The sequence below is a fragment of the Microbacterium yannicii PS01 genome (assembly GCF_000304335.1).
GTDB classification, from domain to species: domain Bacteria; phylum Actinomycetota; class Actinomycetes; order Actinomycetales; family Microbacteriaceae; genus Microbacterium; species Microbacterium yannicii_A.
The window spans coordinates 1-57320 of the sequence record NZ_CAJF01000024.1; the positions used below are offsets into that span (position 1 = coordinate 1).

The 57320-nt window shown below is 71.3% G+C and carries 56 protein-coding genes and 1 riboswitch (1 of these 57 running past the window's edge); of the genes, 36 read left to right on the forward strand and 20 right to left on the reverse strand.

What is annotated here, in order from left to right; translation table 11 throughout:
• The 10 genes from WYM_RS13455 to WYM_RS13500 all read left to right on the forward strand — a co-directional run.
• On the forward strand, positions 1-2666 hold a 2666-nt coding region (locus tag WYM_RS13455), incomplete at its 5' end, for an ABC transporter permease (RefSeq protein WP_051008133.1).
• A 199-nt stretch (positions 2667-2865) separates the two neighbouring features.
• Entirely contained in the window at positions 2866-3777 is a 912-nt protein-coding gene (locus WYM_RS20250; protein WP_019181370.1) for an ATP-binding cassette domain-containing protein, read from the forward strand.
• The gene (locus WYM_RS20255; protein ID WP_019181371.1) at positions 3774-4598 is read left to right on the forward strand and encodes an ABC transporter ATP-binding protein; all 825 of its coding nucleotides are present in this window, start codon (positions 3774-3776) and stop codon (positions 4596-4598) included. Before WYM_RS20250 ends, WYM_RS20255 begins: the two co-directional genes overlap by 4 nt.
• Before the next feature lie 92 nt (positions 4599-4690).
• Positions 4691-6424, forward strand: a complete 1734-nt coding sequence (locus WYM_RS13470) for an FAD-dependent oxidoreductase (protein ID WP_019181372.1) — start codon at positions 4691-4693, stop codon at positions 6422-6424.
• A 103-nt stretch (positions 6425-6527) separates the two neighbouring features.
• On the forward strand, positions 6528-6923 hold the full coding sequence (locus tag WYM_RS13475) for a hypothetical protein (RefSeq protein WP_026059814.1): 396 nt from the start codon (positions 6528-6530) through the stop codon (positions 6921-6923).
• Between the two features lie 2 nt (positions 6924-6925).
• Positions 6926-7330 carry a phage holin family protein gene (locus tag WYM_RS13480; RefSeq protein ID WP_019181374.1) on the forward strand — a complete coding sequence of 135 codons (405 nt, stop codon included), beginning with the start codon at positions 6926-6928 and terminating at the stop codon, positions 7328-7330.
• On the forward strand, positions 7317-7616 hold the full coding sequence (locus WYM_RS13485; RefSeq protein ID WP_019181375.1) for a hypothetical protein: 300 nt from the start codon (positions 7317-7319) through the stop codon (positions 7614-7616). The genes WYM_RS13480 and WYM_RS13485 overlap by 14 nt, the downstream gene beginning before the upstream one ends.
• Before the next feature lie 192 nt (positions 7617-7808).
• Positions 7809-8651: a uroporphyrinogen-III synthase gene (locus WYM_RS13490; RefSeq protein ID WP_019181376.1), complete on the forward strand. Its 843-nt coding sequence runs from the start codon at positions 7809-7811 to the stop codon at positions 8649-8651.
• A gap of 7 nt (positions 8652-8658) precedes the next feature.
• On the forward strand, positions 8659-9702 hold the full coding sequence (gene cofD / locus WYM_RS13495; RefSeq protein WP_019181377.1) for a 2-phospho-L-lactate transferase: 1044 nt from the start codon (positions 8659-8661) through the stop codon (positions 9700-9702).
• Positions 9695-10438 carry a sulfite exporter TauE/SafE family protein gene (locus WYM_RS13500; RefSeq protein WP_019181378.1) on the forward strand — a complete coding sequence of 248 codons (744 nt, stop codon included), beginning with the start codon at positions 9695-9697 and terminating at the stop codon, positions 10436-10438. Before cofD ends, WYM_RS13500 begins: the two co-directional genes overlap by 8 nt.
• 3 nt (positions 10439-10441) lie before the next feature.
• Here the strand turns inward: WYM_RS13500 and WYM_RS13505 are convergent, their stop codons facing one another.
• The 7 genes from WYM_RS13505 to WYM_RS22495 form a co-directional block, all read right to left on the reverse strand.
• Complete coding sequence (locus WYM_RS13505; protein WP_019181379.1) at positions 10442-10873, reverse strand: cupin domain-containing protein; 432 nt, start codon at positions 10871-10873, stop codon at positions 10442-10444.
• A gap of 27 nt (positions 10874-10900) precedes the next feature.
• On the reverse strand, positions 10901-11503 hold the full coding sequence (gene cofC / locus WYM_RS13510; RefSeq protein ID WP_237739420.1) for a 2-phospho-L-lactate guanylyltransferase: 603 nt from the start codon (positions 11501-11503) through the stop codon (positions 10901-10903).
• 215 nt (positions 11504-11718) lie between these two features.
• The gene (gene fgd / locus WYM_RS13515) at positions 11719-12732 is read right to left on the reverse strand and encodes a glucose-6-phosphate dehydrogenase (coenzyme-F420) (RefSeq protein WP_019181381.1); all 1014 of its coding nucleotides are present in this window, start codon (positions 12730-12732) and stop codon (positions 11719-11721) included.
• Entirely contained in the window at positions 12729-14264 is a 1536-nt protein-coding gene (locus WYM_RS13520) for a flavin-containing monooxygenase (protein WP_019181382.1), read from the reverse strand. Before WYM_RS13520 ends, fgd begins: the two co-directional genes overlap by 4 nt.
• Positions 14261-16939, reverse strand: coding sequence for a 7,8-didemethyl-8-hydroxy-5-deazariboflavin synthase CofG (gene cofG / locus WYM_RS13525; RefSeq protein WP_237739421.1), 2679 nt, complete (start codon positions 16937-16939; stop codon positions 14261-14263). Before cofG ends, WYM_RS13520 begins: the two co-directional genes overlap by 4 nt.
• Positions 16848-18395 carry an ABC transporter permease gene (locus WYM_RS22255; RefSeq protein ID WP_237739422.1) on the reverse strand — a complete coding sequence of 516 codons (1548 nt, stop codon included), beginning with the start codon at positions 18393-18395 and terminating at the stop codon, positions 16848-16850. Before WYM_RS22255 ends, cofG begins: the two co-directional genes overlap by 92 nt.
• Entirely contained in the window at positions 18392-20134 is a 1743-nt protein-coding gene (locus tag WYM_RS22495; RefSeq protein WP_019181384.1) for an ATP-binding cassette domain-containing protein, read from the reverse strand. The genes WYM_RS22255 and WYM_RS22495 overlap by 4 nt, the downstream gene beginning before the upstream one ends.
• A 145-nt stretch (positions 20135-20279) precedes the next feature.
• Between WYM_RS22495 and WYM_RS13545 the strand changes: the two genes are divergently transcribed.
• The 4 genes from WYM_RS13545 to WYM_RS13560 all read left to right on the forward strand — a co-directional run bounded on the left by WYM_RS13545 (position 20280) and on the right by WYM_RS13560 (position 23759).
• A complete protein-coding gene (locus tag WYM_RS13545) occupies positions 20280-21356 on the forward strand; it encodes an enoyl-CoA hydratase/isomerase family protein (RefSeq protein WP_019181385.1) in 1077 nt (358 codons plus the stop codon).
• Between the two features lie 12 nt (positions 21357-21368).
• A complete protein-coding gene (locus WYM_RS13550) occupies positions 21369-22214 on the forward strand; it encodes an LssY C-terminal domain-containing protein (protein WP_019181386.1) in 846 nt (281 codons plus the stop codon).
• Entirely contained in the window at positions 22211-22759 is a 549-nt protein-coding gene (locus WYM_RS13555) for a hypothetical protein (protein WP_019181387.1), read from the forward strand. Before WYM_RS13550 ends, WYM_RS13555 begins: the two co-directional genes overlap by 4 nt.
• 76 nt (positions 22760-22835) lie before the next feature.
• Positions 22836-23759: a J domain-containing protein gene (locus tag WYM_RS13560; protein WP_019181388.1), complete on the forward strand. Its 924-nt coding sequence runs from the start codon at positions 22836-22838 to the stop codon at positions 23757-23759.
• Between the two features lie 52 nt (positions 23760-23811).
• On the opposite strand, the gene WYM_RS13565 is transcribed toward WYM_RS13560, so the two are convergent.
• Entirely contained in the window at positions 23812-25455 is a 1644-nt protein-coding gene (locus WYM_RS13565; protein ID WP_019181389.1) for a D-alanyl-D-alanine carboxypeptidase, read from the reverse strand.
• Between the two features lie 38 nt (positions 25456-25493).
• Positions 25494-25605, forward strand: a riboswitch (TPP riboswitch).
• Between WYM_RS13565 and WYM_RS13570 the strand changes: the two genes are divergently transcribed.
• The 3 genes from WYM_RS13570 (at position 25596) to WYM_RS13580 (ending at position 28688) form a co-directional block, all read left to right on the forward strand.
• Positions 25596-26255 carry an ECF transporter S component gene (locus WYM_RS13570; protein WP_019181390.1) on the forward strand — a complete coding sequence of 220 codons (660 nt, stop codon included), beginning with the start codon at positions 25596-25598 and terminating at the stop codon, positions 26253-26255. Its footprint overlaps the riboswitch before it by 10 nt.
• A 1-nt stretch (position 26256) precedes the next feature.
• Positions 26257-27819, forward strand: a complete 1563-nt coding sequence (locus WYM_RS20270) for an ABC transporter ATP-binding protein (RefSeq protein ID WP_202802641.1) — start codon at positions 26257-26259, stop codon at positions 27817-27819.
• Positions 27816-28688 (forward strand): energy-coupling factor transporter transmembrane component T family protein, encoded by an 873-nt coding sequence (locus WYM_RS13580; RefSeq protein ID WP_237739423.1) that lies wholly within the window; start codon positions 27816-27818, stop codon positions 28686-28688. The genes WYM_RS20270 and WYM_RS13580 overlap by 4 nt, the downstream gene beginning before the upstream one ends.
• A 14-nt stretch (positions 28689-28702) precedes the next feature.
• On the opposite strand, the gene WYM_RS13585 is transcribed toward WYM_RS13580, so the two are convergent.
• Both WYM_RS13585 and WYM_RS21555 read right to left on the reverse strand, forming a co-directional pair.
• Positions 28703-29209, reverse strand: a complete 507-nt coding sequence (locus tag WYM_RS13585) for an SRPBCC family protein (RefSeq protein WP_019181393.1) — start codon at positions 29207-29209, stop codon at positions 28703-28705.
• Complete coding sequence (locus tag WYM_RS21555) at positions 29206-29376, reverse strand: hypothetical protein (protein ID WP_423793911.1); 171 nt, start codon at positions 29374-29376, stop codon at positions 29206-29208. The genes WYM_RS13585 and WYM_RS21555 overlap by 4 nt, the downstream gene beginning before the upstream one ends.
• A gap of 255 nt (positions 29377-29631) precedes the next feature.
• On the opposite strand from WYM_RS21555, the gene WYM_RS13595 reads away from it, so the two are divergent.
• The 4 genes from WYM_RS13595 (at position 29632) to WYM_RS13610 (ending at position 32737) form a co-directional block, all read left to right on the forward strand.
• Positions 29632-30396 carry an SDR family NAD(P)-dependent oxidoreductase gene (locus WYM_RS13595; protein WP_019181395.1) on the forward strand — a complete coding sequence of 255 codons (765 nt, stop codon included), beginning with the start codon at positions 29632-29634 and terminating at the stop codon, positions 30394-30396.
• Between the two features lie 76 nt (positions 30397-30472).
• On the forward strand, positions 30473-31297 hold the full coding sequence (locus WYM_RS13600; protein WP_051008134.1) for an enoyl-CoA hydratase/isomerase family protein: 825 nt from the start codon (positions 30473-30475) through the stop codon (positions 31295-31297).
• 106 nt (positions 31298-31403) lie between these two features.
• A complete protein-coding gene (locus WYM_RS13605) occupies positions 31404-32258 on the forward strand; it encodes an SDR family oxidoreductase (RefSeq protein WP_019181397.1) in 855 nt (284 codons plus the stop codon).
• Positions 32259-32296: 38 nt separating this feature from the next.
• Entirely contained in the window at positions 32297-32737 is a 441-nt protein-coding gene (locus WYM_RS13610; protein ID WP_019181398.1) for a VOC family protein, read from the forward strand.
• A gap of 1 nt (position 32738) precedes the next feature.
• Here the strand turns inward: WYM_RS13610 and WYM_RS13615 are convergent, their stop codons facing one another.
• Genes WYM_RS13615 through WYM_RS13625 form a run of 3 tightly spaced genes read right to left on the reverse strand, consistent with a single transcriptional unit; the run spans position 32739 to position 34771 of the window.
• Positions 32739-33614 carry a Cof-type HAD-IIB family hydrolase gene (locus WYM_RS13615; protein WP_019181399.1) on the reverse strand — a complete coding sequence of 292 codons (876 nt, stop codon included), beginning with the start codon at positions 33612-33614 and terminating at the stop codon, positions 32739-32741.
• 1 nt (position 33615) lies between these two features.
• Positions 33616-34254, reverse strand: coding sequence for a LysE family translocator (locus WYM_RS13620; RefSeq protein ID WP_019181400.1), 639 nt, complete (start codon positions 34252-34254; stop codon positions 33616-33618).
• A gap of 43 nt (positions 34255-34297) precedes the next feature.
• On the reverse strand, positions 34298-34771 hold the full coding sequence (locus tag WYM_RS13625; RefSeq protein ID WP_019181401.1) for a GNAT family N-acetyltransferase: 474 nt from the start codon (positions 34769-34771) through the stop codon (positions 34298-34300).
• 96 nt (positions 34772-34867) lie between these two features.
• Here WYM_RS13625 and rlmN point away from each other — a divergent pair, with 96 nt between their 5' ends.
• The 8 genes from rlmN to WYM_RS13660 all read left to right on the forward strand — a co-directional run bounded on the left by rlmN (position 34868) and on the right by WYM_RS13660 (position 43775).
• Complete coding sequence (rlmN, locus tag WYM_RS13630; protein ID WP_019181402.1) at positions 34868-36136, forward strand: 23S rRNA (adenine(2503)-C(2))-methyltransferase RlmN; 1269 nt, start codon at positions 34868-34870, stop codon at positions 36134-36136.
• A gap of 102 nt (positions 36137-36238) precedes the next feature.
• Positions 36239-37114: a DUF4407 domain-containing protein gene (locus tag WYM_RS22400; protein ID WP_019181403.1), complete on the forward strand. Its 876-nt coding sequence runs from the start codon at positions 36239-36241 to the stop codon at positions 37112-37114.
• A complete protein-coding gene (locus WYM_RS22405; RefSeq protein ID WP_019181404.1) occupies positions 37111-37716 on the forward strand; it encodes a DUF4407 domain-containing protein in 606 nt (201 codons plus the stop codon). Before WYM_RS22400 ends, WYM_RS22405 begins: the two co-directional genes overlap by 4 nt.
• A gap of 199 nt (positions 37717-37915) precedes the next feature.
• Positions 37916-39649 (forward strand): ABC transporter ATP-binding protein, encoded by a 1734-nt coding sequence (locus WYM_RS13640; RefSeq protein ID WP_019181405.1) that lies wholly within the window; start codon positions 37916-37918, stop codon positions 39647-39649.
• Positions 39646-41742 carry an ABC transporter ATP-binding protein gene (locus WYM_RS13645; protein ID WP_019181406.1) on the forward strand — a complete coding sequence of 699 codons (2097 nt, stop codon included), beginning with the start codon at positions 39646-39648 and terminating at the stop codon, positions 41740-41742. The genes WYM_RS13640 and WYM_RS13645 overlap by 4 nt, the downstream gene beginning before the upstream one ends.
• 71 nt (positions 41743-41813) lie before the next feature.
• Positions 41814-42827, forward strand: coding sequence for an aldo/keto reductase family protein (locus WYM_RS13650; RefSeq protein WP_019181407.1), 1014 nt, complete (start codon positions 41814-41816; stop codon positions 42825-42827).
• Between the two features lie 5 nt (positions 42828-42832).
• On the forward strand, positions 42833-43309 hold the full coding sequence (locus WYM_RS13655; protein WP_019181408.1) for an NUDIX domain-containing protein: 477 nt from the start codon (positions 42833-42835) through the stop codon (positions 43307-43309).
• A 103-nt stretch (positions 43310-43412) separates the two neighbouring features.
• Positions 43413-43775 carry a VOC family protein gene (locus WYM_RS13660; RefSeq protein ID WP_019181409.1) on the forward strand — a complete coding sequence of 121 codons (363 nt, stop codon included), beginning with the start codon at positions 43413-43415 and terminating at the stop codon, positions 43773-43775.
• Between the two features lie 78 nt (positions 43776-43853).
• On the opposite strand, the gene WYM_RS13665 is transcribed toward WYM_RS13660, so the two are convergent.
• The 4 genes from WYM_RS13665 to WYM_RS13680 are packed head-to-tail and all read right to left on the reverse strand — an operon-like array spanning position 43854 to position 47501.
• Positions 43854-44384 (reverse strand): ribonuclease H family protein, encoded by a 531-nt coding sequence (locus tag WYM_RS13665; protein WP_019181410.1) that lies wholly within the window; start codon positions 44382-44384, stop codon positions 43854-43856.
• A 9-nt stretch (positions 44385-44393) separates the two neighbouring features.
• Positions 44394-44867, reverse strand: coding sequence for a GbsR/MarR family transcriptional regulator (locus WYM_RS13670; RefSeq protein WP_019181411.1), 474 nt, complete (start codon positions 44865-44867; stop codon positions 44394-44396).
• 19 nt (positions 44868-44886) lie between these two features.
• The gene (locus WYM_RS13675; RefSeq protein ID WP_019181412.1) at positions 44887-46506 is read right to left on the reverse strand and encodes a hypothetical protein; all 1620 of its coding nucleotides are present in this window, start codon (positions 46504-46506) and stop codon (positions 44887-44889) included.
• Positions 46503-47501 (reverse strand): ABC transporter ATP-binding protein, encoded by a 999-nt coding sequence (locus WYM_RS13680; protein WP_019181413.1) that lies wholly within the window; start codon positions 47499-47501, stop codon positions 46503-46505. Before WYM_RS13680 ends, WYM_RS13675 begins: the two co-directional genes overlap by 4 nt.
• A gap of 151 nt (positions 47502-47652) precedes the next feature.
• On the opposite strand from WYM_RS13680, the gene WYM_RS13685 reads away from it, so the two are divergent.
• Genes WYM_RS13685 through WYM_RS13710 form a run of 6 tightly spaced genes read left to right on the forward strand, consistent with a single transcriptional unit; the run spans position 47653 to position 53709 of the window.
• Complete coding sequence (locus WYM_RS13685; protein WP_019181414.1) at positions 47653-48402, forward strand: GntR family transcriptional regulator; 750 nt, start codon at positions 47653-47655, stop codon at positions 48400-48402.
• Complete coding sequence (locus tag WYM_RS13690; RefSeq protein ID WP_019181415.1) at positions 48399-49925, forward strand: MmgE/PrpD family protein; 1527 nt, start codon at positions 48399-48401, stop codon at positions 49923-49925. The genes WYM_RS13685 and WYM_RS13690 overlap by 4 nt, the downstream gene beginning before the upstream one ends.
• On the forward strand, positions 49925-50827 hold the full coding sequence (gene prpB / locus WYM_RS13695) for a methylisocitrate lyase (RefSeq protein ID WP_019181416.1): 903 nt from the start codon (positions 49925-49927) through the stop codon (positions 50825-50827). Before WYM_RS13690 ends, prpB begins: the two co-directional genes overlap by 1 nt.
• Before the next feature lies 1 nt (position 50828).
• A complete protein-coding gene (locus WYM_RS13700; protein WP_019181417.1) occupies positions 50829-52016 on the forward strand; it encodes a bifunctional 2-methylcitrate synthase/citrate synthase in 1188 nt (395 codons plus the stop codon).
• 19 nt (positions 52017-52035) lie between these two features.
• Positions 52036-52491: a hotdog fold thioesterase gene (locus WYM_RS13705; protein WP_019181418.1), complete on the forward strand. Its 456-nt coding sequence runs from the start codon at positions 52036-52038 to the stop codon at positions 52489-52491.
• Positions 52492-52527: 36 nt separating this feature from the next.
• A complete protein-coding gene (locus WYM_RS13710; protein ID WP_019181419.1) occupies positions 52528-53709 on the forward strand; it encodes a thiolase family protein in 1182 nt (393 codons plus the stop codon).
• A gap of 24 nt (positions 53710-53733) precedes the next feature.
• Here WYM_RS13710 and WYM_RS13715 read toward each other — a convergent pair whose 3' ends face one another.
• The gene (locus WYM_RS13715) at positions 53734-54102 is read right to left on the reverse strand and encodes a bleomycin resistance protein (protein WP_019181420.1); all 369 of its coding nucleotides are present in this window, start codon (positions 54100-54102) and stop codon (positions 53734-53736) included.
• A gap of 62 nt (positions 54103-54164) precedes the next feature.
• Positions 54165-54344 (reverse strand): hypothetical protein, encoded by a 180-nt coding sequence (locus tag WYM_RS13720; RefSeq protein WP_019181421.1) that lies wholly within the window; start codon positions 54342-54344, stop codon positions 54165-54167.
• Between the two features lie 174 nt (positions 54345-54518).
• On the opposite strand from WYM_RS13720, the gene WYM_RS13725 reads away from it, so the two are divergent.
• Positions 54519-54857, forward strand: coding sequence for a YciI family protein (locus WYM_RS13725; RefSeq protein ID WP_019181422.1), 339 nt, complete (start codon positions 54519-54521; stop codon positions 54855-54857).
• Positions 54858-54915: 58 nt separating this feature from the next.
• Here WYM_RS13725 and WYM_RS22265 read toward each other — a convergent pair whose 3' ends face one another.
• A protein-coding gene (locus WYM_RS22265; protein WP_019181423.1) for a choice-of-anchor I family protein crosses the window boundary here: on the reverse strand, positions 54916-57320 show its 3' portion. Its footprint extends 1003 nt past the window's final position; only the last 2405 of its 3408 coding nucleotides appear in the window; its start codon lies beyond the right edge, outside the window — the gene reads right to left on this strand; the stop codon is at positions 54916-54918.

Consider the following 57320-nt stretch of genomic DNA (forward strand, 5'->3'; position numbering starts at 1 on the left):
CGCGAGCGGGAGGCGGGGTGCTCGTCGCGGCGCTCGTGCTGGTGCTGTCGGTTCTCGCGACCGCGGCGCCCCTCGCGCTGAGCGTGCTCGCCGACGCGGCCCTGCGGGACCGGCTCGACGGTCTCTCGGCCGTCGAGCGCGATGTCGTCTCCACGTCCGTCGGACTTCCGCAGCTCGGTGATCTCGGCTCGCCGCTGAGCACCGAGGACGTGTGGGGAGGTTTCCTCGAGGCGCTCGAGGGCATCCGAGAATCGGCCGATGCGCCGCTGCCCGACATCCTGGACGAGTCGTACGCCATCAGCCGCACGGCTGCGAGCGACCTCCTCGAGGCGCGACAGACCCGCGAGCTGAGCGTGGCGTTCGCGCCGCGCTTCGACGACCAGATCACGATCGTCGAGGGGCGGCTGCCCGAGCCCGCCCCGGGCACAGACGACTGGTCGAGTGTCGAACGCTCGACGTCGACTATCGAGATCGTGCTCTCTTCGGCGAGCGCCGCCGACATGGAGTGGAAGGTCGGCGAGGTCCGCTCGCTGCAGGTCTACTCGAACGTCGTGCAGTTCGACCTCGTGGGCACCTTCGAAGCCCGAGACCCGTCTGCCGACTACTGGGAGCACGTCGTCTCGGTGCTCGAGCCGAGCGTCTTCGATGACGGCAACCGTCCCCGTGTCGTGACCGCGACCGGATTCGCGCACCCCGCATCCCTCCCGTACGGGTACTTCTTCTCGACCGCGCAGACGACGCAGACGTGGTACCCCGTCGACACCGGCCGGATCCAGGCCGACACGGCTGCGCAGACGGCGGCGGCGCTGAACAACCTCACTGCCGTCTCGCACACCGTCGCGTCGGCGACCGGCGCCTTCACGGGCATCCTGGGTGTGAAGTTCGAGGCCGAGATCACCGGCGAGATCGAGCTCGCTCTCGCACAGGAGGCGTCCACCGCCGGCGTCATCGCCATGCTGATCGCGGGGCCGGTGGGGGTCGCCGCGGCCGTGCTGGTGCTCGGGTGCCGACTGATCCTCGAGAGCCGCCGGCCCAGCCTGCGCCTGCTGTCGGCGCGCGGGACGTCGATCGCGCAGCTGCGCAGCCTGCTCGCGATCGAGGGGATCTTCGTCGGGGCGCTGCCCGCGCTCCTCGGCGCTGTGCTGGCCATCGTGGGCGGTGCGCTGCTCGTCGGGGCGGTGCCGACTGCGGCCGGCCTGATCCCCGCGGTGCTGCTCGCTCTCGCGCCGCTGTCGATCCTCGCCGTGCTGGCGCCCTCGGCGGCGGAACGTCAGGTGCGCGCCGACCTGGGACCGCGCGGCTCGCGGCTGCGTCTCATCGCGGAAGGTGCCGTGGCCGTGGTCGCCGTCCTCGCTCTCGCGCTGCTGTTCGTGCGCGGCTACAGCGCGGGCGTCGATCCGCTGCTCGCGGCGACGCCGCTCCTTCTCGCGCTCGTCGCCTGCCTGCTCACGCTGCGGCTGTACCCGATCCCGCTCGGGGCCGTATTCGCTCGCGCTCGCGCGTCGGCCGGGCTCGACTCGTTCCTCGGCTCGGCGCGGGCGCTTCGAGAGCCGAGCATCGGGCTCACGCCGGTGCTCGCCCTCGTGGTGGGCGTCTCGGTGGCCGTGTCCTCCGGCATCCTGCTGTCGGCTCTGCAGACCGGCGTCACCGACGCGTCACGTGCGCAGGTCGGATCGGATGTGCGCGTCACGGGTGCGAGCTTCACGCGCGAGCAGCTCGATCGCGTGGCGGAGATCGACGGCGTGGCCGCGGTGGCCGGCGTCTCGGGCGCCGAGCCCGAGACGCTCGATGTCAACGGGGCCAAGCGCGGAACCTCGGTGTTCGTGGTGGATGCCGCCGATCTGCGCGCCGCGCAGGGCGACGGGCCGGGGATGCTGCCGCCCGGCGTCTCGCTCGCACCCGCCGACGGTCCGATGCCGATCGTCGTCTCGGGCGCCGCCGCCGACCTCATCGACGGCTCGGATGACCTGCGCCTGGGCGGCGTCGACGCCGACGTGGTCGGAGTCACCCGCGGGCCGGCGCCCGTGGGTGCCCGCGAGAACTGGATCGCCCTGGACTCCAGCTACGCCGAAGAGGTGCTCGGCCGCGATCCCGCCGACCGCACGCTGCTCGTCCGGCTCGACGACCGCGGGTCGCTCGACGCGGTGGAATCCGAGCTGCAGGCCGTTCTCGGCACCGACGTGCGCGTCGACACCGCCGCCGAGATCGCGGCCTCGATCCAGGCCGGGCCGGCCGTGCAGGGCGTTCGCGTCGCGCTGCTGGCCGCCACCGCCGTGGCTGCGCTGCTCAGCGCGCTCGCGATCGTGATGACCCTGACCCTCGCGGCCGGCCCGCGGGCGCGGGTGCTCGCGCTGCTGCGCACGCTCGGCGCCCCCCGGCGCTCGGCCACCTCGCTCGCGCTGTGGGAGATCGGTCCGCCCGCGGTCGCCGCCGTGATCGCCGGAACGGTCTTCGGCGCTCTCGTGCCGCTCGTCGTGCTCACCGCCGTCGACCTTCGACCCTTCACGGGATCGTCCGTCGCCCCGGCGTATCAGATCGACGGCGGCGTGCTGGCCCTCACTCTCGGCGGCTTCGTCGCGCTCGCCGTCCTGCTCACCGCGATCGCCCTGCTGGTGTCGCGCCGGATCCGTGCCGCGGGCGCCCTGCGCACCGTGGAGGAAGGATAGGACCATGGCCGTGCTTCGACAGGCTCACCAACCTGCGGGGGCTCACCAACCGGCGGGGGCTCACCAACCGGCGGGGGCTCACCAACCGGTGAGGGCTCACCAACCTGCGGGGGCTCAGCAACCCGCGGGGGCTTATCAACCCGCGGGAGCCCAGCGCCGCGCGGGAGCGCCGGACGCCGACATCCTGTGCGTGGATCTCGTGCGCATCTTCAAGGTCGTCTCGGCGGGAGGGCAGGGCGTCGAGGTGCAGGCGCTGCAGGGGCTCAACCTGCGCGTGGAGCCGGGCGAGCTCGTCGCGGTCGTCGGTGCCTCGGGATCGGGCAAGTCGACTCTCCTCTCGATCCTGTCGAGCCTCGACCAGCCGACGGCGGGTGTCGCCTGGGTCGCCGGGCACGACCTGCTCACCATGAAGGAGAAGGAGCGCGTCGAGTTCCGACGCCGCAGCGTGGGGTTCGTATGGCAGCAGACCTCTCGCAACCTCCTGCCGTACTTCTCGGCGAGCGAGAACGTGGCCGCCGCACTCGCCATCACCGGCGAAGCCAGAGGCGCCTCGGCCCGCCGCGCGCGAGTGGCCGAGCTGCTCGACCTGCTCGAGGTGTCGCACTGCGCCGAGCGGCGGCCCGCCGAGATGTCGGGCGGCGAGCAGCAGCGCGTCGCCATCGCTGTGGGCATCGCGAACAGCCCCCGCGTGCTGCTCGCCGACGAGCCGACCGGTGAGCTCGACGACACCACGAGTGCGCACGTGCTCGAGGCGATGCGCGCGGTGAACCGCGAGCTGGGAGTGACCACGCTGATCGTGACGCACGATCCCGCGGTTTCGGAGCACGTTGCGCGGACCGTTCAGATCCGCGACGGCCGGACCTCCACCGAAGTGCTGCGCTCCACCCGCCTCGACGAGCACGGCGCCGAGCATCATGTCGCCGAAGAGTACGCGGTGCTCGACCGGGTCGGCCGGCTCCAGCTTCCGGACGACTTCGTGGCGGCGCTCGACCTGCGCGACCGCGTGCGGCTCGCCCTCGAGCCCGACCACGTCGGCGTCTGGCCGGGGCAGCAGGCGCAGTCCCCGGCATCCGACACCCCCGTCGTCCCGCCCACCGAGGAGCCGTCATGACCATCGCGCTGCGCGGCGAGAAGCTGACCCGCACCTTCGCATCGCCCGCAGGCGACGTGCACGCGTGCATCGACATCGACATCGACGTCGCTCCCGGCGAGCTCGTCGTGGTGCGGGGTGCCTCCGGCGCGGGCAAGACGACGCTGCTGAACCTCCTCGGCGGTCTCGATCGGCCGACGTCGGGACGCGTGTGGATCGGCGACGTCGACACCTCCCCACTCGACGAGGAGGCGCTCGCCGCTCTTCGGCGGGAGCGCCTGGGCTTCGTCTTCCAGTCGTTCGGCCTGATCCCCATCCTCTCGGCGGCCGAGAACGTCGAACTGCCGCTGCGGATCGCCAAGACACCGCCCGCCGAGAGAGACGCCCGCGTCGCCGAGGCGCTGCGGCTCGTGGGGCTGGCCGATCACGCCGCTCAGCGACCGGGCGAGTTGTCGGGAGGCCAGCAGCAGCGCGTGGGCATCGCCCGCGCGATCGCCGCACGCCCCCACGTGCTCATCGCGGATGAGCCGACCGGACAGCTCGACTCCCGCACCGCGGCGACCGTGATGGACCTCATCAGCGAGCTCGTCCACTCGCAGGGCCTCGCCGCCGTGGTCTCGACGCACGATCCGCTGCTCGTGCAGCGGGCCGACCGTGTCATCGAGCTGCACAGTGGCCGAGTACACACGGGCCAGATCGAGAATGGCCGTGTCGCCTCCGCAGCCGCCGCTCCGGCCCACGCCGAATTCGCGGAAGCGCCCGCCGGGCCGGTGGACAACGGACTGCACACTCCGCGCACGCGCGCCGAGGCGCGCGAGCAGCAGCGCCACCCCGAGCCCTGACGCCCGGCATCCGCTCGCCGCAGTCGTCCCCTCCGCCGCGCTCCCTTTCCGTCCAAGACGCCGAAGAGAGCGAGGCGCGGGTGGATGGGAGGATGGATGCCGTGACCGGCGCCCCCGAACCCCTCGATGAACTGGTCGCCCACGCACGGCAGACGCGGGTCGTCGTGATCGGCGGCGGCATCGCCGGGCTCGTGGCGGCATGGGAGTGCGCCAAGGTCGGAATGTCGGTGACGGTGGTCGAGGCATCCGATCGGCTCGGCGGTGTGATCGGATCCGCCGAGGTCGCGGGCCTTCGCCTCGAGACCGGCGTGACCTGCTGGTCGACGCGCGGCGGAGTCGTGCGGCGCCTCGTGGAAGACGTCATCCCGGATGCCGTCATCGTGCGCCCCCGCGAAGATCAGGAGTGGATCGCCGGCCTGCCAAGGGGCGCGGCGGCTCCGCTGCCACGGGAGCAGGTGCTCAGCATCCCCGCGAACCCCTGGGACGAGAGCGTGCGCCGCATCATCGGCTGGGGCGGCGCGTGGCGCGCGTACGTCGATCGCCTTCGCCCGCCCCTGACCATCGGGTCGCAGCGCAGCCTCGGGCGCCTGGTGCGCAGCCGCATGGGCGCCCGCGTGCTCGACCGCCTCGTCGCCCCGATCATCGTCGACCGCTTCGGGCTCGACCCCGACGACGTCGACGTCGATCTCGCGGCCCCCGGCCTGAATCCCGCGCTCACCCGCACCGGATCGCTCGGCGGCGCCGTCGCCGACCTGCGCCTGAAGGCGGGCTCGGGCCCGTCGATCGAAGGGTTGGACGGGGGGATGCTGCAGCTCGTCGACGCCCTCCGCGAAAAGCTCGTCGAGCGCGGCGCCCGAATCCTCACCGGCACCCGCGTGACCGCCCTCGAGCGCGCGGACCCCCACTGGGCGGTCGAACTGTCGGTTGCTCGCGGGACGGCTCCTGCGGCATCCAGATCCGCGAACGCGCAGGATCCGCCCCTCGAGCAGTCCGGCGGACGCGAGGCCGGCGCTCAGGGGGCAGTTCCTGCGGCTATCGATCCCGCGTACCCGCAGGAGCTGACCCCCGAGCAGTCCGGCGGACGCGAGGCCGGCGCTCAGGGGGCAGCTCGTGCGGCCATCGACCCCGCGAACCCGCAGCCGCCGACCCCCGAAGCCGGGCCGCTCGTCGCCGACGCCGTGGTGATCGCGACCGACGAAGGCGCGGCGCGCGCGCTGCTGGCCGATCTGCTCGGTGACCTGCCCGGTGACCGGCTCGAGAGCGCGGCGGGCGACGCCCGGGCAGCGGCGACTCCGGCGGGGATCGCCCGCGAGGTCGTGACCCTCGTCGTCGACGCGCCGGAGCTCGACGCCGCTCCGCGCGGAGTGCACGTGCACGCCGTGCCGTCGTCGACCCATCGCGCGACCGGCGTCGCCCACGAGACCGCGCGCTGGGAGTGGCTCGCACGTGCGGCCGGTCCCGGACGCCACGTGCTGCGCGTCGCCTTCGGGGCACCGGGCGCCGTACCGGCGACACAGGCACTCGGTGACACCGCGGCCGTCGCCCTGGCGGCGGCCGAGGCATCCGCTCTGCTCGGGGTGGACCTCGATGAAGGCCGGGTCGCGGGCGCCCATCGCGAACTGTACGCGCTCGTGCCGCCTGCCTCGGCTCGCGGCCGGCTCGAGGCTGCGGCGCAGACGCGCGATCGGATCTCAGCCGCTCCCGCCGTCGCCGCCGTGGGCGCGTGGCTGGCCGGGAGCGGGCTGGCACAGGTCGTCGCCGACGCGCAGGAGCAGGCCGACCGCCTTCGCCGCGCTGTGCTGTTCGGAGCCGGCGCCGGGAAGTGAGTGCGGGTTGCACCCCCGTGTCAAGGGCGGATGCCCTGACGGGAATACAGGGCTACCCTGAGAAGCGTCGTCAGGTGCAACACCGAGTGTGAGGAGACCCCAGATGAGGGGCAAAGCAGGACTCGTCGTCGGATTGGCCGTAGGATACGTGCTCGGCACGCGGGCAGGCCGCGAGCGCTACGAGCAGATCAAGACGCAGTGGCTGAAGGTCTGGAACATGGATCAGGTCCAGGACCAGGTCGACAAGGTCAAGGATTTCGCCAAGTCGCAGGCGATGGCTCTGCCGTCGACCCTGTGGGATTCGGCCGTCAAGGTGGCCAACGCCGCTGGCGGCAAGGGCACGCCCGGGCAGAAGCTCGACTCGGCGCTCAAGGAGAGCAAGAGCTCCGCAGACAACGTCGCCAAGGCCGCTCAGAGCTCCGCCGAGGCCGTCAAGGATTCCGTGGATGACGCCGTCGACGGGGCCGACGACACGGCGCCCGGCCGGGGCGGGGCCTGATTGTGACCACCCCGCGTGGATTCCGCGACCGCGCGGACGACAGTCTGCTGACTCTGGTCGGTGAGATCCCCGAACTCGTCCGCAACCTCGTCATCGCCGAGGTCAACGCCGCCAAGGCGTGGCTCGCCCGCACCGCGAAGGACGGCGGCTGGGGTGCGCTGTGGGTGTTCGCCGCACTGTTCGTGCTGTTCTGGTCGGTGCCGGCGCTCGGCACGTGGGCCATCGCAGGGCTGTCGTCGTGGTGGCCGGTGTGGCTGTCGGCGCTCGTGGTCTTCTTCGCGATGCTCATCATCGCCGTCGTGCTCGCGCTGATCGGCGTTCTCCGCTTCAAGCGGATCGGAAAGCGCCAGAACCCCGCCCAGTCGATCGCCCAGGATGTGAAGGAGGTGCGCGATGAGCTCCTCTGACGCGCCCGTGCCCGTCTCCGCCACCGTGGCGGTGCCCCGTACCGCCGTCGTCCTGGGGATCGCGGATCCCGTCGAGCACGCACGCGCCGAGCTGAAGGCGGCGCTCGCGGCCATCGAGGTGAAGGCGAACGTCCCTCGTCGCGTGAGCAACGCGGTCGGCGACGGCGTCGCCAAGGCCCGCGCTTTCCAGCGCCGCAATCCCACGGGCGCGGCCGTCGCCGTCGTCGCGGGAGCCGTCGTGATCGGCGCGGCAGTCTGGGGTCTGGTCCGTCTCTACACCCGCTGACGCCTGCCGCCGGATGCGGTGTCCGGTCATCGCCCGCGGGATGAGGGGTATGCTCGGGAGGCAAGGCAGTGCAACGGTGCGTATGCTGCCGACGCGCGATCCCGATTCCAATCGCGCATCGGCTGCTCGAACGTCGAGGGCGGCCGACTGAGCATCACGAGAGTCGACCTCCTCTATGAACACTGCTTCCCAATGAACGCCGGCGCGCAGAATCAGCCCGCCAAGCCGCTGAGCGGCTGGCGCGTCCTGGTGCCCCGCGGCGGTCCGTGGGGCGACAGCGTCGCCGCGAGCCTGCGCCGCCAGGGCGCGACTCCGGTGATCGCGCCGCTCATCAACTTCGCGCCCACGAACGACCAGCCCACGCTCGAGCAGGCGCTCGCCGATCTCGCCGCCGGTGCCTTCGACTGGCTCACCGTCACCAGCGCGACGACCGTCGACGTGCTCTACGCGTACCGGGCGGTGGTTCCCTCCACGACGAAGATCGCGGCGGTCGGCGAGACCACCGCGGCCGCTCTGCTCGCGGTCGGGTACCGCGTCGATCTGGTTCCCGAGAGAGACAACTCGGCCGCCGGCATGGCCGAGCAGCTCATCGGCCTCGAGCCGGAACCCCGCGACATCCTGACCCTGCGCAGCGAGATCGCCAAGCCGGTGCTCACCCGCATGCTCTCTGAGGCGGGGCATCGCGTGCGCAGCGTCGTCGCATACCGCACCGTCGGCGTGCCGGTCACCGACCGCATTGCCGAAGACGTCCGGTCGGGTCGCATCAACGCCATCCTGGTCACGAGCGGCTCGGTCGCCGAGCAGGTGCACGCCCAGTTCTCCGATGTGCCCGAGACCACGCTCATCGCCGCGATCGGCCCGCGCACCGCGAAGGACGCCGAGCGGGCGGGTCTCGAGGTCGACATCGTCGCCGAGGCGCAGACCGTCGATGCACTCATCGACGCCGTCGCGCGGTTCTCGCTGCCGCACGCCGCCGACGAGTTCGCCCCGAAGACCGGCATGCTACAGCTGCCGTTCGCGGAACCCCAGAACTGAGGCGGGAATGAGCACGCCGCGCGTCGTCGTGCTCGCCGGCGGGGTCGGCGGGTCGAAGTTCGTCCTCGGAGTGCGCGCGGCGCTCCGCGCCCGCGGCGTCACCGACACCGCGTCGGCCCTCACCGTCGTCGTCAACACCGGCGACGACCTGTGGCTGTCGGGTGTCCGCCTGCAGCCCGACGTCGATTCGGTCACCTACGCGCTGGCGGGGGTCAACGACACCGAGCGCGGGTGGGGCCGGCAGGGCGACACCGAGCGGGTCAACCACGAGCTGCAGGAGTGGGGCGCCGGGTGGCCGTGGTTCACCCTCGGCGACCTCGACCTGGGCACGCACCTCGCCCGGACCGGCTGGCTGCGCGAGGGCCTCACTCCGACCGAGGTGCTGGAGCGGATGTCGCGCCGCTGGGCGCTCGGCGCCCGCCTGCTGCCCATGACCGACGCCGAGGTCGATACGGTCGTGCTCCTCGACGGCGACCGCCGCCTGCACTTCCAGGAGTGGTGGACGCGGCATCGGGCGGCTCTCGCCCCGATCGGCTTCGACAACCCCGGCATCGAGGCCGCGGTCCCCGCCCCCGGCGTCGTCGAGGCGATCGCCGCGGCGGACGTCGTGCTTGTGGCACCCTCGAACCCCGTCGTCTCGATCGGCCCCATCCTGGCGGTCCCGGGCGTGCGCGAGGCGCTGGCGACGACACCGGCGCCCGTCGTCGGGGTGTCGCCCATCATCGGCGGACGCGTCGTGCGAGGCATGGCCGACGTCTGCCTCTCGGCGATCGGCGTGGAGACGTCCGCCGCCGCGGTAGCCGCGCACTACGGGGCGCGCCGCGACGGCGGCGTGCTCGACGCGTGGCTCATCGCCGAGGAGGACGAGGCCGCAGCGACAGAGGTGGGCGGCCTCGGCATCCGTCCCCTCGTCACGCCGCTGTGGATGACGGATGCCGCGCGCTCGAGCGCCCTCGCAGAGGCAGCTCTCGCGGCGGCGCTCCCGGCGTCGCGAGAGGGCGGGTTCTCGCCGGCCACGGACGGACCGGATGACGTGACGACGCGTGCCTGAGCTGACCTGGTTCGCGTGGGCGCTGCTCGCGCTCGCGGCGGTGGTCGTGGGGCTGTCGAAGACGGCGGTGCCCGGTGCCGGCACCGTCGCAGTCGCGATCTTCGCGGCGGTGCTGCCCGCGAGGCAGTCGACGGGCACGCTGCTGCTGCTGCTGATCGTCGCCGACATGTTCGCCATCGCGATGTATCGCCGGCATACGAACTGGCGCGCGCTGCTGCGGCTGGCGCCGGCGGTGCTCGTCGGCGTGCTGCTGGGCGTCGGGTTCCTGTTCATCGCCGACGACGTGTGGGTCAAGCGCACGATCGGCGTCATACTGCTCGCGGTGATCGTCATCACGCTGCTGCGGCGCCGCTTCGACGCGGGCATGGCCGACGGTGGACCGCATCGCGTCGCGGCCGCGACGTACGGCACGCTGGGTGGCTTCACGACGATGGTGGCCAACGCCGCGGGTCCGGTGATGTCGATGTACTTCCTGGCGGCACGGTTCCCGGTCAAGGAGTTCCTCGGCACCGCCGCCTGGTTCTTCGCGATCGTCAACCTGTTCAAGGTGCCGTTCTCGATCGGCCTGGGCATCATCACGGTTCCCGGCCTGCTCGTGGATCTCGTGCTCGTACCGCTCGTGGTCGCCGCCGCGTTCTTCGGCCGCTGGCTCGCCGCCCGGCTGGATCAGTCGCTGTTCGAGACGCTCGTGATCGCCTTCACCATCGTCGGCGCGGTCTACCTGCTGCTGGCCTGACTCTCAGGCCCAGGGCGACGGCCGGTCGTTGTCGCGCCGGCTGTCGTCGGGGAAGTGGGGCAGCTCGGCGCCGCCGGCGCGGATGCACAGCCATCGCAGCTGCTCGGGTGTGTCGGGCGTCGCGCGCCAGGTGCGCCAGACGCCCTGACCGACGCGCACGACGGTCCCCGGCCCGACATCGACGATGTCGTCGTCCAGACCCATCTGGCCGCGGCCCGCGAGGAACACGTAGACCTCCTCGATGCGCGCGTGCGCGTGCCAGTACCCCGCCTCCTCGCCCGCCTCGAGTGCGTTGGCCGTCATGCCGATGTACTGCATCGTCATGTCGTGGTCGACGACCCGGCGCCCGTCGCGCGAGCTCTCGGGCCGGAAACCGCCGTAGTGCCCCCGCCACTCGTCGAGGCCGCCCATATCCAGCACCTGATAGTCGCTCATCCCGCCAGGCTAGCGGCGCGAGCCGGGTCAGTGCCGGGCGAGCAGGGCCGCCGTGCGAGGACCCACGCCGAGGGCGACGGCGGCCTCGAGCTGCGCGGCAGTGTCGACGTCGCGGCGCAGCGTCGAGGCATCCGGAATCTGCAGCGCCCGGCAGCCGAGCTCGACATGCCGGGCGAACGACCCCTCGCCGAACGACGACTGCCATGCCACCCCGGCGCGCGCTGTGACCAGGGTCGAGCCGGTGCCCTCGGCGTCGGCGACGACAGCGCGATCGACCGGTGCCGCGGCCTGCAGCGCGGCGGTGAGATCCTCCGGTCGCAGGGCGGGGAGGTCTCCGAGCAGTGCGGCCCGCGGCATCCGCGCGTTCGGGTCGACCGCGGCCACGCCTACGCCCACCGCGGCATCGAGTCCGCCCGCATCGCCCTCGGGAACGAACCGGAGGGCGGGGATCATCGCGGCGTCGCGCGCCAGCGAGCCGTCGTCGGTCACGATCACGACCTGCGCCACGAGCTCGCACGCGGTCGCGGCGACGATCGTGTCGAGGGCGATCGCGCGCGCGAGGGCGGCCCGCTCGGCGCCGGGCACCTCCAGTCGGGACTTCCCGCGGGCCGAGGGCTTCACCGGGACCACGACGATCCACCGAGGCGTTCGCAATTCAGTCTGTTCACGGTCGGCGTCGGCCGACACGCCGCTCAGCGGGCCGTTCTCTTCGCGCCCCGACTGAATTGCGAACGTCGGACGCGTCTGGCCACCGCGGGCAGGCGGCTCCGCGGCCGGAGGATCCTCGCTCGCGGCGCGCTCATCCCGGCCACGCCGCCCGAACAGCCCGCGCAAACCCGACCCGGTCACGCGTCGTACTTCGCGCGCAACCGCGGCAGGATCTCCTCGCCGTACGTGCGCAGGAACGTCGCCTGGTCGTGCCCGGGGTCGTGGAACACCAGGTGACGGAAGCCGCGGTCGATGTACCAGCCGATGCGCCGGACGTGCTCGTCCGGGTCGGTCGACACGATGAATCGCGAGGCGGTCCGCTCGATGGGCAGCTCTTCGCCGAGCCGCTGCATCTCGATCGGGTCGTCGACGCCCATCTTCTCGTCGGGCGTGAGGGCGAGGGGAGCCCAGAAGCGCGTCTTCTCGCGCGCCGCCTCGAGCGTCTCGTCGAACGACACCTTCACCTCGATGAGCGTGTCGATGTCGTCGCGCGTGCGATCGGCCTTCGCGAGCCCTTCGTCGAGGGCCGGCAGGAGCGTCTCGGTGTACAGCTCCTCCTTCTTGCCCGACGTGGTGATGAAGCCGTCGGCGATGCGGCCGGCCAGCCGCGTGGCCGCCGGACCAGCCGCGCCGATGTAGATCGGCACCTGCTGGTCGGGCTTGTCGTAGATCGTCGTGTTGCGGGCCGTGTAGAACGTGCCATCGAACGTGACGCGATCCTCCGACCACAGGGTTCGGATGAGGCCGATCGCCTCTTTCAGTCGCTGGAAGCGCTCGGGCGGGTCGGGCCACGCGAGCCCCAGGTTCGCCTCGTTGAGCGCCTCGCCCGTGCCGACGCCGAGGATCACGCGGCCCGGGTAGAGCACGCCGAGCGTCGCGAAGTCCTGCGCGACGACGGTCGGGTTGTAGCGGAACGTCGGCGTGAGCACCGAGGTGCCGATGAGCACCTTCGAAGTCTTCGCGCCGAGGGCCCCGAGCCAGGGAATGGATGCCGGAGCGTGGCCGCCCTCGTGCAGCCAGGGCTGCAGGTGGTCGGAGATGAACACCGAGTCGAAGCCGACCTCTTCGGCCAGCACGCCGAACTTCAGCAGCTCGGTCGGGCCGAACTGCTCGGCCGAGGCCTTGTATCCGAAACGCAGCGGGACGGTCATGCGACTCCTTCGAGCGGGGCGCTCTGCGCCGAGGGGACGGGAAGAGGGACGGGGCCGGGCAGGAACTCCGAGCCGTCGGCGCGGGCGAGCCGCGCACGGAAGGCGTCGACCGTCCCCGGCCACAGCAGCGTGAGGCGGCCCGAGCGCTCGTCGACGTACCAGTTGCGGCATCCGCCCGTCATCCAGGGGGTGGATGCCGCGACCGCCGCGATCTCGCCGGTGTAGGCGTGCTCGGCGGCGGGATCGACGCGCAGCACGCCGCCGGCGACGCTTCGCCCGTCGAGCACGCGAGCGACGTAGGCGGCCTGCTCCTCGATCATGAGGACCGACGACGAATGGCCGAGCGAGGCGTTCGGTCCGTTGAGCACGAAGAGGTTCGGGAACCCGGCGACGACGGTCGACGCGAACGACGTCATGCCGCCCGACCAGTGCGCGGCGAGACGCTGGCCGCCTTCGCCCACGACGAGCTCGGCGTACGGCTGCTGCGTCGACGCGAATCCGGTCGCGAGCACGAGGGCGTCGACCTCGTGGCGGGTGCCGTCGGCGGCGATCAGCGTCGAGCCCTCGACGGCCGCGAGCGCCGTGGGGACGAGCGTGACCGCGTCGGACGCGACGGCGGGGTAGAAGTCGTCCGACAGCAGCACCCGCTTGCAGCCGAACGCGTAGTCGGGGGTCAGCGCAGCCCGCAGCGCGGGGTCGCCGACCTGCGTCTCGAGGTGCGCGAGCGCTTCCGCTGTCGCACGGGCGGCTGCCGCGGCATCCCCCGACCGCGAAGCGAAGCGCGCCTCTCCTTCGGCGTACAGGTCGGCGCGCAGGCGCTCGAGCTCGTCGGGCCGGGCCGCGAGCCGCTCGCGCTCGGCGGCGGTGTACTGCGCGCCGCCTCGCGGGACGATCCACGCCGGGCTGCGCTGGACGAGCGTGACATGGGCGGCAGCGCGTGCGAGCCGGGGCACGATCTGAACCGCGCTCGCGCCGGAGCCGACCACCCCGACGCGCAGGCCGGTGAGGTCGGCGCTGTGGTCCCAGCGGGCGGAGTGGAAGAGCGGCCCGGGGAACGTCTCGAGGCCGGGCACGTCGGGAATCGACGGTTCGGTCAGCCGCCCGCAGGCCAGCACGAGGGCGTCGGCGACGACGGATCCGGTCGCCGTGCCGATGCGCCACACCTCGTGCTCGGCATCCCAGTCCGCCCACTGCATCGCGGCGCCGAGTCGCAGCCGACCGCGTAGGCCCTCGGCGTCGACGACGTCCTCGAGGTACGAGCGGATCTCGTCCCCCCGGGCGAAGGTGCCCGACCACGAGGGGTTGGGGTGCGACGCGAAGCCGTAGAGGTGCGAGGGCACGTCGCACGCGACGCCCGGGTAGGTGTTGTCGCGCCACGTGCCGCCGACCGACGCCGCGCGCTCGAGCACGATGAAGTCCTCGCGTCCTGCCCGGCGCAGGGCGATCGCCGCGCCGATGCCCGCGAACCCGGCGCCGACGATGGCGACCTCGACGCGCGTCAAGGTGCTGAGCGGGTTCGGTCGCAGGCTCATCGCAGGGCCGCCTTGCGGTCTGCGGGCGGCTCGCGGTAGTCGGTCGTGCGCTGGCGGAACGGCCGGAACAGGCGCGCGACGAGGGCTGCGGCATCCGTCACCGGCAGTTCCAGGCCGTGCTCGATGCCCGCCTCGGGCTTGACCCGCCCGTCGAGCAGCGTGCCGCCGAGGTCGTCGCCGCCGGACTGCAGAAGAACAGCGGATGCCGCGATCCCGACGCGCGTCCACGGGATCTGGACATGCGGGATGCTGCCCGAGAGCATGAGCCGCGACACCGCCACCATCGCCCGGTGCTCGTCGAGCGCCGCGCGTCCCGCGACGAGCGGGACGCCCCCGGCAGGGCCGGGCAGCGGGATCGGCACGAACTCGGTGAAACCACCGGTGCGGCCCCCGGTCGCTGTGCGGCCCCCGGTCGCTGAGCGGCCCCCGGTCGCTGAGCCTGTCGAAGCGCCCTCGGTCGCAGCGCGGCCCCCGGTCGCTGAGCCTGTCGAAGCGCCCCCGGTCGCTGAGCGGCCCCCGGTCGCTGAGCCTGTCGAAGCGCCCTGGATCGCGCGCAGCAGGCGCAGGTGTGCCACGCGCTCGGCGGCGGTCTCGACATGCCCGTAGAACAGCACGCTGGTGGAGTGGAAGCCCGCACGGTGGGCGGCGGTGGTGCCCTCGATCCACCGGTCGATCTCGAGGTCGCCCGGAGCGACGAGGCCCCGCACCCGCTCGCTCAGCACCTTGACGCCCGTGCCGGGGACAGTGTCGACGCCCGCGTCGCGCAGCGCGGCCAGGGCGGAGTCGAGGCCGAGGCCGCCGCGGTCGGCCAGATCCCACACGTCCTGCGGTCGGTAGGCGTGCAGGTGGATGCGCGGCGCCGCGGCCTTCACCGCGCGGGCGATGTCGAGGTAGCCGTCCGCGCTCTCGGTCGGGGGGAGCAGGCCCTGCACGCACAGCTCGGTGGCGCCGAGGTCCCACGCGTCGGCCGCGATCGCTTCGACGTCGTCGAGGCTGAACGTCGCCCGGTCGGCCGTCGCGGCGCGGCGAAGTCCGCTCGAGGTGAGGTTGCGGTTGACCACGAGGCTGACGGCCTCGCCCACCGTGTACCGCCGGACGTCGTCGGCGGTCGCCGCGAGCACGTCGAGGTCGTCGCCGGTCGCCTCCAGCAGCGCAACCCATTCCGCGTCGTCGAGCGCGCCCGGGTCGCTCGCCGCTGCCTCGGCGAGCCGCCGCACCCGTCCCTGCGGTCGCGGCGCTCCGAGAAGTCCCTGCTCCGCAGTCACTTTGTGCGACGCAACGGCCCCCGTAGCCGCGACTTGTGACTGCGGAACAAAGGTCCCTTGAGGCTCCGCAGTCACCTTTCGCGCTCCAAGGGACCGAGCACCCGCACTTTGCGACTGCGGAGCAGCGTCGGCGGCGAGCAGAGGCGGTGCGGATGCCGCGGCCAGGCCGGTAGCGGGATCGGCCAGGGCGGCGAGGGCCGGGCGCATGCCGGGGTCGATCCAGGTCTCGGCATCGAGCACGAACTCGGGCTGGGCGGTCAGCCGCTCGCGAAGCTCGAAGCCGAGGTCGGCGGTCATCCGGTCGAGGTCGTCCAGGTGCGGCCACGGGCGCTCGGGATTGACGTGATCGGCCGTGAGCGGCGAGACGCCGCCCCAGTCGTCGGCGCCGGCGCGCACGAGCAGGCCGAACTCGGTCGGATCCGACAGGTTCGGCGGCACCTGGATGCGCATGCGCGGCCCCATCACGAGCCGGGCGACGGCGACGGCCGCGACGTACTCGAGCAGGTCGGCGTCGGGTGCGCCCTGCATCGCGGTGCGGGGCTTCGCGCGGAAGTTCTGCACGATGACCTCCTGCACGTGGCCCTGCGGCCCGCGCGGCCCGTCGACCTGGTGCCGTTCGTGCGCATCCCGGATCGCGACGAGCGACTCGGCGCGGTCGCGCACGGTCTCGCCGATGCCGATCAGCACGCCCGTCGTGAACGGTACGCGCTCGCGACCCGCCGCGTCGATGACCTCCAGCCGCAGCGCGGGGTCCTTGTCAGGCGAGCCGAAGTGCACCTGTCCGGGCTCTTCGAACAGCCGGCGCGAGGTGGTCTCGAGCATCATGCCCATCGAGGGGGCGGTGGGGCGCAGCATCCGCAGCTCCTCCGCGCTCATCACACCCGGATTGAGATGCGCGAGCAGCCCCGTCTCGGCGGTGACCAGGCGGGCGATGTGGCCGACGTAGTCGAGCGTCGACGCGAACCGGTGCTCGTCGAGCCACGCGCGGGCCTCGGGCCAGCGGTCCTCGGGCCGGTCGCCGAGTGTCAGCAGCACCTCTTTGCAGCCCATCGCCTGACCCTGCCGCACCACCGCGAGCACCTGCTCGGGCGACATGAACGCCGGCTTGTGCTTCTTCAGCAGCTGGCCGGGGGTGTCGACGAAGACGCAGTAGTGGCAGCGGTCGCGGCAGAGCGTGGTCAGCGGGACGAAGACCTTGCGCGAGTAGGTGAGGATCCCAGGACGATCGGATGCTGCGAGCCCGGCGTCGCGGAGGGCTCCGGCGACCTCGAGCAGGCGCTCGAAGACCTCGCCCGTCGCGCCCAGCAGAGCCTCGGCGTCATCGATGCCGAGGCGCTCGCCGGCCGCCGCGCGCGCGAGAGCGAGGGCGGGGGCGGGGGTGGCGGTGACGGAGGGGGACACGGCTGTCACCGATCCAGTCTCGCACCGCCTGCGCCGAGCCGGGTCGCGGATCGTTGCCCTCCTGTAAGCAAATGAGCCCGGATCGACCCGTCCGCGCTGGCAGACTAGTGCCATGGTGACCCTGCTGCTGGACTCGACGCAGCTCGAGGTCGTGCTCTCGGGGGCTGAGAGAGCCATGGCATTCCGCAAAGGGAATGTCGTGATCGAGCGGTCGACCATCACCAAGGTGCAGCTCACGGACGACGCCTGGACCTGGCTGCGCGGGGTCCCGAGCCCCGGCACCCACCTGCGGGGAGTGGTCGCGATGGGCACCTGGCGGTCGGCAGGCGGCGACGACTTCGCCGTGATCCGCCGCCGCCGCCCGAGCGCCGTGATCGATCTCGAGGGTCACCCCGAATTCCAGCGGATCATCCTCACCACCCGCCACGGCCTCGAACTGGTGCAGGCCCTGCGCCTCGAGGTGGACGAGAACCCCGCCGACGTCGTCGAGATCGCCGCCGACACCGGTGCCGTCCCGGTCGCGCCGCCCAAGCGGCCGCGCCCGCGCAAGACCGCCGCTCCCGCTCCCGCCGTCTGATCCGTCCCGGCGTGACGGTGGGCATTCCGGATGCCGCGAGTCCGCCGAACCCGCACCGGAGGGCCTTCTCAGCTGACGTCGCGGCGCCAGCTCACGAGATGCCCGAGCACGACGAGCACGACGGCGTAGCCGAGCAGGACGAGACCGCCCGCCCACCACTCCAGCTGGGCGACCGCAACCCCCCTGCATGCTCATTGTGAAGATGCTCGCCCCCACGAGCGCGTCGCTCGCGGCCCCCGGAAGGTACTGCGTGACCTCTGACATGCCGTCGACGAAGGCGGCCGCGGTCCGGGCGATCGGCTCGAGGAACTGCGTGAACACCAGCACGCCGACGATCGCGCCGACCTGATTGCGCACGAGGGCGCCGACCCCCACGCCGATGAGGGTCCACAGCACGTAGGCCAGCAGCATCCGGCCGAGCATGGCCCAGATGTCGGAGGACGCCAGCTCGGTGTCCAGACCGAAGCCGGCGAGGAATGCGGCCGCCGGGACGACGGACGACAGGATGCCGATGACGCCGAAGAGCAGACCCATCAGCACGCCGACCAGGAGCTTCGCCGCGAGCACCCGGCCGCGGCGCGGGGTGGCGAGGAAGGTCGGCGTGAGCGTCTTGTGGCGGAACTCGGTCGTCACCATCAGCGTGCCGATGAGCAGCGGGAACACGTAGCCGACGGCAGTCGCGCTGCTGTAGAGCAGCGGGGCGAGCCCCTCTTCGCTCACCGGCGGAGCGTCGCCGACGAGCGTGCCCGACGCGACAGCCGAGAACACGCCGGCCAGCGCCGATGCGGTGCCGCCGATGTACACGACGAGGACGATCCCCAGGATCCACCACAGGGACGTCGTGAACTGCTTGGTGGTCTCGGCACGCGTGGCCGCGATGAGGCTCATCGCTGGTCGCCTTCCTGGTCGTCGTGCGTGTCGGAGCCGGAGAGCGCGTCGGCTTCGGCTTCGGATGCGGCCTCTGCCTCTGCCTCTGCCCCTGGCTCTGGGCCCGGCTCGGGCGGGGCGTCCCCGGAATCCTCGTCAGCGCCGTTCGCTCCACCTGCGTCCGCCGCGTCACCCGCGTCTGCCGCGTCACCTGCGTCTGCCGCTCCACCTGCCTCGTCCGCGTCGCGTGCGTCGAAGGCCCGGAAGAATCGGTCGGCTTCCGCGTCGGCATCCGTCTTCACGTGGTTCTCCCACGGCCGTGCGTCGTCGGACTCCGCCGGCTCGATCTCCGACAGCTCCTCGTCGATCTCGCCGATCGCCTCGACGTCGGGGTCGGCGTCTTCGGGCAGCTCGTCGACCCCCGCCGTCTCCGCGCCGGCGGACGGGACGATGTCGATCACGCCCGTGCTGGCCACGGCGAAGCCTGCGGAGCCCCGCTCGGCTGGGTACGTCTCCTCCCGGCTGCCGAACAGCTCATCGGCCCAGGGGGCGCGGGCTCCGGCCGCGGCCGCGGCCAGTGCGTCGGCGCCCGGAAGCCGGAACGGCGCCTCCTCGACCGGCTCGTCGTCGGCCCCGTTCTCGGTGGCTGCGTCCTCGGCGGAAGCTGTGTGCTCGACCGGAGCAGTGTCCTCGACCGAGACCGAGTCCGCAGCTGGAACCGCGTCATCACCTCCGGCATCGGGGGCAGGTTCAGCAACGGGCGACGCGCCGGCGTCGGGAGATGGCGTGGAGTCGAGGACCGGCGCCATGGCGCCGACCGCGAGCACGCCGTCGACGGGCGGCGCGCCGGTGGCGCTGGGGTGAACGCGGGCGCCGTTGACGAGGTCGAGGAAGACCTCTTCGAGCGCGGGCCCGCGCCGGTGCAGCGATGACAGGGCCACGCCCGCGGCGGCGGCGACCGCGCCGACCTCGGCGGTGTCGACGCCGCGCACCGTGAGGCCCGATCGAAGGACCTCGAAGGACACGCCGGCCTCGCGCAGCGCCGCGACGAGTTCCGCGCGATCGGGGGAGTCGACCACGGTCGCGTGCTCGGATGGGTCGGAGAGCTCGTCGATCGATCCCTGGAACACCAGCCGTCCGCGCGAGATGATGAGCAGCGCGTCGACCGTCTGCTGCACCTCGGCGAGCATGTGCGAGGACACCAGGACGGTGCGGCCCTCGCGGGCGAGCTGCTGCAGGAAGCCGCGCATCCAGCGGATCCCCTCGGGGTCCAGGCCGTTCGCCGGCTCGTCGAGGACGAGCACCCCGGGATCGCCGAGAAGGGCGTAGGCCAGGCCGAGCCGCTGCCTCATACCGAGCGAGAAGCCGCCGACCTTGCGGCCTGCGGCATCCGCGAGCCCCACGAGCCCGAGCGCCTCGTCGACCCGCGTTCTGCCGATCCCGGCAGCCTGCGCGTAGACCGTGAGGTGCGCCGCCGCGGTGCGCCCCGGGTGGAAGCTGGATGCCTCGAGCACCGCGCCGACGGTCTGCGGAGGTCGCTCGAGCCGCGCGTAGGGGGCGCCGCCGATGGTCGCCGTTCCTCCGGTGGCCCGGACCAGCCCCAGCAGGATGCGCAGCGTCGTGGTCTTGCCGGCGCCGTTGGGGCCGAGGAAGCCGGTGACGACGCCCGGCTCGACTCGGGCGGTGAACTCCGAGACCGCGGTGATCGAGCCGAACCGCTTGGTGACCCCTGAGAACTCCAGCGACTGTCCGTCGGGCATGCCGAAACCTCTCGTCCTCACGAAATCCAGGCCCGCGTCACTGCGGCCTAGCCCATCTTGGCCGAACTCCGCCCTCGCGCGCATGTCGGGCCCGCAGGCGCCGCCTGCCGTGCCGCCGCGCGCCCCGCCCGGTAACGTTGCGCTCGTGACCGACCTCGCCCCCTCGCCCGCCGAAGAGCCGACCGTTCTGGCTCGCGCCCGCGGCGGACTCGGACGGCTCACGCTCAACAGGCCCCGAGCGATCAACGCCCTCGATCTCGGCATGATCCGGCTGATGCACGAGACCCTCGACGCCTGGGAGCACGATACCGAGGTCGACATCGTGCTGCTCGACGGTGCCGGCGAGCGGGGACTGTGCGCCGGCGGCGATGTCCGCGGGCTCGCCGAACGCGTCACGAGCGGCCGCGCCGACGAGACCGCGCTGTTCTTCCGCGAGGAGTACGCGCTCAACGCGCGCATCGCCGAATACCCCAAGACGTTCGTCGCCTTCGCCGACGGCGTCACGATGGGCGGCGGTATCGGCATGGCCGGGCATGCCGCGATCCGCATCGTGACCGAGCGGTCGCAGCTGGCGATGCCCGAGACCCGCATCGGCTTCACCCCCGACGTGGGCGGCAGCTGGCTGCTCGGACGTGCGCCCGGGCGCCTCGGCGAGTACCTCGGGCTGACCGGGGCCGTGATGGATGCCTCGGACGCGATCTACGCCGGGTTCGCCGACCACTTCGTTCCGCACGAGAACCTCGACGGGCTGCGCGACGCGCTCGAGACCCGTGCCGATCCTTCCAGCCCGACCGAGCTGGTGCTGCTGTTCGACGAGACGCCGCCGCCGTCGCGGCTGATCCGCGCGCGCGAGTGGATCGACGACGCGTTCGCGGGCGACACGGTGGCCGACATCGTGGAGCGCCTGCGCGCGCGGCCCGAGCCGGAGGCATCCGCCACCGCCGACCTGCTCGGCGAGCTGTCACCGACCGGTCTCGCCGTGACGCTCGCGTCGGTGCGGCGCTCACGCGAGCTGCCGGGCCTGCGCGACGCGCTCGACCAGGAGTACGGGCTGGTCATGTGGTTCGCGACGACGCAGCCCGATATGCCCGAGGGCATCCGCGCGCAGGTCATAGACAAGGACCGCTCGCCGCGCTGGACTCCCGCAAACCTGGACGAGCTCGATCCGGGTGCCGCGGCATCCGCCCTCGCCTTCCGGGCCGAGACCCCGCTCTGGAACTGACGCGAGCTCGCCATGGACCGGACCGCGAGGACGCGCACCAGCAGGCGCCGGCGCGCATACTCGGTCGGCATCGCGATCGACTGGTTCTTCTTCGTCTTCGCCGGCGCCGCAGCGCTGTGGCTGGCCTACCTCAGCCTCACCGAGACCTTCCACATCGGCTGGTGGGGCATCCCGTTCTTCATCGGGTTCTGGGTGCTGCTGGCCTACCTCGTGCTGCCGCGCCTGCACCGCATCCTGACCACCGTCTACGTCCCGGACTACTTCATCGGCCGCACCCGCACGAGCGACGGACTGCTGGGCGATCCGGTGAACCTCGCGTTCCTCGGCACGGGTGAGCAGATCGAGGCGGCGCTGCGGGCCGCAGGGTGGACCAAGGCCGATGCGGTGACGCTCGCCTCGTCGTGGCGCATCGTCACCTCGACGCTCCGGCGGCGCAGCTATCACGAGGCGCCGGTCAGTCCGCTCTTCCTGTTCTCGCGGCAGCAGGACTTCGCGTACCAGCAGGAGGTCGACGGCAACCCCGCGCAGCGGCATCACGTGCGCTTCTGGCAGTGCCCGGACGGCTGGCTCCTGCCGGGCGGGCGCCGGGTCGACTGGCTGGCGGCGGGCACGTTCGACACGAGCGTCGGACTGTCGCTGTTCACGCTCCAGGTCACCCATCGCATCGACGCGAACACCGATGTCGAGCGGGACCACATCGTGAAGACCGTGACGGATGCCGATGCCCGCGTGGTCGTGGACGTCATCGAGGACTTCGCCACCGGCTATCACGCCCGCAACGGCGGAGGCGACAGCATCCGCACCGACGGGGATCTGCCCATCGTCGATGTCCGCACCCTCGCGGCGGTGCGCGCATGAGCGCGGGGCAGCACGGGGCGGCGACGCCGGACCCGCCGCCGCCCGCCAAGCGCCCCGCGTTCGAGCCGGCTGCGCGGCTTCTCACCCCCACCGGCTACGACCCCGACATGGAGCGGCCGACGTCGATCGTGGCGGGGACGGCGCTGCTGCTGCTGCGGGTGGTGGCCGGCATCGTGGTGCTCGTCGGCTTCGCGACCGGGTGGGACTCGCTCCTCGCCGACCCCGACTCGGTGCTCGAGGGCTTCGACCCGACGCCCGAGGGGAGCCGGGCGGCGCTGTGGTTCGTTCTCGCACTCGGCGGAACGGTGCTCGCGATCGACCTGCTGCTGACGATCTTCGTGTTCCTCGGGCGCAACTGGGCGCGGGTCATCGTCATGGTCATCGCCGTGATGTCGATCAGCACCTCGTTCGTCGCCTGGTGGGCGCAAGGCCAGGAGATCGAGATCGAGGGGACGTTCCTGTCGCTGAGCCTCGACATCCTTCTGCTCCTCGCGCTGTCGAGCCGGAGCTCCGCCGCCTACGCACGACGCTACGAGCACCGCTGAGCGCCGCTCCCTGTGCGGTGACGTAATCTGATCCTCCGGCCGCGGCCCGCGCGACCGGGGGAGCCGGGGGTGGTGCGTGTTCGACAGTCCACTGTCCGCGTCGGCGTACGAAGTGCTCGCCGTCGATCCGGATGTCGATCACGAGACCCTGCGCAAGGCCTACCGGCTCCGGTTGCGGCAGACCCACCCCGACACCGGTGGAGACGCCGCGATCTTCATCCAGGTGCAGCGGGCATGGGAGCTCGTGGGCACTCCCGACTCCCGGGCCGCCTACGACCGCGGCCACGGGTTCGGCGAGACCGCCGCCCCCGAGTGGTCGGGATGGCGCCCGCCGCCCGCGCGCACCGACACCCGTCCGCGCGCCCGGTCGTACGGTCACCCCGGCGGCTGGCGCCGCGAGCGGTACCTCGACCTCATTCGTGAGTGGGTGGGGCGCGGGGTCACGCTCGACGACCCGTACGACCCGGCGCTCGTGCGATCCGCACCCCATCACCTGCGGCGCCTGCTCGCCGACGCCCTCGCCGAAGAGGCCACCGCGCGCATCGTCGCCGACCTGGGCATGGGCTACACCGTGTGGCACGACGTCGTCGCCGCAGGGTCTGCCGACTCCGACGCCAAGATCGACCACATCGTGCTCGGCCCGAGCGGTCTGTACGGCCTCTTGTCGGAGGATTTCGGCGGCCCGGCGCGCCTGCGCCGCGGCGAGTTCACGGGCGACGACGTTCCCGGGGCGCCCATCGCGGAGCTGCTGGCGAGCATGCGGGCGGTGGCACGCGCCGCGGGCGTGCGCTTCAGCGGAGCGATCGTGGTGCTGCCCGACGAGGATGTCATCGAGCCGATCGAGGAGATCGGCAAGGTGCGCGGCGTGCGCGTCGCGGTGGTGTCGCGCAGCGCCCTGTCGACGGTGCTGCGCCGCGGCATCACCGGCGCCCGTGACATCGGCGGCAACGAGGTCTTCGACGTGCGCACGCGCCTGCAGCACACCGTCCGCTTCGCCTGATCCTCATCATCCGCCGACCGGGCGGACTCTCGTCTCGACGAGGATGCGCGCGTCAGCCGTTGAGGCCGAGCAGGTCCAGCGGGTGGGTCAGGCGCCACCACGGCGACGGATCCTCGATGTCGGCGGCGAGCTGAAGATCGACGGTCGCCGCGTCGAGAGGGCCGGTCACCGTGAGCGCGCCGACGGTATCGCCCTCGTCGCGGCTCTCGTCGAGGGCGAACGTGGTGCCGACGGTGCCGGCGCCTCCGTTCCACAGCACCACCGCGGCATCCGTCGTCGTCACGATGTCGACCGACTCGCCCCAGCGGGTCTGCACCGTCCCCGCGACCGTGCCGCCCGTCACCGAAGGCTTCAGCTGCAGCTCCTGCTCGAGCTGTGTGTAGAGGGCGCGGGATGCCGCGAGCCGGGCCTCGTCGTCGGGCTGGCCCAGCACCGACGCGAAGACCCGCACCGTCGTGTCGCCGACGGTGATGTCTTTGGCCGACAGCAGGTTCCACGCGTCGAGCGTGCCGGTCTTGATCCCGACCACGCCCGGATCGGCGAGGAGGCCGTTCGTGTTCTCGACGAGCCCGGCGCCGGGGAGCTCGACCGACTGCTTGGCGACGATCTCGGCGATCACCGGGTTGGCCAGTGCCTTCTGCGCGAGGGTGATGAGGGCGTCGGGAGTGGCGGCGTTGCGCTCGTCCATCCCGGTCGGCTCGACGATCGTGACACCCGGAACCCCGTGGGTGGAGAGCCACTGAGTGGCGGCCGAGGCGAACACGGCGTCGGTCGGCCAGAGGTTCTGCGCCAGGCGGTCGGCGTAGTTGTTGGCGGATCCGATCAGCATGCCCTCGAGCATCTGATACTCGGTCAGCGCGCCGCCCACCGGCACATCCAGCGCAGACTCGCCGTTGCTCCGGTACTCCCAGTAGCGGCTGCGGTCGGCCGCACTGAATCGGAACTCGGGGCCCTGCTCGCCGAGGGCGAGCGGCATCTCGTCGAGGACCACGAGCGCGGTCACCACCTTCGTGATGCTCGCGATCGCGTCGGGCTCGACGGCTGACGCGGGAGTGCCGGCGATGCCGCGTACGCCGATCGCCGCACTGCCCTCCACCGGCCACACCGGAATGGTGGCAGGGGCGGCGGCGGGCTGCACCTCGAGCGCGGCGACGGTCGGAGCCACGGCGTGCAGCGGCCACATCAAGGTCGTCGCGGAGTATGCGCCGAAGAGCCCGGCGATGACGAGAGTCGGCACGATGACCCCCGCGCGCAGCGGCGATCGTCGCGGGGCGTCGGCGAGCAGGTCGGCGCCGACCTGGACGTACGGCATCGATGCGGCCGAGAGGTCGCCGGGAGCGGCGCCGCGCCCGATCGTCGTCTCATCCACCCATGCCAGTGCGGTCCTGGGTGCCGCCCCCGACGACACGGGAGGAGCGGTGTCGGGGGAGGAAACAGCCGGCCCCGGTTCGAGAATCGGTGCGGCGGTGTGGACGACCTCAGCGGTCGCGGGGCCGGGGAGGGACGCGGCGGCGAGGGACGACTCGACGGGAGCGACCGCGATCGGGGTCGCGCTGATCGGCGGGACCGACGCCGGCGGGATCTGGTCGATGGTGAGGACGCCGCTGTCCGGCACCTCCTCGGGGGCCACCGGCACAGCGCCCGTCTGCGCCCGGCGCGCGCGGCGCGTGGGTGCGGGGGCGTCGTCCAGAGTCACTCGCTCAAGATACCGCGCTCGTGCAGCGGTATACTCATCGCCACAACCACGGGAGTCCGGCGAGCCGGGCTGAGAGGAAGCGACCCGCGCTTCGACCGTCGAACCTGATCCGGATCATGCCGGCGCAGGGAGGAGTTCACATGCACGCGTCCACGCCCGCATCCACGTCGGCATCGGCGTCCCCGAGTACCGATACGGCTCGCCCGCCGCGCACTCTTCGCTGGCGGGTCATCGACATCGTCGTCGCCAGCGTCCTGGGCGTCGCGATCGGCCTCGTCTTCTGGGCCTGGAACACCGTCGGCTACGCCTGGTTCACCGGGATGGACGGGCTGACCCCCGGCCTCGGCGGACTCGCGGTGGGCATCTGGCTCATCGGCGGCGTGATCGGCGGACTCGTCATCCGCAAGCCGGGCGCTGCCCTGCTCGTCGAGGTGATCGCCGCGATCGTCTCGATGCTCATCGGCAACGTGTGGGGCGTGTCGACCCTGCTCTCCGGGCTCGTACAGGGCCTCGGCGCCGAGCTGATCTTCGCGCTGTTCCTGTACCGCCGCTTCACGCTCCCGGTCGCGATGCTCGCCGGGGTGGGCGCTGCGGTCGCCGCGTGGGTGTTCGAGCTCTTCTACGGCAGCTCTCCCAACATCCTGAAGACCCTGGAGTTCAACACCATCTACCTCGTCAGCGTCGTGGTGTCGGGCGCGGTGCTGGCCGGGCTCGTGGGATGGCTCGCGGTCCGCGCGCTCGCCGCGACCGGCGTGCTGAACCGCTTCGCCGCCGGCCGCGAAGCGCGACGCGAGGTCTGACGTGCCCGCCACCCGCCCTGCGCGCGTCGCCGCGGCGGGCTGGGGCTGGCGCTATGCCGGGCGCCGGGCACCTGCCGTGCGTGATGTGTCGTTCAGGATCGATCCGGGGGAGCGCGTGCTGCTCCTCGGAGCGTCGGGCGCCGGGAAGTCCACACTCCTCGCGGGGATCGCAGGACTTCTCGGCGGCGCCGACGAGGGCGAGGAGTCGGGGTCGCTGCTGATCGACGGCGAGCGGGCCGAAACCCATCGTGGTCGGGTGGGGCTGGTGCTGCAGGATCCGGATGCCGGCGTCGTGCTGTCGAAGGTCGGCGACGACGTCGCCTTCGGCTGCGAGAACCTGGGCGTGCCGGCGGCCGAGATCCCGGCCCGCGTCGCCGAGGCGATGCGCGCTGTCGGCCTCGACGTTCCGCTGTCGCGGGCCACGAAGGCGCTCTCGGGCGGGCAGAAGCAGCGCCTCGCGCTCGCGGGCGTGCTCGCCATGCGCCCGGGCGTGCTGCTGCTGGACGAGCCGACCGCGAACCTCGACCCCGACGGCGTGCGTGAAGTGCGCGCAAGCGTCGAGCGCGCCGTCGCCGAGACCGGTGCCACCCTGATCGTGATCGAGCACCGCACCGCCGTCTGGGCCGACCTCATGGACCGCGTGATCGTCGTCGGGGCCGATGGCGGCCTGCTCGCGGACGGTCCGCCCGATCGCGTGTTCGCCGAGCACGGCGCGGCTCTCGCGGCCGCGGGCGTGTGGGTGCCGGGCGAGCCGCTCGACCTGCCCGTGCTCCCGGCGGCGCCGGCAGGGTCCGATGCGGCGGTCGCGGCATCCGGTCTCGCCATCTCTCGCGACGGCCGCGTCATCGTGCGCGCGGGCCTCGATCTGCAGGTGCCGCGGGCGGCCGCCACGGTGATTACGGGGCCCAACGGCGCCGGAAAGTCGACCCTGGCTCTCACCCTGGCGGGCCTGCTTCCCGAGGCGGCCGGCGAGGTGCGCGCCGCCGAGATCCTCGCCGCGCCGTCGGGCCGCCGTCCGTCGCGGTGGAAGTCGCGCGAGCTGCTGACCCGGATCGGCACGGTCTTCCAGGAGCCCGAGCACCAGTTCCTCGCCACGACCGTGCGCGATGAGCTCGCAGTCGGTCCGCGTTCCCGCGGGGTCGGGCCGGCCGCGGTCGAGGTCATCGTCGACGAACTGCTCGACCGCCTCCACCTCTCGCCGCTCGCGGCGGCGAACCCCTTCACCCTGTCGGGAGGACAGAAGCGGCGATTGTCGGTCGCCACGGTCCTCGCCGATGCGCCGCCCGTGATCGTGCTCGACGAGCCGACCTTCGGGCAGGACCGCCGTGGCTGGCTCGAGCTCGTGCGACTGCTGCAGTCCGAGATCGCCGCCGGCGTCACCGTCGTCGCGGTCACGCACGACGAAGAGGTCATGCATCACCTCGGGGGACATCGCATCGAGCTCGGGGAGCCCGTATCCGGCGGCCCCGTGTCCGGCGGGCCGGCCAGTGCCGTTCATCCCAGTGCCGTTCATCCCAGTGCCGTTCATCCCAGTGCCGTTCATTCGAGCGGAGATCGGCGATGACCCGCGGGGGACGGATGCCGCAGCCCGGCGCACCGGCGACCGCAGCAGAGCCTGGGCACGCCGTGCCGGCCGCGTCGCTCTCCCGCGAGCGCGACACAGGCGCGGCGGCGCGGAGGGCGTGGCTCGACGGTGTGAACCCCGTCACGAAGATCGTGCTCGCGCTGCTGCTCTCGGTGCCGCTCCTCGCCTCGATCGACGTCACGAGCGCTCTCGCGGCCATCGTGCTGCAGCTCGCGTGCGTCCCGCTCACCGGCCTCTCGCCCGTGACGGTGCTGAAGCGGATGCTGCCGATCCTGCTCTTCGCGCCGGTCGCGGGTCTCAGCATGCTGCTCTACGCCGAGCCCGGCGGCACCGTCTACTGGTCGTTCTGGTACGCGACGATCAGCGACGACTCCATCGCTCTCGCCGTGGCCGTGTGCCTCCGCGTGCTGGCGCTGGGGCTGCCCACGATCCTGCTCTTCGGGCGCACCGACCCCACCGAACTCGCCGACGCCCTCGCCCAGGTGGCGAAGCTTCCCAGCCGCTTCGTGCTCGGGGTCCTCGCCGGCACGCGCACCCTCGGGCTCTTCCTCGACGACTGGCGCAGCATGGGCCTGGCGCGTCGGGCGCGCGGCGTGGGCGACACCGGCGCCGTGCGGCGGTTCTTCTCCATGGCGTTCGTGCTGCTCGTGTTCGCGGTGCGCCGCGGCACCAAGCTCGCGACGGCGATGGAGGCCCGCGGCTTCGGCTCCGGCATCCCGCGCACGTGGTCGCGGCCTTCACGAGTCGGCCCGCGCGATGCCGTCGCGCTGGCGGGCGGCGTGGCGATCATGGCGCTGGCGATCGCCGCCGCCGTCGTGGCGGGCACCTTCCGCTTCGTCTGGTCCTAGCAGCCGCCGGCGCGTCAGTCGGCGGCGACGAGCCGCTCGTACGCCGGCTGCAGCGCGGGAAAGTAGTCGTCCCAGTTCACCGCATCGGCATCGAGCCCGGCCTGCGCCGCGACGAGCCGGTCGAGGTAGTACTCCCAGCCGGGGCCGATCGAGCCGACGTCCTCACCGGGGTTCAGGCGCTGCCCGAACGTCAGCACCGTGTCGCCCGGAGCCTCCTCGGTCAGCTCGAACCACAGGTGCCACGAGCCGCTGCCCTGCGACGTGTCGCCGGCGAAGCGCCGGGGGCGGTCGCACTCGAGGATCGTGTACTCCTCGGGCTCGGCATCCTGCCCCTCCGCGGTCATGAAGAAGGTGACGTGCCCCGTCTTCGGGTCGCCCTCCCACCGGCCGATCCAGCGCTCGAGCCGGTCCGACTCGGTGAGCTCGCGCCACACCTCGTCGGCACTCGCCTTGAAGCGGCGCAGGATCACGAGGTTCGGCGCGTCGCCGATCTTCGTCACGGTTCCGGTGATGCTCGTCATGTCGCGTTCCACAGGTCTCGGTAGTACGACAGGCGTTCGCGGTCGGGTTCGACCCCGTAGGCCTCGATGAGGGCGTCCTCCCATCCCTCGCCATAGTTCCATGCCGTCGACATCGACGCCACGGCGATATCCGCCCAGCGGTCGCCGACCATCACTTCATGCGCCACGAAGCGCCCAGACCGAGCCGGGTTCGCGGTTGCGGCGTTCGCAACTCAGTCCGGAGCGGTTGCGGCGCGCGCGCCGCAACCGGATCGTCGTCGGCACGGCCGCAGCCCCTTCGCGCCCGGACTGAATTGCGAACGGTTCGTGCGCGTGACTTCCGCCCGACCATCTCGATAGCGTGTTGCAGCGGCGGCCCGAGCACTGCGGTGGGACGCAGTTCCACGTATGGTGGGACGCGATATCAGTTCGAAGGAGAACGCATGGATCTGACGGCTCCCGCCTCGGCCCTGGTGACGGGCGGCGCCAGCGGGCTCGGCCTGGCCACGGCGCGACGCCTCGCGGCTGCCGGAGCGGCGGTGACGATCGTCGACCTGCCCTCATCCGCGGGTGCCGACCTCGCCGCCGAGCTCGGGGGCACGTTCGCCGCCGCCGACGTCACGGACCCCGAACAGGTGGCCGCCGCGGTTGCGGCGGCCGCGGCATCCGGTCCCCTTCGCGTCGTGGTGAACTGCGCCGGCATCGCACCGCCCGCCAAGGTGCTCGATCGTGACGGCGCGCCGACGCCGCTGGCGGACTTCGAGCGGATCGTGCGGGTGAACCTCATCGGCACCTACAACGTCATCGCGCAGGCGTCCGCGGTAATGGCGAAAACAGAACCGGCGAGCGACGGCGACCGCGGCGTCATCGTCAGCACCGCCAGTGTCGCGGCATTCGACGGACAAATCGGACAACCCGCCTACGCCGCGAGCAAGGGCGGCGTGCACGCCATGACGCTGCCGATCGCGCGCGAGCTGGCCCGGTACGGCATCCGGGTCGTGACGATCGCCCCCGGCATCATGGAGACCCCGATGCTCATGGGCATGCCGCAGGCCGCCCAGGACTCGCTCGGCCAGCAGGTGCCGTTCCCGCAGCGACTCGGCAAGCCCGACGAGTACGCGCGCCTGGTCATGTCGATCGTCGACAACGGCTACCTCAACGGCGAGACCATCCGCCTCGACGGCGCCATCCGGATGGCACCGCGATGACCGTCGCCCGACGCGGGAGCAGTTCACGCTGGCATCCCTCGAGTGGAGCACCGAAATGAACCTGGGAGCACAGAGCATGAGCGATTCGATCCTTCTCGAGGTCCGGGCGGGGCTCGCCCGCGTGACGTTCAACCGTCCCGCGTACCTCAATGCGATGGACTTCGACATGGGCGCGCGGTGGCGAGACGTGGCGCGCGAGGTGACGTCGGACCCGTCGGTGGGAGCGGTGATCCTGGATGCCGCGGGCCCGGCGTTCTGCGCCGGCGGCGATGTCGTCGCGATGGCGACGTCTGGCGCGTCCGGAGCCGACGTGACCGGCGCGGCCCATGTGATCCACGAGGGCATCCGCACGTTCGTGGAGTCCGACAAGCCCATCGTCGCGGCCGTGCACGGCGCCGTCGCCGGCGGCGGGCTCGGCCTCATGCTCACCGCCGACTACATTGTGGCCGCCGACGACTCCCGGTTCGTCAGCAAGTACGCCAACATCGGGCTCACCCCCGACCTCGGCGTCTCGACGCTGCTGCCGGCCGCGATCGGCCAGCGCCGCGCGCTGCAGCTGCTGCTGGAGGATCGCGCGCTCGGCGCCGCGACCGCGCTGGACTGGGGGCTGGTGACCGAGGTCGTGACGGCGGCCGAGGTCGCCGACCGCGCCGAGCAGGTCGCACGGTTCTGGCTCGACAACGCCACGGGCGCGTTCGGGCAGGCCAAGCGCCTCGTCCGCGTCGGTGCCCACCGGTCGTTCGGCGAGAACCTCGACGACGAGGCCGCCTCGATCGGCACCCGATTCGAGACGGATGAGTCCCGTGCCCGCGTCGCCGCCTTCGCCGCGGCATCCGCCAAGTCCGCCGCCGCCAAGGCCGCCGGCTCGACGTCCGCCGGCGCCCGGGCCGGCGCATCCTGACTCCCGACGTCGGCATGTCCCGATTTCCGCCATCGGCGGCCAGCCTGACAGAGGGCTTCGGGAACGTGAAGACGAAAGATCGCGACACCACCACCGGAGGAAGACAGTGACCAACCCCTCGACAGGCCACCAGCCGCTCGCCGGCAAGACGATCCTGATGTCCGGCGGCAGCCGGGGCATCGGCCTCGCGATCGCGCTGCGAGCCGCGCGCGACGGCGCGAACGTGGCGCTGCTGGCGAAGACCGACACACCGCACCCCAAGCTCGAGGGCACGGTCCACTCGGCAGCCGAGCAGATCCGCGCGGCGGGCGGTCAGGCGCTGCCGATCGTCGGCGACGTGCGCAACGACGACGACGTGACCGAGGCCGTGCTCAAGACCCAGGGCGAGTTCGGCGGCATCGACATCGTCGTCAACAACGCTTCGGTCATCGACCTCTCGCGCTCGCTCGATCTCGACGCGAAGAAGTACGACCTGATGCAGGACGTCAACGTGCGCGGCACCTTCATGCTGAGCCGTGCCGCGGTGCCGATCCTGAAGGATGCCGCGAACCCGCACATCCTGTCGCTCTCGCCGCCGCTCAACCTGTCGCCGAAGTGGCTCGGCGGGCACACCGGCTACACGCTGGCGAAGTACGGCATGACGATGGCGACGCTCGGACTGGCGGCGGAGTTCGCCGCCGACGGCATCGCCGCGAACACGCTCTGGCCGCGCACGACCATCGCCACGGCCGCGGTGCGGTTCGCGCTCGGCGGCGACCGCATGATGAAGGTCAGCCGTACACCCGAGATCTACGCCGATGCGGCGTACGAGATCATGACGAAGCCGGCGCGCGAGTACAGCGGCCAGACACTGATCGTCGAAGACGTCCTCGAGGCTGCCGGCATCACCGACTTCTCTGGGTACGCGGCGGTGCCCGGCACCCCCGACGAGCAGCTCTTCCCCGACATCTTCCTGGACTGACCCTGGCCCGAGCCCCTCGCCCGGCATAGCCTGACGGCATGGCGGTACGGAGTCTGTTCCCCATCCTGCTCTCGCGCGACCTGCCCCAGCTCGTGCGGTTCTACGAGGCGGCGCTCGGCGCGGTGGTCGTCTACCGCTTCGGCGACGAGGACGACCCCGACTACGTCTCGCTTCAGATCGGGGAGGTGTCTCTCGGGATCGGCCGCGATCCCGATGCGCTGCCGTCTGCACCCACGCGCCCGGACAGTGCTTCCGGAGCGGGCGTCGGGACCGTCGGAGACCGCATCGCCCTGTGGTTCTACGTCGACGACGTCGATGCGGTGTTCGCGGCCTGGCTCGCGGCCGGCGGACGCTCCGAGCAGGCGCCCGCCGACATGCCGTGGGGCGAGCGCGTCGCGCAGGTGCGCGATCCCGAGGGCACCCTCGTCAATCTCGGCGCCGAGGCTCCCGCCGACTCCGACTCGAATCCGCCGGCCTGACTCAGATCAGGCCGAGGCGGCGGAAGGCGTTCGAGACGCCGTCGTCGAGGACGGCCGTGGTGACGAAGTCCGAGAGGTCCTTGAGCTCGGCGTGGGCGTTGCCCATGGCGACGCTGGTGCCGCACACCTGGAACATCTCCACGTCGTTCCAGCTGTCGCCGATCGCGATGGCGTCGGCCGCGTCCCGGCCGAGGTGGGCCAGCAGCAGCTCGATCGCCGAGCCCTTCGTCGTATCGCGCTCGCAGATCTCGCCGTTCGACCCTCCCGGCAGCGGGATGCTGCCCGGCACCACCTGGAACCGGTCGCCGAGGTCGGCCCGCAGCACCTCGAGACCGTCGGCGTGGTCGCTCACGAAGACCGCCTTCGCGATCTGCGTCAGGTCGGCCTCCTCGACGCCCGGGAACTCGCGGTTGGCCAGCCCCGAGAGCGAGTCCTCGGGGCGGAGGCCGCGGGCCGCGTCGCGTTCTTGCAGCTCCTCCGCGTAGGTCACGAGCAGCTCGGCCATGTCGTCGCTGGCGAAGATGCCGTCGTGGGTCTGCAGGAAGAAGCGGATGCCGCGGCTGCGCAGCACGGTGAGCAGACGGTCCGTCGCCGCCGGCGTCAGCGGCCGGTCGACGACGACGGTGTCGCCGGAGGTCACGAGGGCGCCGGAGTTGGTGATCGCGCCGTCGAACCCGATCTGCGCGACGCGGGGATGGATGTCGGCGGCCGAGCGTCCCGTGCTCAGGTAGACGAGGTGCCCGGCAGCCCGCGCCGCGCGCACCGCCTCGCCGGTGGACGGGGCGACATGCTCGCCGTGCTCGAGGATCGTGCCGTCGACGTCGATGAAGACGATCCGCCGGGGATGCGCGGGGGCGGCACGGGTCTCGGTGCTCACGTCAGTGCTTGTTCCCGGTGAAGAGGAGGATTCCGCCGAGTCCGATCATGAGTCCGCCGCCGGTCGCCGACAGCGTCGCGATGCGGCGCGGCGAGCGCCCGAACCATGTGCGGGCAGCCGCGGCGACCAGCGCCCAGATGCCGTCGGAGATCAGTGCGATGACGAAGAACACCAGACCGAGCTGCATCATCTGCACCGGCACCGCGCCCGCCGAGAGGTCGACGAACTGCGGCAGCACGGCGACGAAGAACGCGATGGTCTTCGGGTTCGTGATGCCGACCAGGAAGCCCTCGCCGAGCTGTCGCCAGGCCGAGCGGGGGGCGACGCCGCCGGCCGCCTCGGCCGCCGCGCGACCGCGATGCCGGATCGCCTGGATGCCGAGGTAGATCAGGTACGCCGCGCCGGCCACCTTCAGGATCGTGAAGAGCACGACGGACTGGGCGACGATCCCACCGACGCCGAGGGCGACGAGCCCGATGACCGGCAGAAGCCCGAGGGCGTTCCCCAGCACGCTCAGCAGTCCGCCGATGCGGCCGAGCGCCAGGGCGCGGCCGATCGTGAAGAGCACACTGGGGCCCGGGATCACGATCAGGACGAGCGCGGCGAGCGTGAACGCCAGGAGGTTCTCGGGAGGGACCACGACGCCACGATATCCCGCCGCGGGCGCCCGTCGCGGCGGAGGGTCAACGGACGAGCGGCTTGCGCAGGAACACCTGCTCGGTGCCGTCGTCACCGGGGACACGCTCCGTCTCGACGTAGCCCTCCCGCTGGTACAGGCGCAGGTTCGCCTCGCTGAGCGAGCCGGTGAAGAGCTCGGCCTCGGTGGCTCCCTCGTTCGCGCCGCGCTCCTCGACCGCGGCCAGGAGCGTCGTGCCGAGGCCGCGACCCTGCTGGTCGGGCGCGATCGCCAGGCGGCCGACGAGCAGCAGCTCGCCGTCGCGCTGCGCGCGCACGGCCCCGACGATGCGGTGGCCGGCAAGGGCCACGCAGCCGAGGTTCTCGGCCAGTTCCGCCTCGAGCTCTTCGAGCGTCTGCGTCAGGGGCGGCATTTCGGGGCTGCCGTAGATGAGCGCCTCCTGCACGAACGCCGCTCGCTGGAGGGTCAGCACTTCGCCCGCGTCCTCGGGGCGGATGGGGCGCACCGTCACTTCGTCCACGCAGCTCACGCTAACGCGATCGGGCGATCGCGCCGGGGGCTTGACGGGGCGCCGGCACACCGGCATCCGTCCAGGCGCGTCGCCTACCCTGGTCGTATGACCGAGATCCCACCCGTGCGCGCCACGACGCCCTCGGCCGTGCGCAGCACCAAGCCCCGCCAGGTGCGTCCGGCGACAGAGGGATGGTCGCAGAAGAAGGATGCCGAGGGCCGGCCCCTTCTGCAGTTCGCGAGCCCGAAGCGCGGAAAGCCCCCGGTGCACCTCGTCGACCTCACCCCCGAGGAGCGCGTCGCGAAGGTCATCGAGCTCGGGATGCCGGGGTTCCGTGCCAAGCAGCTCGAGAAGCACTACTTCCAGCACTGGACCCACGACCCGGCGGAGATGACCGACCTCCCGGCCGCCGGCCGCGAGGACCTCGTACACGGCATGCTGCCGCCGCTGCTGACGGAGGTCCGCCGACTCGAGACCGACCGCGGCGACACCATCAAGTTCCTGTGGAAGCTGCACGACGGCGCCCTCGTCGAGTCGGTCCTCATGCGGTACACCGGTCGCATCACCCTGTGCGTGTCGTCGCAGGCCGGGTGCGGCATGAACTGCCCGTTCTGTGCGACCGGCCAGGCCGGACTCACGCGCAACATGTCGGCCGCCGAGATCGTCGAGCAGGTCGTGCGCGCCAATCGCCTGATCGCCGACGGCGGGCTCGGCGACCCGCGCCGCGTCGGTCATGAAGGCGAGCGCGTCACGAACATCGTCTTCATGGGCATGGGAGAGCCGCTGGCCAACTACTCCCGCGTCATGCAGGCCGTCCGGGTCATGACCGACAAGAAGCACGGCCTCGGCATGAGTGCGCGCGGCGTCACGGTGTCGACGGTCGGCCTCGTGCCGGCGATCACCAAGCTCGCGAACGAAGACATCCCGGTGACGTTCGCGCTCTCGCTCCACGCGCCCGACGACAAGCTGCGCGACGAGCTGATCCCGGTCAACTCGCGCTGGAAGGTCGACGAGGCGCTCGACGCGGCGCGTGCCTACTTCGACAAGACCGGCCGGCGTGTGTCGATCGAGTATGCGCTGATCAAGGACATGAACGACCACGCCTGGCGCGCCGATCTCCTCGCCGAGAAGCTCAACGCCCGTGGACGCGGCTGGGTGCACGTCAACCCGATCCCGCTCAACCCGACGCCGGGCTCGATCTGGACAGCGTCCGAGGTCGACGTGCAGACCGAGTTCGTCCGCCGTCTGAACGAGGCCGGCATCCCGACGACCCTGCGCGACACCCGCGGCAAAGAGATCGACGGCGCGTGCGGGCAGCTCGTCGCGACCGAGGACGATCAGGCGGTCGCGGCCGTCACCCCGCTCGAAGTCTGACGCGAGCGGTCGCCGCGGCTGCGGCATCCGCTCGCCGTGAAGCCCGGTCCCAGCGCGCCCGGATTCACCTGCCGCTCAGGTTGCTTTGCCTAGGGTGGCCGGATGTCTTTCTCCGTTCATCGGCCGGGCAGGTTCGGCTCCGACGGTCGTATCGCGTTCGACGGACCCTCCGAGCCGGCCGACGAGCTGTACATCGACGACGTGCGCGGTGCGTGGGAGGCTCCGGCCGGTCCCGACGACCCGTTCGACCAGCCGGAGTCCGGCCAGGCCCCCGCGACGGACGATCCGGGGGATGCCGCGGACCGCTCCAGCGAGCCGGATGCCGGCACCGAGCCCGCGGCAGCGCCCGCCGGCCGCGCCGCACGAGCCGGCAGGCGCCGGCCCCGCACCCCCGCCTCGCGACGACTGGCGGTGCTGGGCGGTGCCGACGGGTCGGTGCTCGACCACGTGCCGACAGAGACGCCCCGCTTCGTGCAGATGTTCTTCGTCCTCGCCGGGACGGCGCTGGTCTCGGCCATCTCGATGTACTTCGCGCTGACCACCGGCGTGCGGATCCTGGCGTGGATGGCGGTACCCCTGGCGATCGTCTGGGCGCTCATCATCTTCAACCTCGACCGATTCCTCACGTCCACGATGCGCTCGACGCACAGCATCGGCCGGCTGATCGGGTTGGCGATCCCTCGCGTCATCATGGCGGCCGTGATCGGCATCGTCGTCGCCGAGCCGCTCGTGCTGCAGATCTTCTCCAACGGAGAGGTGAACGCGACGAACGTCGTGCAGGCGCAGTCCGACCAGGACGCGGTCACCACCGGTCCCGAGAGGGAAGCGCTGGATGCCGCGCGGGACCGCGTCGCGGCTCTCGAGAGCCAGGCGGCCAGCGGGGTCGTCGAAGGCGCGAACACCACGTCCGCGTCGGCGACTGCCGCCCAGCAGTCCGTCGACGACCGACAGCCAGGCTCGCCGCACAGCAGCAGGTGATCGATCAGGCACGCGCCATCTATCAGTGCGAGATCAGCGGCGAGGGCGCCGGTGAGACCGCCGGCTGCAGCGGAGTGGCCGGCGAGGGCGCCAGCTCGGATGCCGCGCAGGCCCAGCTCGCGGCAGCCCAGGCGTCGTACGACGATCTGGCCGCCCAGCTGCGCACCGCCGAGGCGGACCTCGCTGCGGCGCAGGCCGCGGGCACGGCGAACGCCGGCGCCTCCGAGGCGCAGAACCGGCAGCAGGCGGAGGATGAGCTGCCCGCCGCGCGTGAGCAGTACCAGTCGGCGCTCGCCGCGTACGACGCACGTGCGGCCGAGATCGCCAGCGGAAACGCCGCGGCGACCGGACTGCTCAGTCAGATCGGCGCGCTCGAGCGCCTCTCGCACCAGCAGCCGATCCTCGCATGGGCGCACTGGCTCATCGCCGGGCTCTTCTTCATGATCGAGCTGCTGCCGGTGCTCGTGAAGGTGCTCACGAGTTACGGCGAGCCCACCCTGTACGAGAAGGCCGATGCGCTGCGCCGGCAGGTCGCCCTCGATCGCGTCACGGCGCGCAGCTGGCGGGAGCGCGCCGACGTGGCGCAGGGCGCGCAGGCCTGACCCAGGCCCGACACCGACGCGGGCCTCGCGGGACGCGATATATCGTGTTAGGGTGACGACCGGATGCCGGGGCTCGGCGTCCGCACCCTCGCGTTTCGCCCTCCGTGAACGGACCTGCCGTGATGTCGGCGTCCCGTGGGAGGGTGTGTGCATCACCCTTCGGACGCCTCACGGAGTCCGTCAGAGTCTGGAGTCATCCGTGCTCGCAAAACTCCTCGTCCGCTATCTCAAGCCGTATCGCTGGCTGCTGCTCGGGGTGCTGCTCTTCCAGTTCGCGTCCGCACTCGGCTCGCTCTACCTGCCGAGCCTGAACGCCGACATCGTCGACAACGGCGTAGCGCAAGGTGACACCGACTACATCTGGCGCACCGGCCTGGTCATGCTCGCGGTATCGCTCGGGCAGATCGTCGCTGCGATCATCGCCACCTACTTCGCCGCGAAGGCCGCGATGAGGATGGGCCGCGACCTGCGGGACGGCATCTTCGAGCGGGTCTCCAGCTTCTCCGAGCGCGAGGTCACCGGCTTCGGGGCCGGATCGCTCATCACCCGCAACACCAACGACGTGCAGCAGGTGCAGATGCTGACGATGATGGGCGCGACGTTCCTCGTCTCGGCGCCGCTCCTGGCCATCGGCGGCGTCGTGCTCGCGATCGAGCAGGCGGCCAGCCTCGCGTGGATCATCGCGGTGGCGGTACCCGTGCTTCTGGTCGTCGCCGGCCTGCTCATCGCACGGATGGTGCCCCTCTTCCGCAGCTACCAGGGCAAGCTCGACGGCGTGAACCGCGTGATGCGCGAGCAGCTCACCGGCATCCGCGTCATCCGCGCCTTCGTGCGCGAGCCGATCGAAGAGGAGCGGTTCCGGGGGGCGAACACCGACATCATGGTCGTCGGCCGCAAGGTGGGATCGCTCTTCGTCGTGCTGTTCCCCGCGGTCATGCTGATCCTGAACGTCACGGTGATCGGCGTGATCTGGTTCGGAGGCATTCAGGTCGACGCGGGCGAGATCCAGATCGGCACCCTCTTCGCCTTCATGCAATACGTCATGATCATCCTCTCGGGCGTCATGATGGCGAGCTTCATGGCTCTCATGATCCCGCGGGCAGCGGTGTCGGCCGAGCGCGTCAGCGAGGTGCTCGGCACCCGCACGACGCTGGTGCGGCCCGTCGACGCCGCGGCGTCGTTCCCGGAGCCCGGCGCCATCGACTTCGACGATGTGTCGTTCACCTACCCGGGCGCCGCGCATCCGATCCTCTCCGGCATCACCTTCGCCGCCGCGCCGGGCGAGACGGTGGCGATCGTCGGATCCACCGGCGCCGGGAAGACGACCTTGATCTCGCTCCTCCCGCGGCTGTTCGACGTCACCGGCGGCGCCGTGCGCGTCGGCGGGGTCGACGTGCGCGAGGTCGATCTCGATGCGCTGTGGAGCACGATCGGTCTCGTCCCGCAGCGGCCGTTCCTCTTCTCCGGCACGATCGCGTCGAATCTGCGCTTCGGCAAGGAGGAGGCGACGGATGCCGAACTCTGGCGTGCGCTCGAGATTTCCCAGGCGAGCGACTTCGTGAGCCAGATGCCCGAGGGGCTGGACTCGCCGATCGCGCAGGGCGGCACGAACGTGTCGGGCGGCCAGCGTCAGCGGCTCGCGATCGCGCGAGCGATCGTGCACGACCCGCGCATCCTGGTCTTCGACGACTCGTTCTCGGCCCTCGACCTCACCACCGACGCGCGATTGCGGCAGGCGCTGTGGCGCGAGCTGCCCGAGGTGACGAAGATCGTCGTCGCCCAGCGGATCTCGACCATCACCGAGGCCGACCGCATCATCGTCCTCGACGACGGCGGCATCGTCGGCCTCGGCACTCACGACGAGCTGCTGGAGTCCAGTCAGACCTACCGAGAGATCGTGCAGTCCCAGCTCGGAGCGGAGGTCGCGCGATGAGCGATCAGAAGCGCACGCGCAAGCCGGTCGAGCAGGTGCTCTCAGCCGAGGAGAAACTCGAGATCGAGCTCGGCGAGCAGGCCCGCATCGCCGCCGACGACTGGTCGGGCGGAGTCGCGCCCGGCAAGGCGGCTCGCTTCGGACCCTCGTTCCGGCGCCTGATCGGCCTCCTCAGACCGCACGCCGTCGCGTTCACCCTGGTGTCGATCCTCGGCGCGTTCGGCGTCGTCCTCGCGGTGCTGTCGCCCAAGGTGCTCGGCGAGGCGACCAACATCCTGTTCGAGGGCGTCGTCTCGGGCATGGCCCCGGCGGGCGCGACGAAGGACCAGGTCGTGCAGGGCCTTGTCGATGCCGGCCAGCAGGACCTCGCCAACATCGTCACGGCGATGCAGAACTTCACCCCCGGCGCGGGGGTCGACTTCCTCGCCCTCAGCCGCGTGCTGCTCATCGTGCTCGCGCTCTACTTCGCGTCCTCGCTGCTGATGTGGCTGCAGGGCTACGTCATCAACGTCATCATGGTCCGCACGATGTGGCGCCTGCGCGAGCAGGTCGAGGCGAAGATCAACCGCCTGCCGCTCAGCTATTTCGACCGGGTCCAGCGCGGCGAGCTCATCTCGCGCGTCACCAACGACATCGACAACATCACGCAGATGATGCAGCAGTCCCTGTCGCAGGCGCTCACCGCCGTGCTCACCGTGGTCGGCGTCCTGATCATGATGCTGTCGATCTCGTGGCAGCTCACGCTCGTCGTGCTGATCTCGTTCCCGCTGATGGGCGTGCTGTTCGGCGTGATCGGGCCGCGCTCGCAGAAGGCGTTCGGCATCCAGTGGCGCAAGGTCGGCCGGCTCAACGCGCGGGTCGAGGAATCCTTCTCGGGCCACGCGCTGGTCAAGGTCTTCGGCCGTGAGCAGGCCTCGCGCGAGGCGTTCCGCGCCGAGAACGAAGAGCTGTACCAGGCGTCGTTCAAGGCGCAGTTCCTCTCGAACATCATGATGCCCGCGATGATGTTCATCGGAAATCTCACCTACGTCGGCATCGCTGTATTCGGTGCGCTGATGGTCGCCGGCGGGCAGCTGCGGCTCGGCGACGTGCAGGCGTTCATCCAGTACTCGCAGCAGTTCACCCAGCCGCTCTCGGAACTGGGCGGCATGGCCGCGGTGGTGCAGTCCGGCACGGCGTCGGCAGAGCGCGTGTTCGAATTCCTCGACGAATCGGAAGAGGAGCCCGACGCTGTCGACGCCCCTGCGCCGGTCGACGGCGACGGCACGATCGAGTTCGAGAACGTCAGCTTCTCGTACTCGCCCGACCGGCCGCTCATCCAGGACCTGTCATTCCGCGTAGAGCCCGGGCAGACCGTCGCGATCGTCGGGCCGACGGGGGCGGGCAAGACGACCCTGGTCAACCTGATCATGCGGTTCTACGAGCTCGACGGCGGTCGCATCCTGCTCAATGGGCAGAGCATCGCCCAGCTGACCCGCCGCGACATCCGTGCGAAGACCGGCATGGTGCTGCAGGATCCGTGGCTGTTCGCCGGATCGATCCGCGAGAACATCCGGTACGGTCGCGCGGACGCCACCGACGAGGAGATCCTCGAGGCGGCTCGGGCCACGTACGTCGACCGGTTCGTGCATTCACTTCCCGACGGGTACGACACCCTTCTCGACGAGGAGGCATCGAACATCTCGGCGGGGGAGAAGCAGCTCATCACGATCGCCCGGGCGTTCGTCGCGCAGCCGTCGGTGCTGATCCTCGACGAGGCCACCAGCTCCGTCGACACGCGCACCGAGCTTCTGCTGCAGAACGCCATGGCGGCGCTGCGCGAGGGACGCACGTCGTTCGTCATCGCGCACCGGCTCTCGACGATCCGCGACGCCGACCTGATCCTGGTGATGGAGAGCGGCGCGATCGTCGAGCAGGGCGCGCACGACGAGCTGATCGCGGCGCAGGGCGCGTACTTCCGCCTGTACAACTCGCAGTTCGAGCAGGCCGCGACCGACCCCGACGACGTGATCGGGGCCCGAGCGGACGAACTCGACGGGTCGCCGGACGAGCCGGTCGACGAGAAGAGCACGGCGGGGGCGCCGGTGCGTTGACGCGCTCGACGCCCGGAGCTGTTCTCCGTCTCGAAGCGACCACCATGCCCGATCAAGGGTAGCGTTTTCTCATGGTCAACTATCGGTACCTCGGAAACAGCGGTCTCAAAGTCAGCGAGATCACCTACGGCAACTGGGTCACGCACGGGTCGCAGGTCGACGACTCCGCCGCCATCGCCACGGTTCAGGCGGCGCTCGACGCCGGCATCACGACCTTCGACACCGCGGACGTCTACGCCAATACCGCCGCCGAAGAGGTGCTCGGCAAGGCACTCGCCGGCCAGCGTCGCGAGTCGCTCGAGATCTTCACGAAGGTCTACTGGCCCACCGGGCCCAAGGGACCGAACGACACCGGCCTCAGCCGCAAGCACATCCTCGAGTCGATCAACGGGTCGCTCCGGCGCCTGGGCACCGACTACGTCGATCTCTACCAGGCGCACCGATACGACTACGAGACGCCGATCGAGGAGACCTTTCAGGCGTTCGCCGACGTCGTACGCCAGGGCAAGGCGCTGTACATCGGCGTCTCGGAGTGGACCGCCGAGCAACTGCGCGAGGGCCACGCGCTCGCCAAGAGCTACGGCGTCCAGCTGATCTCCAACCAGCCGCAGTACTCGATGCTCTGGCGAGTGATCGAAGGCAAGGTCGTGCCCGCCTCGGAAGAGCTCGGCATCTCGCAGATCGTGTGGTCGCCGATGGCGCAGGGAGTGCTCAGCGGCAAGTACCTGCCGGGCCAGCCCCTGCCCGAGGGGTCGCGCGCCACCGACGAGAAGAGCGGCGCCGGCTTCATCAAGAGCTTCCTCCGCGACGAGGTGCTCGAGGCCGTCCAGCGCCTCAAGCCCATCGCCGCCGACGCCGGCCTCTCGATGCCGCAGCTCGCCATCGCGTGGGTGCTGCAGAACAAGAACGTGGCTGCGGCGCTGGTGGGCGCATCGCGTCCCGAGCAGCTCGCCGACACGGTCAAGGCCTCGGGCGTCGTGCTCGACGCCGACACGATGGCCGCGATCGATACGGCGCTGGCCGGCGCGGTGAACGACGACGCCGAAGACACCTACACGGTCTCGCCGAAGACCCGGGTGGTCTGACGTCCGTGGCGACCACGAGCGCCGGCATCCTGCTCTACCGGCTCGATCCCGAGCCCGAAGTGCTCATCGCACACATGGGCGGGCCGTACTGGGCGGCGAAGGATGCCGGCGCGTGGTCGATCCCCAAGGGCGAGTTCGCCGAAGGGGAGGAGCCGGCGCTGGATGCCGCGCGCCGAGAGTTCCGCGAGGAGCTCGGCATCGATGCGCCCGACGCCGCATACGCCGAGCTCGGCACGTTCGCGTACTCGTCGGGCAAGCGCGTGACGGTCTTCGTCGCCGACGGCGCCGGCCTGTCGCTCGACGACCTCGAGTTCGGCGAGTTCGACCTGGAATGGCCGCCGCGGTCGGGCAAGACGGCGTCGTTCCCTGAAGTGGACCGAGTCGACTGGATGCCGCTGCCTGAGGCCCGCGACAAGCTCGTGAAGGGGCAGCGCCCGGCGATCGATGCGCTGCAAGAACAGCTCGCCGCCGCCGGCGGCTGAACAGGGATCACGCCGCCGAGCCGTCGGCCGCCGGCCCTCTTGTGGGCCGCGTGACGGGGCCGCCAGACTGACCGGGTCGGAATCGGCACGAGAGGACAGCAGCATGGCCCACGGCGACATCACCCACATCGACATCCCCGTCACCGACTTCGAGAAGGCCAAGGCCTTCTACTCCCGGCTCTTCGGCTGGAGCATCGCCGAGATGCCCGGCTACGAGGGCTATCCCATGTGGCAGGCGCCCAACAAGATCTCTGGCGGCGGGCTCGCCCCGCGCGACGACCGCTTCACCCAGCCGCGCTCGTACGTGGAGGTCGACTCGATCGACGACACGATCGCCGCGGCTCGCGAGGCGGGCGCAACGGTGCTGATGGAGAAGGGCGAGATCTCGCCGACGAGCTGGTGGGCGATCATCTCCGACCCCGACGGCAACGTCATCGGCCTCTACGAGGGCACGACCGAGGGCTGACGACGTACGGATCGGCCGCGTGCAGCCGCGCGGTGACAGGGCAGCGGTGACAGAGCCGCAGCGGTGTGCCGCGGTAGGTCAGCGCCCGTTCTTCGGCCGGGTGGAGACGTCGATGCGATCCTGCGCCCCCAGCGACGACCACGCGCTCGCGACGCCCTTCGCGGCATGCTCGGACGCCCGCACCGCTCGCTCGTCGGCCCACGCGTTCAGGACGTGGCCGGAGTGCCCGCGTACGTGCTCGAGCACCACGTCGGGAAGCCCCGCGGCCCGACGCGCATCACGGGCGACGATGAGCTGCTCGAGCAGGTCGACGTTCTTCGTGGGCGCGCCCGTCGAGGTCTTCCACCCGCGTCGTCGGTGACCGTCCATCCACTTCTCGTAGGTGTCGATCGCGTACTTGGAGTCGGCCTGCACGACGAGATGCGCGATGTCGGCGTGGTCTTCGATGGCCTTCAGCAGCCCCATGAGCTCGCCGATGTTGTTCGTGCCGACGGGGATCGAGCCGGCAGCCCAGTGCCCGTCCTCGCCGACCCACGCCCATCCGGTCGGCCCCGGGTTGCCCTTGCAGGCGCCGTCGGTGGCCACGGTGTACGGGGAAGCGTCAGTCACCTGACGAGGCTACCCGCGCTGCGCCCGCCATTCGTCCGCGAGCTGCGGCATCCGCTCGGTCAGATATCGCAGGAAGTCGGCGACGTCGCGCGCTCGCGCGACCGATACCGGGGCATCCCCGTTCTCGTCCGCGATACGGTCCATCTGCGTCGCCAGCGCGGCATAGAGCGGTGCGTTGGAGGCGATCATCCCGGCCCAGGCGTCGTCGACGAGGTCGTAGCGATCCCGCCGGTCGCCGGGACGCGACAGCCGCTGGATGAGCCGCATCGAGATGAGGTAGCGCACGGCTCCCGACACGGCCGCGGCTGAGACCCCGAGGCGATCGGCGAGCTCGGCGGCGGTGTAGCCCTCGTCGGGTGAGCCGACCAGAGCCATCATCACGCGGGCGGGCATGCGGGCCATGCCGGCCGCCGCGAGCATGGCCGCGGCCTGTTCGGCGGCCTCGACGCCGGGGTGCGCGGTGCCGGGGTGCACGTCGTCCATCGATCCTCCCCGTTCGAACCTACCCGCCCGCCGCGAGTTCCCTGCGACGCATGAGGGCGATGGATGCCGCGCCCCCCGCGATCGCGGCGACCACCAGCCACACCACGCCGTTCTGGTCGATCGCGTCGCCGGCGGGCACGGGGATCGCCGCGAACGGCGACAGGGCGATGATGTCGTCGTCGAGTCCGAAGATGGTCCCGAAGAGCGCCAGACAGGCCGCCACGAGCACGATCGCCCACCCGAGGGGGATCGTCAGCCGTGGCGCGAGTGCGAACACGATCGCGGTGATGACGGTGAAGACCGCGGCCGCGATCGCCTGGCCGGCGCCGACGACGAGTGCGTCGGAGATGAGGGAGGGCTCGCCGCCCGTCGCGGCGAGCGCGACGGCCGCTCCTCCGACGGCGGCCCCCGTGATGACGACGATTCCCACGACGGCCACGACGAGGAATGCCCCGAGCCAGCTGCCGCGCCCCACCGGGGCGCCGAGGGTCGCCTCGGCGGTGCCGTGCGTCTCCTCCTGACGTGCCCGCTGCACCGTCTGCACTCCGAAGCACGCTGCCAGAACGCCCACCATGACGAAGAGCGTCACGATCAGTCCCTGGTCCATCGAGCCTTCAGCCGCGAGTCGGTCGAGGATCGCCTCCACGGCCGGGTTGCCGGAGGCGACCTCCTGCACGACCGAGGCCAGCGAGGTCGAGAGCGCCCCGACGACAGCCGCGCCCAGAGCCCAGGCGATCAATGAGCCCGCGCTCAACCGCCAGACGAGGCCGACCGGACTGGAGAGCAGCGCCGGGGCGTCGGCGCGGGCCCGGCGCGCCGCGAGCACACCGGATCCGACGTCTCGGGCGGCCTGCAGCGCGAGCGACACCGCGACCAGGACGATCGAGAAGACGGCCGCCAGCAGCAGGGGCAGAAGGTCGTCGTCGGAGAAGGGGCGGCTGTTCTCGGCCCACACGAACGGCGACACCCACGCGAGCCCGCTGCTCGTCATCCGGGTCAGTGTGTCGTCCGCCGTCCCGAGGGCATTCCCGACTCCGCCGACGATGAAGGTGGCGACCAGCAGTGAGACCGTGAGGGAGTTCGCCGCCCGAGCGCTGAAGAACAGCTGCGCGGCGAGCAGGCCCACTGTGAGGAAGACCAGTCCGGTCAGCAGGATCGCCGCACCGGTGACGATGCTCCCCGCGGCGGCAAGCCCGCTGACGAGCAGTCCGAGAGCACCCGCAGCCCCGAGCACGGCACATGCGAGGACGCCGTGGACCAGGGTGGCCGCGAACGGCACCCACCGCCCCGCGGGTGTCGCGGCGACGAGCTCGGCCCGTCCCGTCTCCTCTTCGGCACGCGTATGGCGCACCGCGAGGAACGCCGCCATGAGCGCGGCCATCATCGCGAGGAAGGGCAGCACGAGGAAGACGATGAAGGCGCCCTCGTCGGTTCCCGAGGGCAGCCCGCGGAACAGCAGGATGACGGGGTTCGCCACGGCGAGCGACAGCAGCGAGCTGCGCTCCTGCAGCGTTCCGAAGTTCTCGGTCACGCCGACGCTCGAGCCGTACGCGAGCAGCAGCATGGCGAGCGTCCAGACCGTGATCTGAACGGCGTCGCGGCGTGCGCGCAGGCGCAGCAGCGCACCGAATCCGTTCATCGGCCCGTCCCCGAGGACTCCAGCGCCGAGTCGTGCCCGCTGTCGCGCCGGTCCCCTCCGAGCTGGGCGGCGCCGCCGCCGGCAAGCTCGTCTCCTCCGAGTTCATCCCCATAGTGGCGGAGGAAGAGCTCCTCGAGCGAGGGCGGCGCGATGCGCAGCCCGGCGACGTTCCGGCGACCCAGCTCCGGAAGCGCGGACGATACGGCGTCGCTGTCGACGGTGAACCGCACCCGTCCGTCCTCGGCCACGACGTCGTGTGCGCCCGCGATGCCGGCGGCGGCTGCGGCATCCGTCCCTGCGAACGAGACCTCCGTCCGCGTGAGATGACGCAGCTCGGGGAGGGTGCCCGACTCCACGATGCGGCCGGCCCGGATGATCGACACCCGGTCGCACAGCTGCTCGACCTCGGAGAGGATGTGGCTCGAGAGCAGGACGGTCGCGCCCTCCGCGCGGACGCGGGCGACCTCTCGGCGGAACATGACGTCCATCAGCGGGTCGAGTCCGCTCGTCGGCTCGTCGAGGATGTACAGATCGGCCGGAAGGGAGAAGGCAGCGATCAGCGCGACCTTCTGACGGTTGCCCTTCGAGTAGGCGCGGCCCTTCTTGCGCGGGTCGAACTGGAACGCGTGGATCAGGCGCTCCCGTTCGGCCCGGTGAGCCGGATCGTGGCGCCCGGCTCCGCGCAGCCGGGCCATGAGGTCGATCGCCTCGCCGCCCGACAGGTTCGGCCACACGCTGACGTCGCCGGGAACGTACGCGATGCGGCGGTGCAGCGCGACCGCATCGCGCCAGGGGTCGCGGCCGAAGACGGATGCCTCGCCGCCCGTCTTGCGCGCCAGTCCCAGCAGGACGCGGATCGTGGTGGACTTGCCGGCGCCGTTGGGGCCGAGGAAGCCGTGAACCTGCCCCTCGTCGACGGTGAGGTCCAGTCCGTCGAGGGCGTGGACACGCCCATAGTGCTTGGTGAGCTCGCGCGTGAGGATGACGGTGGTCATGATCGCGAGACTACGCGCATTTCATGAATTTGTGAATACTCAGGCAGCAATCGAGCGGTTTGTATACCGGTGGGTTCCACCGATCGCCGCACGGGCGCCGGATCAGCCTTTATGTATACAATGGCTCAGTCGGTGACGAGGAGGTGGAGGGGTGAGAGCCAGCGATCGCGCGTATGCCACCCTCCTCGACGAGATCCAGTCGGGCGTCCTGCGCCCCGGAGCCGTCCTCGGCGAGGTCGAGCAGGCCGCCCGCCTGGGCGTCAGTCGCACGCCGCTCCGCGAAGCGCTGGGGCGTCTGGCCGCCGACGGACTGGTCGCCCAGCAGTCGCCGCGCGTCACGGTGGTCACCGCGATCGACGCCGGCGACATCCGCGAGATCTTCGAGGTGCGCCGCGCGCTCGAAGAGTCGGCGGCCCGCCTCGCCGCCGAGCGAGGGGATGCCGCAGCCTTCGCCGCTCTCGGGCGCGAGTTCGCGATGGTCGAGCTCGACCCCTCGTTCCTCGAGGCCAACGCCCGAGACGGCACATCCGGAACCGGCACGGCAGGCTCGGGTACGGACGCGTACTACGGGCTCATCGGCCGGTTCGACCAGATGCTCGACGCCTCGGTCGCCAACGACTACCTCACAGCCGCCCTGCGCACCGTGCGGACGCACCTGGTCCGGGTGCGGCGCCTTGCCCGCGACAACCCCGGCCGGCTCGCGGCCTCCGTCGCCGAGCACCGGCTGATCGCCGAGGCGATCGGCGCGCGTGACGCCGACCTCGCCGCCCACGCCACGCATGTGCACCTGCACAACGCCCTCACCAACATCCTCGAATCCCTCGACGCTTCGACACGCTCAGCGACCGCTTCCGGACCGGTCCCTGAGCTTGTCGAAGGGCCCCAGAAAGGACGAACATGACCGTCATCCACCACCTTCGCGTGCACCGCAGCGACGAGGACCTCGCGCGGGAGGGTCAGCTCGCCTGGCACATCGCCGAGGTCGCCGCCGACCCGGTCGAGGTCGAGCCCGAGGTCGTCGACATGATCGTCAACCGGGTGATCGACAACGCGGCCGTGGCCGCGGCATCCCTCACCCGTGCTCCGGTGAGCGCGGCCCGTCAGCAGGCCCTCGACCACGCGGTGTCGGTCGGCGGCGCCGGGGCGACGGTCTTCGGGTGTGGGTTGGATCGCCGCACGTCGCCGGAGTGGGCGGCGTGGGCGAACGGGGTCGCGGTGCGCGAGCTGGATTATCACGACACCTTCCTCGCGGCCGACTACTCGCATCCGGGCGACAACATCCCGCCGATCCTCGCCGTGGCTCAGCACGTCGGCTCCGACGGCGCGGCGCTGGTGCGGGGCCTGGCGACGGGGTACGAGATCCAGATCGACCTGGTGCGGGCGATCTGTCTGCACAAGCACAAGATCGACCACGTTGCGCACCTGGGTCCGTCGGCTGCCGCGGGCATCGGCACCCTTCTGGGTCTGCCGGTGGAGACCATCTATCAGGCCGTGGGCCAGGCGCTGCACACGACCACCGCCACGCGGCAGTCGCGCAAGGGTGAGATCTCGACGTGGAAGGCGCACGCGCCGGCGTTCGCGGGGAAGATGGCCGTCGAGGCGGTGGACCGCGCGATGCGCGGCGAGACGTCGCCCAGCCCGATCTACGAGGGCGAGGACGGTGTCATCGCGTGGATGCTGGACGGACCCGACGCCTCGTACGACGTGCCGCTTCCCGCCGCCGGCGAGGCCAAGCGCGGCATCCTCGACTCGTACACGAAGGAGCACTCCGCCGAGTACCAGGCGCAGGCGTGGATCGACCTGGCCCGTCGTCTGGGCGAGGAGCGCCCCGACCTGCGTGACCCGGTGAACATCGAGTCGATCGTGCTGCACACCTCGCACCACACGCACTACGTCATCGGCTCGGGCGCGAACGACCCGCAGAAGTACGACCCGACGGCCTCGCGCGAGACGCTGGACCACTCGATCCCGTACATCTTCGCGGTCGCCCTGCAGGACGGGGGCTGGCACCACGTCGACTCGTACACGCCCGAGCGGGCGGGTCGCGCAGACACCGTGGCGCTGTGGCACAAGGTCACCACCGCCGAGGACGAGGGCTGGACCCGCCGCTACCACTCCGACGACCCGAACGAGAAGGCCTTCGGCGGCCGCGTCGAGATCCGCCTCACCGACGGCTCGGTGCTCGAGGACGAGATCGCCGTCGCCGACGCGCACCCTCTCGGCGCACGGCCCTTCGCTCGCGAGGACTACATCCGCAAGTTCCGCCTCCTCGCAGGGCCCGTGCTCACCGCCGACGAGATCGAGCGGTTCCTCGACCTCGCGCAGCGCCTGCCCGACCTCACGCCCGACGAGGTGCGGCAGCTGACGATCGTCGCCGACTTCGGCGTCCTCGCCGGAGCCCCGGCACCGAAGGGCCTGTTCTGATGCTGTACTCCACGGTGCCGGCGCACGAGAAGCGGCGGCTGCTGCGAGAGCGGCTGTCCAGCGGCGAGCTGCTGCGGTTCCCGGGCGCGTTCAATCCGCTGAGCGCGCGGCTCATCGAGCGCAAGGGCTTCGAGGGCGTCTACATCTCGGGCGCGGTGCTGTCGGCCGACCTGGGCCTGCCCGACATCGGCCTCACGACGCTGACCGAGGTCGCCGCGCGCGGGCAGCAGATCGCGCGGATGACCGACCTCCCGGCGATCATCGACGCCGACACCGGGTTCGGCGAGCCGATGAACGTCGCGCGCACCATCCAGACCCTCGAAGACGCCGGCATCGCCGGTACCCACATCGAGGATCAGATCAACCCCAAGCGGTGCGGGCACCTCGACGGCAAGGCCGTCGTCGACGAAGACACCGCGATCAAGCGCATCCGCGCGGCCGCCGACGCGCGCCGCGATCCGAACTTCCTGATCATGGCGCGCACCGACATCCGCGCGGTGGAGGGGATGGATGCCGCGATCCGGCGCGTGCAGGCGCTCGTCGACGCCGGAGCCGACGCCATCTTCCCCGAGGCGATGCGCACCCTCGATGAGTTCGCGGCCGTCCGAACGGCGGTCGACGTGCCGATCCTGGCGAACATGACCGAGTTCGGGAAGTCGGACCTGTTCAGCGTCGACCAGCTGCAGGGCGTCGGCGTCAACATCGTGATCTGGCCGGTCTCGCTCCTGCGGATCGCGATGGGCGCGGCATCGCATGCGCTCGATACGCTCGTGGACGAAGGGCACCTCACCTCGAAGCTCGGCGAGATGCAGCACCGGGCCGACCTGTACGACCTGATCGACTACGAGCAGTACAACCACTTCGACACCTCGGTGTTCAACTTCACCATCACGAAGGAGTGACATGACCGACCCCGACATCAAGAAGGGCCTCGCGGGCGTCGTCGTGGATTACACGGCGGTCTCGAAGGTCAATCCCGACACGAACTCGCTGCTGTACCGGGGCTATCCCGTGCAGGAGCTCGCCTCGACGCAGCCGTTCGAAGCCGTCGCGTACCTGCTCTGGCACGGCGAGCTGCCGACCGAAGTGCAGCTGCAGCAGCTGCGCGCGACCGAGCGGTCGTACCGGCACCTTCCGGCCGATGTGCGAGCCGCGATCGACCTCGTTCCGCTCGACGCGCACCCGATGGACGAGGTGCGGACCGCGGTCAGCCTGATCGGCGCGCGCGACCTCGCCGGCGCCGGCTCGGTGCTCGACGCGAGCGGCAACCCGGAGGAGAACCTGGCGCGCAGCATCCGCCTCTTCGCGGTTCTCCCCGCCATCGTCGCGTACGGTCAGCGTCGCCGCCGCGGGCAGCAGCCGGTCGCGCCGCGCGATGACCTCGACTACTCGGCCAACTTCCTGTGGATGACCTTCGGCGAGGAGGCCGATGAGGTCGTCGTCGACGCGTTCAACCGCTCGATGGTGCTGTACGCCGAGCACTCGTTCAACGCCTCGACGTTCACGGCGCGCGTGATCGCGTCGACCCTCAGCGACCTGTACTCGGCCGTCGTCGGAGCGATCGGCGCGCTGAAGGGGCCCCTCCACGGCGGCGCCAACGAGGCGGTGCTGCACATCTTCGACGAGATCGGGACGGCTGAGAACGTGGGACCGTGGCTCGACGAGGCGCTTGCCCACAAGCGCAAGATCATGGGCTTCGGGCACCGCGTCTACAAGCGCGGCGACTCGCGCGTGCCCACCATGAAGGCCGCGCTCGACACCCTCGTCGAGCACTATGACCGCCCCGACGTGGCGGCGCTGTACGACGCGCTGGAATCGCAGTTCGTCGAGCGCAAGGGCATCTACCCCAACCTCGACTACCCGTCGGGGCCGGCGTACAACCTGATGGGCTTCGACACGCTCACCTTCACGCCGCTGTTCGTGGCCGCCCGCGTCACCGGCTGGACGGCGCACATCGCCGAGCAGCTCGCCTCCAACGCCCTCATCCGCCCGCTGTCGGAGTACAACGGTCCCGACGAGCGCCACATCGACGGCTATGTTCCGGATGCCGCGACCCTCGAAGCCGCCGAACGCGCGGAGGAGTCGGCCTGATGTCTGCGACCGTGAGGGCATGAGCCTCTGGCACGGCGACGTCTCGGCGGTCGACCTGCCGGCGATGGCGTCGAGAACGCTGATCGAGAGCCTCGGCATCGAGATCGTCGAGGTGCGCGACGACGCGCTGGTGGGACGGATGCCGGTGGACCGGCGCACCGTGCAGCCTGCCGGCGTGCTGCACGGCGGCGCATCGGTCGCCCTCGCCGAGACCCTCGCGTCGTGGGCGGGCTACCTCGCGATCGATCGCGAGCGGTTCCACGTCGTCGGCCAGGAGATCAACGCCAACCACATCCGCCCGATCTCATCGGGCTGGGTGACCGCGACGGTGACGCCGGCGAACATCGGCCGCCGGGCGCACGTGTGGGAGATCCGCATCGTCGACGAGGTGGGCACGCTCGTCTGCATCTCGCGCTGCACGCTCGCCGTGATCGAGCAGCGGAGTACCTACGCCACCCCCGAGACCCGCGGCTGACCGTCACCGTTCTAGGCTCGGAAGCAGGAGGTTGTCATGCGCGAGGCCGTCATCGTCGACGTCGTCCGAACCCCGTCCGGGCGCGGCAAGCCCGGGGGAGCGCTCAGCGAGGTCCATCCCGTCGACCTCGCCGCCGCGGTCCTCACCGGGCTGCTCGAGCGGAACGGACTCGAGTCCCGCCAGATCGACGACGTCCTCATGGGGTGCGTCAGCCAGATCGGCGACCAGGCGATGAACATCGGCCGCCAGGCCGTGCTCGCGGCGGGCTTCGACGAGTCTGTGCCCGCGACCACGATCGACCGCCAGTGCGGATCGAGCCAGCAGGCCGCGCATTTCGCGGCTCAGGGCGTGATCGCCGGGGCGTACGACATCGTCATCGCGGGCGGCGTCGAGTCGATGAGCCGCGTGCCGCTGGGCTCGACGCGCCAGGGCGGTACGCTCGCGCCCGGCCTTTCCGCCCGCTACCCCGACGGCCTGGTCAATCAGGGCGTGTCGGCCGAGCTGATCGCGCACAAGTGGCGGCTGTCGCGGGAACAGCTCGACTCCTTCGCGGCTGAGTCGCATCGACGGGCGGCGGATGCCTGGAGCGCCGGCCGCTTCGATCCGCAGGTCCTCCCGATCCTGCCCCCGGGCGGGGCCGAGGCGGTCGCGATCGACGAGACCGTCCGATCCGGCACGACCGCCGAGGGCCTGGGCGGGCTGAACCCGGCCTTCCGCACCGATGAGCTCGCGGCGCGGTTCCCCGAGCTGGAGTGGCGCATCACCGCGGGCTCTTCGTCGCCGCTCACCGACGCGGCATCCGCCGTTCTCATCATGAGCGCCGAGCGAGCCGAGCAGCTGGGCCTCACCCCCCGCGCTCGGTTCCACTCGTTCGCGGTCGTCGGTGACGACCCGCTCTACATGCTGACCGGACCGATTCCGGCGACGCGGCGCATCCTCGACCGCAGCGGGCTGGGGATCGACGACCTCGACGCCTACGAGGTGAACGAGGCGTTCGCCTCGGTGCCTCTCGCCTGGGCGGCCGAGCTGGGGGCCGACCCTGCGAAGCTGAACCCGTGGGGCGGCGCGATCGCGCTGGGCCACGCGGTCGGCGCGTCGGGCACCCGGCTGCTCGGAACGCTCGTCGCGATCCTCGAGGCCACGGGCGGCCGCTTCGGCCTGCAGACCATGTGCGAGGGCGGCGGCATGGCGAACGCGACGATCATCGAGCGCGTCTGACGGGACCTTCCCGGCGGCGGCCGGTCAGAGCGGGCTGCCGACGCGGAGAAGGTTGCCGTTGCGGTCGACGACGGCGAACTCCCGCATGCCGTAGTCGGTGTCGACAGGCTCCTCGATACGGCTGCCCGTCGCGGCATCGGGAGTCACCGCGTGACGCCACTGCTCGTGAAGGGCCGTGGCGTCGTCGACGTAGAGATAGCACATCGAGGCGGAGCTCAACGGGTCGACCGACGGGTCGCCGACGAAGTGCAGCTCGATGTGGCCGCGTCCGATGATGAGGTAGTCCCAGTCGTCGGGCGGCGTGCCCCGGTTCTCGAAGCCGAGCGCCTCGTAGAAGGCCAGGGTCTCGTTCAGGTCTCGGCTCAGGAGAATCGGTACGGCGTGCTCGGTCACCCGCGCAGGGTACCGGGATCGCTCGCGCGACGGAAGGACGGCCGAAGCGCGCGCGGGTCGGCTCAGAGCGCGCTGAGCAGCTGGGGGCCGAAGACCAGTGCGGCAGCGACCGCGACGCCTGCGACGGCCAGGCCGGCGATCGCCACCACGAGGATGTTGCCCGCGATGGTCAGCAGAATCGCGCCGGTGGGCGAGATCTCGCGGCGGCGGACGACGTGGATCGGCGAGGTCGTTGCGGTCATGCTTCGACGCTACGTATCGCAATCCGCCGAGTCGTCGGCCGTGAGTCTCACCCGGGTCGTCCTTGAGGATGAGATCTCAGAAGTTTCTGACACGAAGTGTCGATCTGCGTCGACGCCGCGCGACGGCCTAGGTGAGGGTGGCGCCGTGCCGCCCGGCACCGGAAGGATCAGACCATGAAGTTCATGATGTTCGTCGTCAACGACGCCCAGCCCGATCAGCCCGCGGACGAGTCCGACGTCGACCTCTGGGTCGACCCGCTCGACGCCGGCGGCAAGCGCGTCATCGGCGAGATCCTCGCGCCGGCCTCCGAGTCGACGGTCGTGAGGGTTCGCGGCGGCAAGGTGCTGACCACGCACGGCCCGTTCGCCGAGACCAGCGAGGTGATCCTGGGGTTCGACATCCTCGAGGTCGCCGACCTCGACGAGGCGATCGAGATCGCGTCGCGGCATCCGATGGCGCGCAACGGGCAGCTCGAGCTGCGCGCCTTCGCACCGTGGGGCGAGCGGGCGTGAACCGAAGAGGGACCGGATGCCGCAGCATCCGGTCCCTCCCTGCGCGCAGCCGATCACCTCAGGGAGGCGCGGCGGCGACGACTACTCGGCGATGACGGCGCGGCCGAGCTGCGCGGGAGCGACCGGCGAATTGGCCTCGAAGTAGCGCACCGTCGCCTCCAGGTCGACCTGACCGGTGTCGGTGCGGTCGGTGGCGTCCTCGAAGGTGAAGAAGTTGTCGCCACCCCCCGGCGAGGAACGAGTTCGTCACGACGGTGAACTCATCGGTCGGTGCTACGGCGACGCCGTTCAGCGACATCGACAGGATGCGCGAGCCGCTCACCGCCGCCGGATCGTAGACGTACGAGAACCCTTCGGAGACACCCAGGTGCAGCTTCGGTCGCGACGAGCCGGCCGGCTGCCACTGCTCCTCGAGCACCGACTTCAGCTGCGTGCCGGTCAGGGTCACGGTCACCAGCGTGTTCGCGAAGGGCTGGACGTTCGCGACGTCGGCGTAGGTCATCGTGCCGTCGGTGCCGTAGAGCAGGTCGGCGCGCAGGCCGCCGGGATTCATGAGTCCGATCTGCGCGGGAGTGCCTGCGTAGTCCTCGTTCGACGCCGCCCACAGGTAGACGTCTGCGACGAGGTTGCCGAGCGTGGACTCGATGCCGCGGTCGGAGCCCGCCGTTCCGCCCCGGACGATGTCGGCCGTGATGGCACCCACCTCGACCGCGCCCTCGACCGCCGCGACGGCCTTGGCCTCGTCGACGATCGCCTTGACGGCGGCGTCCTCGGGGTACAGCGCGGTCGCCGGTGTACCCGCCGCAGGGTCCGCCGGCTTGACCAGCGGGACCAGCCCGCCGGTGACCGAGACGAGTCGCTTCGACTCGCTCTCGACGCGGATGTCGAGCTTGCCGAGGGTCGTGCCGTACTGGTGAGCCTGGATGACGGTGCGCTCGGCGTCCGTTCCGTCGACCGGCACCTGGCACGAGTACGACTGGTGCGTGTGACCTGAGACGATCGCGTCGATCTCAGCCGAGGCGCCCCTGATGAGCTCGCCGTAGGCGGTCTCATCGGCGGTGACCGCCGTGCAGTCGCCCGTCTCCGACCCCTCGTGCGTGAGCAGCACGATGACATCGGCCAGGTCCTGGTCCTCCAGCTCGGCGGCGACGCGATTGGCCGCCTCGAGCTGGTCGCCGAACTCGATGTCGGCGATGCCCGTGGGGCTGACCATCGTGGCGGTCTGCTGGGTCACCGTCCCGATGAAGCCGATGCGCACACCGTCGACCTCTTCGATCGCGTACTCCGGGAGCGCCGGGGTATCGGTGCCCCTCAGGTACACGTTCGCGCCGAGGCCGAAGGTGGTGTCGCCGAAGCGGGGCAGCACGCGGTCGGTGAGGTCGGCGAAGCCGGCATCGAATTCGTGGTTGCCGACGGCGCTCAGGTCGAGGCCGGCCGCCACCAGCGCGTCGATCGTCGGCTCGTCCTGCTGGATGAACGACGTGAACGTCGACGCGCCGATGTTGTCGCCCGCAGACACGAACAGCGTGTTGGGGTTCTCGGCCTCGAACGCGTCGACGGCGCTCGCGAGGACCGCGGCTCCCGCCTCGCCGTTTCCGAGGTTCTGCTCGATCCGACCGTGGAAGTCGTTGATCGTGAGCACCTGGACGTCGGTGGTCGGGACGACTTCGGCGATCTCGAACAGCGTGGTCGTTCCCGACACCTCGTTGCCGACGGCCAGAAGCGGCGTCCCGGTGGTCGACTCCTCGGCCGGGATGAACGCGATGCCCTCGGGCCCGAGATCACCGGCCGCGGCGAGGTCGCCGCCGTCCTCGACCGAGACCGAGAAGTCGCGGTTGTTGACATAGGTCACGAACGACGACGACGCCGGCTCGGTGACGTCGTACACCGCGATCCCGCCGACCCGCTCGAATCCGACGAACGCGTAGGTGCGACCCGCGACCTCGCCCAGCTCCACGGTCTCGGGCTCGGGCCCCTTGTCGTCGCTGCGGCCCTCGAAGTTCGACTCGCTGTGATTGGAGTTCACGAAGTCGGGGATCGCAGCCGCGGTGATCTCTTCGAACTCCGAGCCCGAATCGAAGACGCGCTCGCCGTCGGTCGTCCAGATCGAGAACGAACGTCCGCCGAAGGCGTGCAGCTCGCTGTAGCAGCCCGCCTCGGCGTCGAAGCCGTCTTCGATCGTCACGTTCAGCCGCCCGAGGTCGGCGACGCCGAGCGCGCCGGCGAGGGGGCTCGTGGCGCACACCGGTCCTTGGCCGTCCTCCGCGAGGTCCTTGACGCGTGAGGCTTCGACGTAGTCGCCCCATTCACGGGCGTCGCCCTCGTTCGCAGTGACGAGATAGGTCTCGCCTCCCGCTGTGTACGACTGGATGGCGTCGGGCATGTAGAGGCCCTTGAGCCCCTGATAGGTGCGCAGCGCGTGCACATCGTCGCGGTCGCTCGGGTCGAGCGCATTCTCGGCGG

Coding starts and splice junctions, on each gene's coding strand:
- WYM_RS20255 (WP_019181371.1), top strand. CDS start 3,774: ATGACCATCGCGCTGCGCGGCGAGAAGCTGACCCGCACCTTCGCATCG.
- WYM_RS13470 (WP_019181372.1), top strand. CDS start 4,691: ATGGATGCCGTGACCGGCGCCCCCGAACCCCTCGATGAACTGGTCGCC.
- WYM_RS13475 (WP_026059814.1), top strand. CDS start 6,528: ATGAGGGGCAAAGCAGGACTCGTCGTCGGATTGGCCGTAGGATACGTG.
- WYM_RS13485 (WP_019181375.1), top strand. CDS start 7,317: ATGAGCTCCTCTGACGCGCCCGTGCCCGTCTCCGCCACCGTGGCGGTG.
- WYM_RS13490 (WP_019181376.1), top strand. CDS start 7,809: ATGAACGCCGGCGCGCAGAATCAGCCCGCCAAGCCGCTGAGCGGCTGG.
- cofD (WP_019181377.1), top strand. CDS start 8,659: ATGAGCACGCCGCGCGTCGTCGTGCTCGCCGGCGGGGTCGGCGGGTCG.
- WYM_RS13505 (WP_019181379.1), bottom strand. CDS start 10,873: ATGAGCGACTATCAGGTGCTGGATATGGGCGGCCTCGACGAGTGGCGG.
- fgd (WP_019181381.1), bottom strand. CDS start 12,732: ATGACCGTCCCGCTGCGTTTCGGATACAAGGCCTCGGCCGAGCAGTTC.
- WYM_RS13520 (WP_019181382.1), bottom strand. CDS start 14,264: ATGAGCCTGCGACCGAACCCGCTCAGCACCTTGACGCGCGTCGAGGTC.
- WYM_RS22255 (WP_237739422.1), bottom strand. CDS start 18,395: ATGAGCCTCATCGCGGCCACGCGTGCCGAGACCACCAAGCAGTTCACG.
- WYM_RS22495 (WP_019181384.1), bottom strand. CDS start 20,134: ATGCCCGACGGACAGTCGCTGGAGTTCTCAGGGGTCACCAAGCGGTTC.
- WYM_RS13550 (WP_019181386.1), top strand. CDS start 21,369: ATGGACCGGACCGCGAGGACGCGCACCAGCAGGCGCCGGCGCGCATAC.
- WYM_RS13555 (WP_019181387.1), top strand. CDS start 22,211: ATGAGCGCGGGGCAGCACGGGGCGGCGACGCCGGACCCGCCGCCGCCC.
- WYM_RS13570 (WP_019181390.1), top strand. CDS start 25,596: ATGCACGCGTCCACGCCCGCATCCACGTCGGCATCGGCGTCCCCGAGT.
- WYM_RS13580 (WP_237739423.1), top strand. CDS start 27,816: ATGACCCGCGGGGGACGGATGCCGCAGCCCGGCGCACCGGCGACCGCA.
- WYM_RS13585 (WP_019181393.1), bottom strand. CDS start 29,209: ATGACGAGCATCACCGGAACCGTGACGAAGATCGGCGACGCGCCGAAC.
- WYM_RS13595 (WP_019181395.1), top strand. CDS start 29,632: ATGGATCTGACGGCTCCCGCCTCGGCCCTGGTGACGGGCGGCGCCAGC.
- WYM_RS13600 (WP_051008134.1), top strand. CDS start 30,473: ATGAGCGATTCGATCCTTCTCGAGGTCCGGGCGGGGCTCGCCCGCGTG.
- WYM_RS13610 (WP_019181398.1), top strand. CDS start 32,297: ATGGCGGTACGGAGTCTGTTCCCCATCCTGCTCTCGCGCGACCTGCCC.
- rlmN (WP_019181402.1), top strand. CDS start 34,868: ATGACCGAGATCCCACCCGTGCGCGCCACGACGCCCTCGGCCGTGCGC.
- WYM_RS22400 (WP_019181403.1), top strand. CDS start 36,239: ATGTCTTTCTCCGTTCATCGGCCGGGCAGGTTCGGCTCCGACGGTCGT.
- WYM_RS13645 (WP_019181406.1), top strand. CDS start 39,646: ATGAGCGATCAGAAGCGCACGCGCAAGCCGGTCGAGCAGGTGCTCTCA.
- WYM_RS13650 (WP_019181407.1), top strand. CDS start 41,814: ATGGTCAACTATCGGTACCTCGGAAACAGCGGTCTCAAAGTCAGCGAG.
- WYM_RS13660 (WP_019181409.1), top strand. CDS start 43,413: ATGGCCCACGGCGACATCACCCACATCGACATCCCCGTCACCGACTTC.
- WYM_RS13670 (WP_019181411.1), bottom strand. CDS start 44,867: ATGGACGACGTGCACCCCGGCACCGCGCACCCCGGCGTCGAGGCCGCC.
- WYM_RS13675 (WP_019181412.1), bottom strand. CDS start 46,506: ATGAACGGATTCGGTGCGCTGCTGCGCCTGCGCGCACGCCGCGACGCC.
- WYM_RS13680 (WP_019181413.1), bottom strand. CDS start 47,501: ATGACCACCGTCATCCTCACGCGCGAGCTCACCAAGCACTATGGGCGT.
- WYM_RS13690 (WP_019181415.1), top strand. CDS start 48,399: ATGACCGTCATCCACCACCTTCGCGTGCACCGCAGCGACGAGGACCTC.
- prpB (WP_019181416.1), top strand. CDS start 49,925: ATGCTGTACTCCACGGTGCCGGCGCACGAGAAGCGGCGGCTGCTGCGA.
- WYM_RS13700 (WP_019181417.1), top strand. CDS start 50,829: ATGACCGACCCCGACATCAAGAAGGGCCTCGCGGGCGTCGTCGTGGAT.
- WYM_RS13705 (WP_019181418.1), top strand. CDS start 52,036: ATGAGCCTCTGGCACGGCGACGTCTCGGCGGTCGACCTGCCGGCGATG.
- WYM_RS13710 (WP_019181419.1), top strand. CDS start 52,528: ATGCGCGAGGCCGTCATCGTCGACGTCGTCCGAACCCCGTCCGGGCGC.
- WYM_RS13720 (WP_019181421.1), bottom strand. CDS start 54,344: ATGACCGCAACGACCTCGCCGATCCACGTCGTCCGCCGCCGCGAGATC.
- WYM_RS13725 (WP_019181422.1), top strand. CDS start 54,519: ATGAAGTTCATGATGTTCGTCGTCAACGACGCCCAGCCCGATCAGCCC.